At 63.8% G+C, this 57,671-nt stretch carries 43 protein-coding genes and 1 pseudogene (1 of these 44 running past the window's edge); 16 read left to right on the forward strand and 28 right to left on the reverse strand.

What is annotated here, in order from left to right; translation table 11 throughout:
* A pseudogene (locus AB4Z19_RS07960) lies at positions 1 to 1,958 on the reverse strand (hypothetical protein); the annotation flags it as partial.
* A 183-nt stretch (positions 1,959 to 2,141) separates the two neighbouring features.
* Between AB4Z19_RS07960 and AB4Z19_RS07965 the strand changes: the two are divergent.
* From AB4Z19_RS07965 to AB4Z19_RS07995, 7 genes are all read left to right on the forward strand, one after another.
* Positions 2,142 to 3,044: an alpha/beta fold hydrolase gene (locus AB4Z19_RS07965; RefSeq protein WP_442029909.1), complete on the forward strand. Its 903-nt coding sequence runs from the start codon at positions 2,142 to 2,144 to the stop codon at positions 3,042 to 3,044.
* 10 nt (positions 3,045 to 3,054) lie between these two features.
* A complete protein-coding gene (locus AB4Z19_RS07970) occupies positions 3,055 to 3,984 on the forward strand; it encodes a glutathione S-transferase family protein (RefSeq protein ID WP_442034935.1) in 930 nt (309 codons plus the stop codon).
* Positions 3,985 to 4,051: 67 nt separating this feature from the next.
* Positions 4,052 to 4,390 carry a hypothetical protein gene (locus AB4Z19_RS07975; protein WP_442034937.1) on the forward strand — a complete coding sequence of 113 codons (339 nt, stop codon included), beginning with the start codon at positions 4,052 to 4,054 and terminating at the stop codon, positions 4,388 to 4,390.
* Positions 4,391 to 4,393: 3 nt separating this feature from the next.
* Entirely contained in the window at positions 4,394 to 6,808 is a 2,415-nt protein-coding gene (locus tag AB4Z19_RS07980) for a catalase (protein WP_442023873.1), read from the forward strand.
* Between the two features lie 61 nt (positions 6,809 to 6,869).
* Positions 6,870 to 8,546, forward strand: a complete 1,677-nt coding sequence (locus tag AB4Z19_RS07985; protein ID WP_442023875.1) for an MFS transporter — start codon at positions 6,870 to 6,872, stop codon at positions 8,544 to 8,546.
* Entirely contained in the window at positions 8,543 to 9,742 is a 1,200-nt protein-coding gene (locus tag AB4Z19_RS07990; protein WP_442023877.1) for an HlyD family secretion protein, read from the forward strand. Before AB4Z19_RS07985 ends, AB4Z19_RS07990 begins: the two co-directional genes overlap by 4 nt.
* The gene (locus AB4Z19_RS07995; RefSeq protein ID WP_442034939.1) at positions 9,739 to 11,238 is read left to right on the forward strand and encodes an efflux transporter outer membrane subunit; all 1,500 of its coding nucleotides are present in this window, start codon (positions 9,739 to 9,741) and stop codon (positions 11,236 to 11,238) included. Before AB4Z19_RS07990 ends, AB4Z19_RS07995 begins: the two co-directional genes overlap by 4 nt.
* Here AB4Z19_RS07995 and AB4Z19_RS08000 read toward each other — a convergent pair.
* The 4 genes from AB4Z19_RS08000 to AB4Z19_RS08015 are packed head-to-tail and all read right to left on the reverse strand — an operon-like array spanning position 11,228 to position 17,409.
* Positions 11,228 to 11,692 carry an AraC family transcriptional regulator gene (locus tag AB4Z19_RS08000; protein ID WP_442023881.1) on the reverse strand — a complete coding sequence of 155 codons (465 nt, stop codon included), beginning with the start codon at positions 11,690 to 11,692 and terminating at the stop codon, positions 11,228 to 11,230. The two genes, AB4Z19_RS07995 and AB4Z19_RS08000, sit on opposite strands and share 11 nt — an antisense overlap.
* Before the next feature lie 9 nt (positions 11,693 to 11,701).
* Positions 11,702 to 14,803, reverse strand: a complete 3,102-nt coding sequence (locus AB4Z19_RS08005) for an efflux RND transporter permease subunit (RefSeq protein WP_442034941.1) — start codon at positions 14,801 to 14,803, stop codon at positions 11,702 to 11,704.
* Between the two features lie 9 nt (positions 14,804 to 14,812).
* Positions 14,813 to 15,988: an efflux RND transporter periplasmic adaptor subunit gene (locus AB4Z19_RS08010; protein WP_442023885.1), complete on the reverse strand. Its 1,176-nt coding sequence runs from the start codon at positions 15,986 to 15,988 to the stop codon at positions 14,813 to 14,815.
* Between the two features lie 14 nt (positions 15,989 to 16,002).
* The gene (locus AB4Z19_RS08015) at positions 16,003 to 17,409 is read right to left on the reverse strand and encodes an efflux transporter outer membrane subunit (protein WP_442023887.1); all 1,407 of its coding nucleotides are present in this window, start codon (positions 17,407 to 17,409) and stop codon (positions 16,003 to 16,005) included.
* A 197-nt stretch (positions 17,410 to 17,606) separates the two neighbouring features.
* Between AB4Z19_RS08015 and AB4Z19_RS08020 the strand changes: the two genes are divergently transcribed.
* Complete coding sequence (locus tag AB4Z19_RS08020) at positions 17,607 to 19,007, forward strand: DUF1800 domain-containing protein (RefSeq protein ID WP_442034943.1); 1,401 nt, start codon at positions 17,607 to 17,609, stop codon at positions 19,005 to 19,007.
* A gap of 4 nt (positions 19,008 to 19,011) precedes the next feature.
* The gene (locus AB4Z19_RS08025; protein ID WP_442034945.1) at positions 19,012 to 20,256 is read left to right on the forward strand and encodes a DUF1501 domain-containing protein; all 1,245 of its coding nucleotides are present in this window, start codon (positions 19,012 to 19,014) and stop codon (positions 20,254 to 20,256) included.
* Positions 20,257 to 20,449: 193 nt separating this feature from the next.
* Here the strand turns inward: AB4Z19_RS08025 and AB4Z19_RS08030 are convergent, their stop codons facing one another.
* From AB4Z19_RS08030 to AB4Z19_RS08065, 8 genes are all read right to left on the reverse strand, one after another.
* On the reverse strand, positions 20,450 to 21,262 hold the full coding sequence (locus tag AB4Z19_RS08030) for a response regulator (RefSeq protein WP_442021953.1): 813 nt from the start codon (positions 21,260 to 21,262) through the stop codon (positions 20,450 to 20,452).
* Positions 21,263 to 21,284: 22 nt separating this feature from the next.
* Positions 21,285 to 22,643: a hybrid sensor histidine kinase/response regulator gene (locus AB4Z19_RS08035; RefSeq protein WP_442021955.1), complete on the reverse strand. Its 1,359-nt coding sequence runs from the start codon at positions 22,641 to 22,643 to the stop codon at positions 21,285 to 21,287.
* Between the two features lie 94 nt (positions 22,644 to 22,737).
* Positions 22,738 to 23,460, reverse strand: a complete 723-nt coding sequence (locus AB4Z19_RS08040; RefSeq protein ID WP_442021957.1) for a 2OG-Fe dioxygenase family protein — start codon at positions 23,458 to 23,460, stop codon at positions 22,738 to 22,740.
* Between the two features lie 20 nt (positions 23,461 to 23,480).
* Positions 23,481 to 25,460: a TonB-dependent receptor gene (locus tag AB4Z19_RS08045; RefSeq protein WP_442021959.1), complete on the reverse strand. Its 1,980-nt coding sequence runs from the start codon at positions 25,458 to 25,460 to the stop codon at positions 23,481 to 23,483.
* Between the two features lie 103 nt (positions 25,461 to 25,563).
* Positions 25,564 to 26,037, reverse strand: coding sequence for a DUF6702 family protein (locus AB4Z19_RS08050; RefSeq protein WP_442021961.1), 474 nt, complete (start codon positions 26,035 to 26,037; stop codon positions 25,564 to 25,566).
* Positions 26,037 to 28,415, reverse strand: coding sequence for a M1 family metallopeptidase (locus AB4Z19_RS08055; RefSeq protein ID WP_442021963.1), 2,379 nt, complete (start codon positions 28,413 to 28,415; stop codon positions 26,037 to 26,039). The genes AB4Z19_RS08050 and AB4Z19_RS08055 overlap by 1 nt, the downstream gene beginning before the upstream one ends.
* Positions 28,416 to 28,631: 216 nt before the next feature.
* Complete coding sequence (locus AB4Z19_RS08060; protein WP_442021965.1) at positions 28,632 to 29,639, reverse strand: alpha/beta hydrolase; 1,008 nt, start codon at positions 29,637 to 29,639, stop codon at positions 28,632 to 28,634.
* 79 nt (positions 29,640 to 29,718) lie between these two features.
* A complete protein-coding gene (locus AB4Z19_RS08065) occupies positions 29,719 to 30,177 on the reverse strand; it encodes a MarR family winged helix-turn-helix transcriptional regulator (protein ID WP_442021967.1) in 459 nt (152 codons plus the stop codon).
* 131 nt (positions 30,178 to 30,308) lie between these two features.
* On the opposite strand from AB4Z19_RS08065, the gene AB4Z19_RS08070 reads away from it, so the two are divergent.
* The 3 genes from AB4Z19_RS08070 (at position 30,309) to AB4Z19_RS08080 (ending at position 34,097) form a co-directional block, all read left to right on the forward strand.
* Complete coding sequence (locus tag AB4Z19_RS08070) at positions 30,309 to 30,620, forward strand: hypothetical protein (RefSeq protein ID WP_442021969.1); 312 nt, start codon at positions 30,309 to 30,311, stop codon at positions 30,618 to 30,620.
* Positions 30,621 to 30,686: 66 nt separating this feature from the next.
* Positions 30,687 to 31,772, forward strand: a complete 1,086-nt coding sequence (locus AB4Z19_RS08075) for an HD-GYP domain-containing protein (protein ID WP_442034947.1) — start codon at positions 30,687 to 30,689, stop codon at positions 31,770 to 31,772.
* 12 nt (positions 31,773 to 31,784) lie between these two features.
* Positions 31,785 to 34,097: a sensor histidine kinase gene (locus AB4Z19_RS08080; RefSeq protein ID WP_442021975.1), complete on the forward strand. Its 2,313-nt coding sequence runs from the start codon at positions 31,785 to 31,787 to the stop codon at positions 34,095 to 34,097.
* A gap of 1 nt (position 34,098) precedes the next feature.
* Here the strand turns inward: AB4Z19_RS08080 and AB4Z19_RS08085 are convergent, their stop codons facing one another.
* Entirely contained in the window at positions 34,099 to 34,911 is an 813-nt protein-coding gene (locus tag AB4Z19_RS08085) for a sugar phosphate isomerase/epimerase family protein (protein WP_442034948.1), read from the reverse strand.
* Positions 34,908 to 35,741 (reverse strand): phytanoyl-CoA dioxygenase family protein, encoded by an 834-nt coding sequence (locus tag AB4Z19_RS08090; protein WP_442021979.1) that lies wholly within the window; start codon positions 35,739 to 35,741, stop codon positions 34,908 to 34,910. The genes AB4Z19_RS08085 and AB4Z19_RS08090 overlap by 4 nt, the downstream gene beginning before the upstream one ends.
* Before the next feature lie 104 nt (positions 35,742 to 35,845).
* On the opposite strand from AB4Z19_RS08090, the gene AB4Z19_RS08095 reads away from it, so the two are divergent.
* The gene (locus AB4Z19_RS08095) at positions 35,846 to 36,772 is read left to right on the forward strand and encodes a LysR family transcriptional regulator (protein ID WP_442021981.1); all 927 of its coding nucleotides are present in this window, start codon (positions 35,846 to 35,848) and stop codon (positions 36,770 to 36,772) included.
* Here AB4Z19_RS08095 and AB4Z19_RS08100 read toward each other — a convergent pair.
* The 4 genes from AB4Z19_RS08100 to AB4Z19_RS08115 all read right to left on the reverse strand — a co-directional run bounded on the left by AB4Z19_RS08100 (position 36,752) and on the right by AB4Z19_RS08115 (position 42,932).
* Positions 36,752 to 37,384: a hypothetical protein gene (locus tag AB4Z19_RS08100; protein ID WP_442021983.1), complete on the reverse strand. Its 633-nt coding sequence runs from the start codon at positions 37,382 to 37,384 to the stop codon at positions 36,752 to 36,754. The two genes, AB4Z19_RS08095 and AB4Z19_RS08100, sit on opposite strands and share 21 nt — an antisense overlap.
* A gap of 68 nt (positions 37,385 to 37,452) precedes the next feature.
* Entirely contained in the window at positions 37,453 to 38,709 is a 1,257-nt protein-coding gene (locus AB4Z19_RS08105; RefSeq protein ID WP_442021985.1) for a hypothetical protein, read from the reverse strand.
* A 44-nt stretch (positions 38,710 to 38,753) separates the two neighbouring features.
* Positions 38,754 to 41,876 (reverse strand): ATP-binding protein, encoded by a 3,123-nt coding sequence (locus AB4Z19_RS08110; RefSeq protein ID WP_442034949.1) that lies wholly within the window; start codon positions 41,874 to 41,876, stop codon positions 38,754 to 38,756.
* A 30-nt stretch (positions 41,877 to 41,906) separates the two neighbouring features.
* Positions 41,907 to 42,932: a hypothetical protein gene (locus AB4Z19_RS08115; protein WP_442021989.1), complete on the reverse strand. Its 1,026-nt coding sequence runs from the start codon at positions 42,930 to 42,932 to the stop codon at positions 41,907 to 41,909.
* Between the two features lie 136 nt (positions 42,933 to 43,068).
* Here AB4Z19_RS08115 and AB4Z19_RS08120 point away from each other — a divergent pair, with 136 nt between their 5' ends.
* On the forward strand, positions 43,069 to 43,527 hold the full coding sequence (locus AB4Z19_RS08120) for a hypothetical protein (RefSeq protein ID WP_442021991.1): 459 nt from the start codon (positions 43,069 to 43,071) through the stop codon (positions 43,525 to 43,527).
* A gap of 4 nt (positions 43,528 to 43,531) precedes the next feature.
* Here the strand turns inward: AB4Z19_RS08120 and AB4Z19_RS08125 are convergent, their stop codons facing one another.
* From AB4Z19_RS08125 to AB4Z19_RS08145, 5 genes are read right to left on the reverse strand one after another with little or no spacing between them, the layout of a single operon-like run.
* Positions 43,532 to 44,452, reverse strand: a complete 921-nt coding sequence (locus AB4Z19_RS08125; RefSeq protein WP_442021993.1) for a diguanylate cyclase domain-containing protein — start codon at positions 44,450 to 44,452, stop codon at positions 43,532 to 43,534.
* Positions 44,449 to 48,336, reverse strand: coding sequence for a response regulator (locus AB4Z19_RS08130; RefSeq protein ID WP_442034950.1), 3,888 nt, complete (start codon positions 48,334 to 48,336; stop codon positions 44,449 to 44,451). Before AB4Z19_RS08130 ends, AB4Z19_RS08125 begins: the two co-directional genes overlap by 4 nt.
* The gene (locus tag AB4Z19_RS08135; RefSeq protein WP_442023172.1) at positions 48,336 to 49,721 is read right to left on the reverse strand and encodes an oxygenase MpaB family protein; all 1,386 of its coding nucleotides are present in this window, start codon (positions 49,719 to 49,721) and stop codon (positions 48,336 to 48,338) included. The genes AB4Z19_RS08130 and AB4Z19_RS08135 overlap by 1 nt, the downstream gene beginning before the upstream one ends.
* The gene (locus tag AB4Z19_RS08140) at positions 49,718 to 50,551 is read right to left on the reverse strand and encodes a carotenoid biosynthesis protein (RefSeq protein ID WP_442034951.1); all 834 of its coding nucleotides are present in this window, start codon (positions 50,549 to 50,551) and stop codon (positions 49,718 to 49,720) included. Before AB4Z19_RS08140 ends, AB4Z19_RS08135 begins: the two co-directional genes overlap by 4 nt.
* Positions 50,552 to 50,569: 18 nt before the next feature.
* Complete coding sequence (locus AB4Z19_RS08145; protein WP_442034953.1) at positions 50,570 to 52,774, reverse strand: TonB-dependent receptor; 2,205 nt, start codon at positions 52,772 to 52,774, stop codon at positions 50,570 to 50,572.
* Positions 52,775 to 52,894: 120 nt separating this feature from the next.
* On the opposite strand from AB4Z19_RS08145, the gene AB4Z19_RS08150 reads away from it, so the two are divergent.
* A complete protein-coding gene (locus AB4Z19_RS08150) occupies positions 52,895 to 53,173 on the forward strand; it encodes a hypothetical protein (RefSeq protein ID WP_442023176.1) in 279 nt (92 codons plus the stop codon).
* On the opposite strand, the gene AB4Z19_RS08155 is transcribed toward AB4Z19_RS08150, so the two are convergent.
* From AB4Z19_RS08155 to AB4Z19_RS08165, 3 genes are all read right to left on the reverse strand, one after another.
* Positions 53,151 to 53,612 (reverse strand): GNAT family N-acetyltransferase, encoded by a 462-nt coding sequence (locus tag AB4Z19_RS08155; RefSeq protein WP_442023177.1) that lies wholly within the window; start codon positions 53,610 to 53,612, stop codon positions 53,151 to 53,153. The two genes, AB4Z19_RS08150 and AB4Z19_RS08155, sit on opposite strands and share 23 nt — an antisense overlap.
* A gap of 345 nt (positions 53,613 to 53,957) precedes the next feature.
* The gene (locus AB4Z19_RS08160; protein WP_442034954.1) at positions 53,958 to 56,183 is read right to left on the reverse strand and encodes a molybdopterin-dependent oxidoreductase; all 2,226 of its coding nucleotides are present in this window, start codon (positions 56,181 to 56,183) and stop codon (positions 53,958 to 53,960) included.
* A complete protein-coding gene (locus AB4Z19_RS08165) occupies positions 56,180 to 57,190 on the reverse strand; it encodes a dienelactone hydrolase family protein (RefSeq protein ID WP_442034956.1) in 1,011 nt (336 codons plus the stop codon). Before AB4Z19_RS08165 ends, AB4Z19_RS08160 begins: the two co-directional genes overlap by 4 nt.
* 70 nt (positions 57,191 to 57,260) lie before the next feature.
* Between AB4Z19_RS08165 and AB4Z19_RS08170 the strand changes: the two genes are divergently transcribed.
* Positions 57,261 to 57,587, forward strand: coding sequence for an apolipophorin (locus AB4Z19_RS08170; RefSeq protein WP_442034957.1), 327 nt, complete (start codon positions 57,261 to 57,263; stop codon positions 57,585 to 57,587).
* Here AB4Z19_RS08170 and AB4Z19_RS08175 read toward each other — a convergent pair whose 3' ends face one another.
* Positions 57,588 to 57,671, reverse strand: the final stretch of a protein-coding gene (locus tag AB4Z19_RS08175; protein WP_442023184.1) for a glutathione S-transferase N-terminal domain-containing protein. 561 nt of this gene lie beyond the right edge of the window; the window shows 84 of its 645 coding nt (coding positions 562-645); its start codon lies off the right edge, out of view — the gene reads right to left on this strand; the stop codon is at positions 57,588 to 57,590.

The raw sequence follows: 57,671 nt of genomic DNA on the forward strand, positions 1-57,671 counted from the left end.
GCCGTAGCACCAGCCACGCCCGCGCCGGTCGCGCCGACACCGCCCGCGCCCGTCGCCCCGGCGCCACCCACGGCGGCGGCCGTCCCGCCCGCTGCCGCGCTGGCTGCCTGATTGCGCGCTGTGATCTCGGCGTTGACGCGGGTGCGTTCAGCTGCTGCTGACGTGCTGGCCGCCGTAGCCGCGCGTTGCGCCGTCTGCGAATTGGCCGATGCTTCAGTGGCCGCCTGCTGGCGCGCCGCGTTGTCCGCCGCCGTGCGCGTGGCCAGATCGGCCGCAATCGCCGCAGCCTGCGCGCGCCGCAGAGCTTCACGCTGCGTTTGCAGGCGCTCTTCCTGCTGCTCGTCCTGGACTTGTTGCGTGGTCTGGCGTGCTTGCTGCAGCCGGTCGTCGTACTGCGTTTGCGTGAGACGCTGCTGCTGCAGGCGGTCCTGCGCAGCCGTCTGCTGCCGTGCGGCTTCAGTGCGTGTTGCGTCCTCCTGCGTGGACTGCACCTGGTTCTGCGTAGTCTGCGCCTGCTGCAAACGTTCCTGCGCCGTGCGGGTGTCCTGCGTACGCTGCGCCTGATTGCGCGCGTCCCGCAAGGCTTGCTGGGCTGCGTTGAATTCGTCGATAGCCGCTTGCCGCGCCTGGGCCAGGCGTGCTGCCACCAGTTGAGCATCCTGGGCTTGCGCGGACTGCTCGGCGACCGCCTGACGGGCAGCGTTCAGGCGGTCAGCCGCTGCGCGTTCGGCGCGGGTCTGGCCAAGCTGCGTGTTCTCGGTCTGCTGGGCTGCTTGCTGCGACGCCAGTTGCTGAGCCGCTTGCTGCGCCGCGTTCTGTTGCGCCGCCTGCTGCGTGCTGGCCTGCTGCGCGGCCGAGAGACGCGCTGCGTCCTGTTGGGCGGCCGTCTGCTGCGCCGCTGCCTGTTGTGCCGTCGCCTGTTGCGCGGCGAGACGGGTAGCTGCCTGCGTGTTCGCTGTTTGCTGTGCTGTGGCCTGCTGCGTCGCTCGCGTGCGCTGTTCTGCCGTGAGACGGTCGGCATTCGCCTGCGTCACCGCATCTTCCTCGCGTGTGCTGGTCAGCTGCCGCGCGGTGGCGGCCTGCGCTTCGGCGATGCGCTGCTGCTGGGTTGCCTCCTGATTGGTGGACAGCTGGGCATTGGCGACGTCACGCGCCGTCTGCAAGCGATCAGCGGCGGCACGGGCCTGCTGGCTTTGCGCAGCGAGGTTCGCATCCTCCTGCGTTTGCTCCAGCCGTTGCGCATCGAGACGGGCCTGCTGATCGCGGGCCGCCTGGACGCGCGCCTGCTCCTGCTGCTGGGCCGTGGCCTGCGCCTGCAACGCCGCTTCGCGTTGCGCTGCCGTTTGCGTGGCCGGTGTCGCGGTATTGGTGATCGCATCCAGCAGCGCCAGATCGTTGGCTGCGCCCGGCACTTCGGGTGTCGTGTCGGGCAGGGTCTGCGCGGCCGTGATGACGGCCGGCGCGGCGCTGGCCGCAGCGTTCGCGAAAGAGGTAGCGACACTGGACAGCGTGGTCAGAGTGCGTTGCGGATTCGCCTGGAATGCCGACTCCAGTGCACCGGGATCGACCGCGAGCGCCGTGGTGCCGGCGTTGAGCTGCGAAGGCACCAGGGATACGCCCAGATTCTGCAGTCCGTTCAGTTGGCCTTGCAGCGCCTGCGTCAGGGGCAGGGCGGCGGGTGTGCTGTCCGCCGAGTTGAAGGCTTCCGCCAGCGACTGCACGATATCGCTGAGCTGCGTTACCTGGTCCGTGTTGACCGTTGACCCCGTAGCCGCCGCCAGATCGCGCAAGCGCCGCTGCGACAAGGCCAGCGAAGACAGCACCTGCCCGAAGGAGGACACGTCCGACACATCGCTGGTATCAGTGGTGGAGGTCACGTCCGTAGTGCCCGTAACAAGGCCAGCCGCCGCCAATGGCGCGGTTGAGTTCACATCGGAAATGGCGGAAACGGGGAACATACCTACCCTCACTTTAATCGCAATAGCCGAGAGTGCCAGCATTTTCTCAATCGTGCGGTGCAATAGCGAACACAGACAATAAATTCATAAAAACTGAATAATTCATTGATATCCATGGCGTTGTTTGCAAGATCCGGAACTCCTATAGTTCACCTCAACCAACCCACCTTTAGGAGCAAGATCATGAACATCGCCCGCACCCTCGCTGCTGCCGCCCTCGTGACCGCCTTCGGTAGCGCCAGCGCCGCCGACGCACCCGGCTTCACCGACAGGACCGCAGAAGTGAACGGCACCAGGATCCACTACCAGATCGGCGGCCATGGCAGCCCGGTCGTCCTGCTGCACGGCTACACCCAGACCAGCCATATGTGGAAACCCATCCTGGCCGACCTGGCGAAAACCCATACCGTGATCGTTCCCGACTTGCGCGGCGCCGGCGCGTCCGCCCGTCCGGACGCAGGCTACGACAAGAAGAACATGGCCAAGGACATCCACGAACTGGTTGCCGGCGTTAGCAGCGAACCAGCCGCCGTGGTCGGCCACGACATCGGCCTGATGGTGGCCTACGCCTACGCCGCCCAATATCCCGCCGATACCAGCAAGGTCGCGCTGATGGATGCCTTCCTGCCCGGCGTGGGCGACTGGAAGAATGTGTGGCTGCTGCGCGACCTGTGGCACTTCCACTTCACCAGCGACACCGCGGTCGCACTGGTGAAAGGCCGCGAGCGCATCTACTTCGAGCACTTCTGGAACGACTTCGCCTCCGACAAAACCAGATCGGTGAGCGAAGCCGATCGCCGGCTCTACACCAAGGCATATGCGCAGCCGAACGGCATGCGCGCCGGCTTCCAGTATTTCAAGAACTTCGATCAGGACGCTCAGGATTTCGCCCAGTTCGCACAAACCAAACTGACCCAGCCAATGCTGGTGCTGACCGGTGAGAAAGCGAGCGGCACCTTCCTGATCGATCAGGCAAAATTGGTCGCCACGAACGTGGACGGACGCGTTATCGCCGGTTCCGGCCACTGGCTGATTGATGAGAAACCTGAGCAGGTAAAGCCTGTCCTGCTGGACTTCCTGAAATAAGGAGCGCCTGATGAAGCCCGTCAAATCCGATCAGCAGGGACGTTTCCTGCGACCCGAAGCACAGTTCCGCAATTGGATCACGCGGGACGGCGCAGCGGGGCCGAGCGGAGAAGGGGGCTTCGTCGCCGAGCCGTGGCGCTACCATCTGTATGTGTCATTGGCCTGTCCCTGGGCGCACCGCACGCTGATCTTTCGCGAGCTGAAAGGCTTGCACGAGATGATCGGCGTGTCGATCGTGCACTGGCTGATGCCGGACAGCGGCTGGAATTTCGCGCCCGGCCCCGGCGTGGTGCCGGACACCGTCAACCACGCCGGGCGCCTGGCCGACATTTACCGATTGGCCGATCCTGGCTACGAGGGCCGCTTTACCGTGCCTGTGCTGTGGGATAAGCATCGCCGCACCATCGTCAATAACGAGTCTTCCGAAATCATCCGCATGTTGAACAGCGCCTTTGACGGCGTGGGTGCGCTGCCGGGCGATTACTACCCGGTCGAGCTGCGCGAGGAAATTGATAAGATCAATGCGCGCGTGTACGAAACGCTCAACAACGGCGTTTACCGTGCCGGTTTCGCCACCACCCAGGCGGCCTATGAGGAAGCGGTCTTTCCACTGTTCGATACGCTGGACTGGCTGGAAGAGCGCCTGTCGCATCAGGAATACCTGCTGGGCGCGCGCATCACGGAAGCAGACTGGCGTTTGTTTACAACGCTGGTGCGCTTCGATGCGGTGTACAACGGCCACTTCAAGTGCAATCTGCGCCGTATCGCAGACTATCCGCATCTCAGCCGTTATCTGTCTCAGTTGTACGCAAAGCCCGGCATTGCAGGTACGGTGGACTTCCACCACATCAAGCACCACTATTACGAAAGCCATCGCCAGCTTAATCCCTATGGCATTGTGCCGGCAGGTCCCTTGTCATTGTTAGGTGCCGCACGGTGAAGCAGAACTGATCGGCCTATCGTAATCCATGCCACTTTCACCTGAACCAGAAATGAAGGGATACGACATGGAAAACCAATTCGGAAAGAGCGATACCAACGTCTCTACCATCGGCAAAGATACCCGCGCCGACATGCACAGCGCCATCGATAAAGCACACGACAAAGTGCCCGCAGCCGCAGACCGCCTGGCGGCACAGGCTCATACGGGTGTCGACAAGATGGCTGACTCCATCAACGACATGGGCGAAAAGCTCGACCAGAAACGCGAAAGCCTGACCGTGGCTTACAAGCGCTTCGCCGAGTCGGGGCGCACCTATGTGCGCAAGAGCCCAGCCACTTCGGTATTGGTGGCGCTGGCCGCCGGTTATGCAGTGTCCAAACTGTTCGGCACCCGCAAGTATTGAGCCATGACCAAGCCTAAACAGGACCCGTCGGCCACCGACGGGGCAGGCTCGGTATTGAGCACCATCGCAGCACCTTCCAACGCAGCGCCTCCCGGCCGGACCGGCAGCCCCGACCCGGCCACGGAGGTGTTGCGCGAGAAGGTTGTCGGCGGCATCGATCTCGCCGCACAGATTCCAGACAATGCTACCAAGGCTTCGGAATACGGCGATGCCGCGCGCACACCGGTGCCGGGCCAGTCCGCCAAACCCGGAACGCCGCTGGCTACGGCCAGCAGCGCCAGTGAAGGCAATGCCTCCGCCAAGCTTGGCAATGGCCAGCCGCCGCAGGGCGAAAATCCCGGCAATGGTCCGCTGGACCGCGTGCGCACCGATTCCGGTGGCCGTGGAATGACCACCAATCAAGGCGTGCCGGTTGCGGACAACCAGAATTCGCTCAAGGCTGGGCTGCGTGGTCCGACCCTGATGGAAGACTTCATCCTGCGCGAGAAGATCACCCATTTCGACCATGAGCGCATTCCCGAGCGGGTGGTGCACGCGCGCGGCTCGGCCGCCCATGGCTACTTCGAGAGCTATAAGGACCTGAGCGACATCACGCGCGCGGCGCCGTTTGCGGCGGCAGGCAAGCGCACGCCGGTCTTTGTGCGTTTCTCCACCGTCGCGGGCGAGCGCGGGTCCACCGACACGGCGCGCGATATCCGCGGCTTCGCCGTCAAGTTCTACACGGACGAGGGCAACTGGGATCTGGTCGGCAATAACATTCCGGTCTTCTTCATCCAGGATGCGATGAAGTTCCCGGACCTGATCCACTCCGTCAAGCCGGAGCCGAATAACGGCATTCCGCAGGCGGCCAGCGCCCACGACACCTTCTGGGATTTCGTCTCGCTGACGCCGGAATCGATGCACGTGCTGATGTGGGTGATGTCCGACCGTGCCATCCCGCGCAGCCTGCGCATGATGCAGGGCTTTGGCGTGCACACCTTCCGCATGGTGAACCTGGCGGGCAATTCGGTGTTCGTCAAATTCCACTGGTCGCCGCTGCAAGGCACGCATTCGCTGGCCTGGGATGAAGCGGTACGCATCAGCGGCGCCGATTCCGATTTCCATCGCCGCGATCTGTGGGAAGCCATCGAGGCGGGCGACTATCCGGAATGGGAGCTGGCGCTGCAGGTCTTCACCGAAGAACAGGCTGCGCAATTCCCCTTCGACGTGCTGGACCCGACCAAGATCGTGCCGGAAGAACTGGTGCCGCTGCAGCCGGTGGGCCGCATGGTCCTGAACCGCAATCCGGACAATTTCTTTGCCGAGACGGAGCAGGTGGCGTTCTGCGCCGCCCACATCGTTCCGGGACTGGACTTCACCAACGATCCGCTGCTGCACGGCCGCATCCATTCGTATATCGATACGCAGATCAGCCGCCTGGGCGGGCCGAATTTCCACGAGATTCCGATCAATGCGCCGGTCGCCCAGGTGCACAATAACCAGCGCGACGGCATGCATCGCCAGGCCATCCATCGTGGCCGGGCATCGTACGAGCCGAATTCGCTGGGCGGTGGTTGTCCGTTCCAGACCGGGCGCATGGGCTTTACCACCTTCCCGGAGCACATCCAGGAAGACAAGGTGCGCGGCAAGGCCGAACTGTTTGCCGACCACTATTCGCAGGCCCGCCTGTTCTGGCGCAGCCAGACGCCGGTGGAGCAGGCGCATATCGTAGGCGGCTTCCGTTTCGAACTGACGCGGGTGCAGACGCCGATGGTGCGCAAGCGCATGCTGGCGATGCTGGCCAACGTCGATCCGATTCTCTCCGCTGGCGTGGCGGGCGGCCTGGGCATGGAAGTGCCCGATCCGCTGCCGATGGCGTTCACCGGCACGCTGCCGGAGTACGAACCCTCGCCTGCGCTGTCCCTGTTGTCGCGGCCCGGCGAACGCGGCATCCGCTCGCGGCGCGTGGCAATCCTGGTGGCCGATGGCTGCGATGAGGGCATCGTCCGTACCATCTATGAGGCTTTGCTGAGCGATGGCGCGGTGCCGCGCCTGATCGGTGCGAATATGGGCATGGTGAAGGGCGCGGGCGGCGGCACGCTGGATGTCGAAGTCTCGCTGGAGGCCACGCCTGCCGTGCTGTATGACGCGGTGGTGGTTCCGGCCGGTGCGGCGGCGGCGGTTTCGCTGGCTGGTCAGGCGCTGGCGCTGGAGTTCGTGCGGCTACAGTACCGTCACCTGAAGCCTTTGCTGGTGGTGGACGACGGCACGCAGCTGCTGGCCGCAGCGGGCATTCCGGCCACGCTGCCGGACGGCACGCATGACCGGGGCATCATCGGCACCGAGCCGGGGGACTTGACCGGCGCGCTGGCGGCCTTCCGGCAGGTGCTGGCCTCGCATCGTATCTGGGAGCGCGACAGCGATAACCCTAAAGTATAGGAGTAGGAACCCGTCTGTGGTGGTATGCTTTCAGGCAGATTGACAGCTGCTGGACGAATGCATGGACGTATACGCACCACAGACCTGGCTTCCCCATGAGCGCCCGACTTTGCCGGGCTCGCCCTCCAATCCGCTGCATTCCACGCCGCGGCGCATTGCCTTCCTTGTTGTAGGATTCATCGTCGCCATTACCGGCGGCCTCGGAAATGCGCTGATTTCCGTCAATCTGCCGTATGCCCAGGGTTCGCTGGGCGTTTATCAGGCCGAAATCCAATGGCTGCCCGCAGCCTATGTGATGGCCAATATCTCCATGAACCTGCTGCTGGTGAAATTCCGCCAGCAGTTTGGCCTGCGTCTGTTCACGGAGCTGTTCCTGATCCTGTATGCGATCGTGACCATGGCCCACCTGTTCGTGCACGGGCTGGCGTCCGCCATTGCGGTGCGGGCCGCGCATGGCATCAGCGGCGCGGCGCTGACGGTGCTCGGGCTTTATTACACCTTGCAGGCTTTCCCGGCCCAACACCGGTTGAAGGCGGTGGTGCTGGGCGTCGGTTTCGCCCAGCTGGCGATCCCGATGGCGCGCATCTTTTCGTCCGATCTGCTGGAAGTCGCGGAGTGGCGCGGCTTGTATCTGTTCGAGCTGGGCATGGCGCTGCTGTCGCTGGGCTGCGTGCTGCTCTTGCCCCTGCCGCCCGGTGACCGCATCCGGGCTTTCGAGAAGACGGACTTTTTAACGTTTGCTTTCTTTGCGCCAGGCGTGGCCCTGCTGTGCGCAGTGCTGGCGCTGGGCCGCACGGTATGGTGGTTCGATGCGCCCTGGCTGGGCTGGGCCATGGTCGGCGCCATCCTTCTCGGCACGACGGCTGTGGCGATCGAACATAATCGCGCCCATCCGCTGTTGAATATCCGCTGGCTCGCCACAGGCACCATGGCGCGGCTGGCGACCTCGGTGTTGCTGATCCGGATAGTGCAGTCGGAGGCCGGCGGCTCGGTCGGTTTCCTGCAGGCGCTGGGCCTGAACAACGATCAGATGGATGTGCTGTGGATGATTGTACTGATCGCCAGCATACTGGGCATCCTGGTCAGTGCGCTGCTGATTACGCCGGGGCGCATCCATGAGATGCTGATGTTTGCCATGCTGCTGATGGCGATCGGCGCTTACATGGATTCGCAGGCGACCAGTCTGACGCGGCCGGAACAGATGTATGTGAGCCAGTTTCTGATGGCCTTCAGCGGCACCTTCTTTATCGGGCCGACGTTTGTGTCGGGCTTCGGCGCGGTGATTGCGCAGCCGCGCAATCTGATCAGTTTCTCGGTCATGTTTTCCATGACGCAGAACCTGGGCAGCCTGGTGGGATCGGCCGTGATCGGCACCGTGCAATCGATACGCGAGAAATTCCATTCCAGTCAGCTGGTTGAGCATTTGACCTTGCTCGATCCACAGGTCGCAGCGCGCGTGCAGGGCACGGGGTCGGCCTTGAACGGCGCGCTGGCCGATCCCTCGCTGCGGACCGTGCAAGGGGTGGCGTCGCTGGGCGCGGCGGCCACGCGCGAGGCAAATGTGCTGGCGTATAACGACGTGTTTTATATTATTTTCCTGGTCGCCTGCGCCTCTCTGGTGTGGATGGCGGCGCATTACTTCTGGCAGGTCTGCACGCGCTGCCGCCCTGTAGTACCGGCAGAAAACGCCCAGACGGGTATGGCCAAAGCTCCTATTTCTGATCACGGAATGCGATGACAACAGACGACAATAACGCGCCACCGCCTACCGCTACCCCCGCTGCGTCCGCAGCACCGCCTGCGCCGCCGGCCGCGCCGGTAGCTCCGCCTCCCGCTGCATCAGCAACGCCGGGCCAGCCCGAAACGCGCCAGCAGTGGATGGCTGGCGCGGGCTTCGCGCTGCTTGCGCTGATCGGCGTGCTGGTTGTGCTTTACGCCTGGCGTCTGCCGCCGTTCAAGAGTCCCGTTGTCTCGACCGAAAACGCGCTGGTGCGCGGGCAGGTGACCGTGATCGGCACCCAGCTTTCCGGCTATGTCACGGATGTGAAAGTGCAGGACTTCCAGATGGTGAAGCGCGGCGATTTGCTGGTCGATATCGATGACCGCACTTACCGCCAGCGTTATGAGCAGGCTGTCGCGCAGGTCGCCAGCACGAAGGCAGCGCTGGCAAACTGGGAACAGTCGCGCCGCAGCGCGGAGGCGACCATTGTGCTGAACGAAGCGGCGCTGGCAAACGCGCAAGCGCAGGCGACGCGCTCGGCGGCGGATCTGAGCCGCGTCGAGCAATTGACCGAGGATGGTTCGCTGTCGCAGCGCGAAGAGGATGCCCAGCGTGCCACCCGCGCGCAGACCGTGGCTGCGGTATCGCAGGCGCGCGCCAATGTTGAAATCGCGAAGCAGCAGTCGCAGGCGGTGTCGGTCAACCGCGCCGCACTGGAAGCTTCCGTCGCCAACGCGGAAGCTGCGATGAAGGCGGCCAAGGTGGATCTCGACAACACCAAGATTACTGCGCCGCAGGATGGTCAGCTGGGACAGGTCACCGTGCGCAAGGGCGCCTACGTCAATTCCGGCGCCCAGCTCATGGGGCTGGTGCCATCGCAGATGTGGGTGATCGCGAATATGAAGGAGACGCAGATGGCCAATGTGCAGGTGGGCCAGCCTGCCACCTTTACTGTCGACGCGCTGAACGGCGCCACGCTGACCGGGCAGGTCGAGCGCATTTCTCCCGCCACCGGCTCTGAATTTTCCGTGCTGCCGGCTGATAATGCGACCGGCAATTTCGTCAAGATCGCCCAGCGCATTCCCGTGCGCATCCGCATCGATTCCGGCCAGAAGCTCGCGCCGCGCCTGCGGCCAGGCATGTCCGTGATCGTCAGCATCGACACCTCCGCCGTCCTCGACGACTCGGCCAGCGCGAAAGGGCGCCAGCAATGAGCGCCCGCGCTCCATCCGCGCAGCCCCTCGCGCACCCGGCGGCCAGCGGAGAGCAGCGCTTCGCTCACGTCGCGTGCGCGTGCGCGGGATTCGGGCGGCGTGCGGTGGTGGTGGCGGCTGCGGTTTTGCTGGCGGGGTGTGCGGCGAAGGTGGGGCGGGCGCCGGAAAGTACGCTGGCGACGCCGGCGCAGTGGCGCAGTGTGGTGGGGCCGGGGGAAGGCGTGGCGGCGGCGGACGGCAGCAAGCCGGTGGAGCAGGAGTGGTGGCGCGCCTTCAACGATCCGGCGCTGACGTCGCTGGTGGCCACCGCGCTGCAGCACAATGAAGACTTGCGCATCGCCCGTGCCCGCGTCGAAGATTTCCATGCCCGCGTCGCAGCAGCGCGCGCCGGGCAGCAGCCAAGCCTGGCGCTGGCTGCCTCGCCAACCAGAACGCGCACGCTGGCTTACAACGGCGTCCCCTACGACACCAACGTCTTCTCCGCCGAATTTCAGGCCAGCTACGAGATCGACATCTGGGGCCGCCTCGCCAGCGCAACGGAGGCAGCGGCGGCAAGCTACCGCGCCGAACAGGCCAACGCCGACGCAGCGGCATTGTCCATTGCCGCCACCGTCGCCAACGCCTATCTGAACCTGCGCGGCCTGGATGCGCAACTGGAGCTGGCCATCGCCACCCTGAAGCTGCGCGAAGAATCACGTATGCTCGCGCAGCGCCAATTCGAGGTTGGCTACACCTCAAGGCTGGAATGGCTGCAGGCGCAAGCCGAGTATCAGACCGCCGCCGAACAGATTCCGCAGCTGCAAAGGCAAATCTTCGAAACGGAAAACGCGCTAAGCCTGCTGACGGGCGCCAATCCCGGCGCCATCGCGCGCGGTACGGCGCTGGCCGATCTGACCCCGCCGCCTGTGCCGGCCGGCCTGCCATCCGAACTGCTGCGCCGCCGTCCGGACATCGCCCGCGCCGAGCAAAACATCGTCGCCGCGAACGCCAGCCTGCAGGCCACGCGCGACCAGCTGCTGCCATCCTTCCGCCTGACCGCCGCCGATGGCATCCAGTCCACCGACTTCAGCGACTTCCTGCATACGCCGGCGAACCTGTGGCGCATCAGCCTCGGGCTGACGGCGCCGATCTTCGAAGGCGGCCGGGTGCAAGCGCAAACCGATTCCGCAGCCGCCCAGCGCGACCAGGCAGTCTTCGGCTACGAAAGCACGGTGCGAAATGCCTTCGCCGAAGCGGAAAACGGCATCGGTGCGATATACAGATTGCGGGAACAGGTAGTGCAGAACGACGCGCGCCGCGAAACGGCGGCCGAAACGCTGCGCATTGCGCGCAACCGACATCGCAATGGCTATGCGTCCTACCTGGAGGAACTGGATGCGCAGCGCACCCTGTACAGCGCAGACGTCGCGCGCCTGCAATTGAGGACGCGGCTGCTCACCGCGTCCGTGGATCTCTACCGCGCGCTGGGTGGCGGCTGGCAGGCGCCTACTCGATAGGGATAAACAGCTCGCATTCGAAGGCACCGGTCGCAGGATCGGTGCGGAAGTCCGCAGCATAGCGCTCGAAGCAGGCGCCTGGACGATCGCCCAGTCCCTCAACGCCCAGCGTCTGGCCATAGAACTGATGCCATGCCGAGCCGATGCCGTCCGGCGGACCAAAATAGCGCGTGCTCGCAAACCGGCCGCCCGGAATCGTGGCCAGCGAAGCAGGCGCCTCGGCCTCATAGTCCTTGTCCACTTCCACGCAAGCGTCGTAGCGGCACTGCTCTGGCGGTGTGGTGGTCGGATCGTCCAGCGCCACGCCATACGTCACACGGCCCTGCAAGCCGGCCGCCGCCAGCCAGGGCTGCACCACCTTGCGCCAGAACTCGCCAAGCGACGGACCATAGGGGCCGGTATGGCGCAGGAAAGCTACGCGTACCGGATCGAGTTCAACCACTTTGATATCCATCGCTTGCTCCTATTTCGTTATGGTTATGGGGCCGCCGGAGTGCGAACGGCGGCGCAGCCTGCGCACAGTGCGTTCGACGATCTGCTCCAGGTCATCCACATAGGTGAACACCGCCGGCACCACCAGCAGGCTAAGCAAGGTCGAAGTAATCAGGCCGCCAATCACGGCAATCGCCATTGGGGAACGGAAGCTTGGGTCCGCGCCCCAGCCGAGCGCCAGTGGCATCATACCCGCGCCCATCGCAATTGTCGTCATCAGGATTGGACGGCTACGTTTATGGCAGGCGTCTACCAGCGCATCGAAGCGGCTCATGCCCGCCGCGCGCGCGAGGATCGCGTAATCCACCAGCAGGATCGAGTTTTTGGTCACGATCCCCATCAGCATGATCAAGCCAATCATCGACGGCATGGACAGCGCGCTGCGCGTGACCAGCAGGGCCACGAAAGCGCCGCCGATGGACAGCGGCAGCGCGGCCAGAATCGTCATCGGCTGCAGGAAGTCGTGGAACAGCAGCACCAGCACACCGTAGATGCAGAGCACGCCGATGGTCATGGCAATTCCGAAGCTGACGAACAGGCCAGCCATTTCCTGGGTGTCGCCCGCATCCGCCTGGGTGACGGATGGCGGCAGGTTCGTCATAGCAGGCAGATTGCGCGCTTCCGTATCGATTTCGCCCAGCGAGCGGCTGCCCAGTTCCACGTCCAGCGTCACGTTGCGGCTGCGGTTCAGACGGTCGATCTGGGCCGGGCCTGATTCGACGGTGATGTCGGCCACGGTGGCCAGCAGCACGGGGCCATTGGTGCCGGGTACGGTCAGGCGGCCGATGGCATCAAGGTCGGCGCGCACGGCGTCCGGCAGCTTCACGCGGATCGGCACCTGGCGCTCGGGCAGGTTCATCTTGGTCAGATCGTAGTCGTAGTCGCCGGCGGTGGCCACGCGTACCGTTTCACCGATGGCATTGGCTGTGACGCCCAAATCCGCCGCCTTGGCAAAGTCTGGACGCACGATGATTTCAGGACGTACCAGTGAGGCACTGGACGTCACATTGCCGATGCCGTGCAGCGTGCGCAGTTCGCGCTCCACCTTGCGCGCGGAATCGGTGAGCGCCACCGGATCGTCCGAGCGCAGCACGACCTGAAGCTTGATGCCCGTATCCGGCGGACCGACGGTAAAGCGCGCGCCGGGAATGCCCGACACCTGTTCGCGGATCTGATTGTCGATCTGCGACATCTTTTCCTTGCGGTCGTTGCGATGCCGGGTCGTGATGGTCAGCACAGCGCGGCGCGCCTCGGCTGCAGTGCCGGGCGCGAAGGCATCGCCGGAAGAACCGCCGCCGATGGAGCTGAACACATGCGTCACGGTCGGCACGCGCAGGATGGCCTGCCGCGCCTGTTCCGCAATCACCCTGGTTTCGGCCAGCGTGGAGCCGGGTGGCAGTTCCAGATTCACCATCGTCTGCCCGCGATCGGCCGGCGGCACAAAGCCCGTAGGCAGCAGGCCGACCAGCATGATGGAGCCGACGAAGAAGGCTGCCGACGCCAGCGCCGTGATGCCGCGATGCTTCAGGCACCACTTCATGGTCTTCATATAGCGCTGCATCAGCCAGCCGTCCGGGGCATGGGTGCTGACGGCAGGGCGCAGGAAGTGCGCGGCCATCATCGGCGTCAGCAGACGCGCTACGACCAGGGACGCCAGCACCGCCAGCACGGCCGACCAGCCGAACTGCTTGAAGAATTTGCCGGGGATGCCGCCCATGAAGGCGGTCGGCAGGAACACGGCGACCAGTGCAAAGGTGGTCGCGATCACCGCCATGCCGATTTCGTCAGCCGCTTCCATGGCAGCCTGCATTGGCGATTTGCCCATGTGGAGGTGGCGCTCAATGTTTTCGATTTCCACGATGGCGTCGTCCACCAGCACGCCGACCACCAGGGCCAGAGCCAGCAGGGTCACGGTGTTCAGGGTAAAACCCATCCAGTACATGCCAAGGAAGGCTGGAATTACGGACAAGGGCAGGGCGGCGCTGGCGACCAGGGTAGCGCGCCAGTCGCGCAGGAACCACCACACCACCAGCACGGCCAGAATCGCGCCCTCATACAGCAGCTCCATCGAGCCGTGGAAGTTTTCCTCAACCGGCGCGGCATTGTCGATGGCCTGAGTAATTGCTACGTTGGGATGCTTGCGGCGCAGTTCTTCAATCGCGGCGCGTGCATCGGCCGCCACCTGGGTTTCGCTGGCGCCCTTGGTGCGGAAGATTTCGAACGCCACCACCGGCTTCCCGTCCTGCATGGCGATGGCGCGAGGTTCGGCCACAGTATCTGTCACTTTGGCTACCTGCTCCAGACGCACGTGGCGGCCGGCGCCCAGCGGGATGTCAATTTTCGCCAGTTCTTCCGCCGTTTGCACGGTGGCGATGGTGCGTACCGACTGTTCGGCGCCGCTGACGTCACCGCGTCCACCCGGCGCTTCTTTTTGCACCAGGCGCAGCTGGCGCGACACATCCAGCGCGGACACCCGCAGCGCGGCCATGCGTTCGTCATCCAGCTCCACGCGGATCTCGCGGGTTACGCCGCCCACGCGCTTGACCTGGCCAATGCCCTGCACCGCCAGCAGACGCTTGGTCAGGGTGTTATCGACGAACCAGCTCAGCTCCTGGCTGTCCATTTTCACGCCCGGCTGGGCCTCGACCACAAAGGCCAGCACCACGCGGCCCGCCGTGGAAAGCTTGCTGACCACGGGTTCGCGCAATTCGCCGGGGAGGTCGGCCTTGATGCGGGTAACGGCATCGCGCACCTCGTTCACCGCGTCCGACAGATTCTTCTCCAGTACGAATTCGACGATCACGTTGGCCGTGCCATCCAGGACTTTGGTGCGGATATTTTTCACACCCTGTAGTGTGGCGACGGAATCTTCGATCTTGCGTGCGACCTCCGTTTCCAGCTGGGCCGGCGCGGCCCCGGGCAGGGTGGCGGTCACGTTCACGACCGGCAGTTCGATGTCAGGGAAGTCCTGTACCGGATTGGCCTTGTATGCCAGCAGTCCTGCCAGTGTCAGCAGAACAAACAGCATGATCGCTGGAACGGGATTCCGGATCGAAAGCGCGGAAAAATTCATGGCACGTCCTTAGCGGCGGGCCGCTTTGCCGGCGCCGGCGGCTGCGCTGGTGGCCGCATTGTCCGGCACATAGGTACCGGCACTGCGTACCAGATCGCCGTCGTTCAGGAAGCCGGCCCCGCCCACCACCACCAGCGTGTTGACCGGCAGGCCGTCCAGCACTTCGATGCGGTCGCCGAGCCGGCGGCCGGTCTGCACCTTGAGCTGGGATACGCGCTGGTCGCTGTTCATTTTGAAGACATAGCTGAAGCCATCGCGCACTGCGACAGCCTGCTGCGGCACGGTCATCGCGTCGGACGCACCCAGTTCGAACTGGCCGGTGGCGAACATGCCGGCCTTGAACGGCGGCTGCTTGCCGTTATTTGCCGGCAGATCCACGTACACGATGGCGGAACGGGTCTGCGGATCGATGGTCGGCGCCACCATGCGCACCTTGCCGGTCAGGACGCTGCCATTGGCTGCTTTCACGATGGCGGCATCGCCTATCCTCACGCTGCGCAGCTCGGGCGCGGTGACTTCGGCGCGCCATTCCAGGCGGCCCTGGCGGATCATACGGAACAGTTCCGTGCCCGGCCCCGCCACCACGCCCACGGTGGCGTTGCGCGCGGAGATCACGCCATTGTCCGGCGCCACCACGCGGGCGTACTTCTGGCGCAGGCCTTGTACGGCCAAGGCGGCGCGCGCCGATGCGATGCGGGCATTGGCAGTTTGCTCGGCGGTGAGGTATTGGCTGATCTGCTGGGCGCTCAGCGCGCCGGTGGTTTCGATGGAGCGGGCGCGCGCCGCATTGGCTTTCGCTTCGGCGGCGGCGGCTTCGGCTTCGGCCAGCGCGGCCTTGGCTTGTGCCACGTCGGCGTTCACGGTGTCGGCGTTGAAGAGGGCCAGCAGCTGGCCTTTGGTGACCACGTCGCCCACGTTGACGAAAACTTCGGCCAGGCGCAGGCCGTTCGATTCGCTGCTGATGATGGCTTCCTGCCAGGCCGCGACATTGCCGTTGGCCGTCAGCCGGATCGGCAGCGTGGTTTTTTGCGGATGCGCGGTGGTCACGGTCAGCGAAGGACGGGGCGCATCGGTCTTCCTGTCGTCGGCTGGCGCAGCGCCGGACGCCATGGCTGCAGCAGCGCAGACGGCCGCCAGCAGGGCGGCGCGGTACGGGCGGTTGCGGCGGAGGGACGTCTTATTCATCAGCTTATCCATTGTTATTGTGTCGCTGCCGGGGCGGTCCAGCCGCCGCCTGCTGCGCGGTACAGGGCAATCCATGCGGCGCTGCGTTCGCGCTGCAGATTCACCACCGTGTTTTCCGCCGCCAGCCGGGTGCGGCGGGCGTCTTCCAGTTCGAGCAGGCTGGCGAGGCCGTTGTTGTAGCGGTCCTCGGTGGCCTGGAAGAAGCTGCGGTAGCCATCCAGTGCAGCCTGTGCATCATCGGTACGTTCCTGGGTGCTGTGCAAGGTAACCAGCGCCTGTTCCACTTCGCTGACTGCCTGGCGCACGCCGGCCTGGTAGCGGCTCACGGCGGCGTCGTAGCGGGCGCGCGCCGCATCGACATTGACTCCGCGCGTACCGGCGTCGAAGATGGGCAGCACCATTTGCACCGGGCCAATCTGCCAGGCGTTGGCTGTGACGCTTTGTCCCTCCGCGCGGATATTGCCGCGGCCAATGAAGCCGGACAGCGTCAGTTGCGGGAAGCGTTGCGCCCGCGCGCCGGCCACTTCAAAGCTGGCCGCTGCCACTTCATTCTGCGCGGTGAAGACATCGGGACGCTGGGCCAGCAGCTGCGCCGGCACGGCATCGATGGTGACGCCGGACGAAGGCGCCAGCGGCGCGGCCGTCGCGTTCTCGGCCAGCTTTTCGCGCAGCTGGGCTTCGGGGATGGCAGTCAGGGCCACCAGCACTTTCACATCGATTTCGCAGGCGGCGCGCTGGGCCACGGCGCGATTGTTGCCGTCGGCCGCGCTGGCGCGCGCCAGCGCGTTGTTGGATGGCGACTGGAAGCCGGCTTGCGTGGAAATCGCCGTCAACCGCGCAGTATGCGCGCGCGACGCGGCATCCAGCCTGGTCACCGTCAGCAGGCGTTCGCAGGCGCGCAGGCCGTAATACTGGTTGGCCGTTTCGGCCGCCACGGCGACGCGCGCTTCGTGCCAGCCGGCGTGGGCGCTGTCCAGGCGGGCCTGGGCGGCATTGCGCCGCGCACGCACGCCGCCGAACAAGTCGATTTCCCATTGGGTCTGCAACAGCGCCTGGCTGGTGGTGTTGGTCGGGACATTGGCCTGTTGCTGGCTCATACGCGTAGACGTCAGCACTCCGTTCAGATTGGGCACCAGCGCGGCCCCGGCGGCCACGCGCTCGGCGCGGGCCTGCGCAATGCGCGCGCCCGCGGCAGCGACATCCGGACTGGCCGCCTGTGCCGCTTCGATCAGCTGCACCAGCAGCGGGTCGCCCTGGCCCTGCCACCAGTTCGATAATTCGCTCATGCTGCCGTGATGGGGCAGCGGCGCCTGCCAGACAGGCGGCGCGTTGGACGCGACCTTGGTCGCCGGCCCCTGCACGCCGCAAGCGCACAGCGTCAATGCTGCCGCCGCGGCCAATGTGCGCTGGAGTCTCTTCATTCTTTCTTTCTACCGAACTTTTTCGTTAACTTATCTATTTGTTATAGCGTCCAAATTTACAAAAAGTTGAGGTGAATGAACATTTAATCATAATAATCAAGTATTTAACATCCTGATACAAACGAAACAAAGCAGTCTTTGGCAGCACGCAACAGCCGGGGTATAAAGAAAACACCGAATAAACTGGGGAAAACATCATGGAACGCTGGATTCTGGCCGCCGCGATCGGCGCGTCGGCGGTGCTGCTGCCGGCTGCGCAGGCCGAGCCGCTGAAGGGCGAACAGGCCGCCCTGCATGTGCTGAACCGCCTGGCGTATGGCCCAAGGCCTGGCGATATCGAGCGCGTGGCGCAGATCGGCGTGCAGCGCTACATCGATGAGCAATTGAATCCGCCGCCGCTGCCGGCCGCGCTGGCGCAGCGCCTCGACGGGCTGCAAACTCAGAAGCTGACGGCGGGCCAGGCGCTGGAGGAATTCCAGGAAGTGCGGGCCGAGGCCAAGAAGGACAAGGACGAGGCCAAGGACATGCGGCGCGAGACGATCGGCAAGCTGGCCGCCGAAACCGCCGAGGCCCGCCTGTTACGCGCCATCGAGAGTCCGCGCCAGCTGGAAGAGGTGATGGTCGATTTCTGGTTCAATCACTTCAACGTATTCCAGGGCAAGGGCCAGGACCGCGTGCTCATTTCCAGTTATGAGCGCGATGCGGTCCGCCCACACGTCTTCGGCAAGTTCCGCGACCTGCTGGAGGCGACAGCCAAGCATCCGGCCATGCTGTTCTACCTTGATAACTGGGTGTCCAAAGCCGGTGGCCTGAACGAAAACTATGCCCGCGAGCTGATGGAGCTGCACACGCTGGGCGTGGACAATGGCTATACCCAGAAGGACGTCACCGAGCTGGCGCGCATGCTGACCGGCTGGACTTACGCGCCGCGCCGCCTGGTCAACCGCAATGAGACATTCGTGTTCGATCCGAAGCGCCACGACAATGGCCAGAAGGTCTGGCTTGGGCTGCCGGTGAAAGCGCGCGGCGAAGCGGAAGGCGAATATGCGCTGGACGTGCTGGCCGTGCATCCCGCCACGGCGCGTCATATCAGCACCCAGCTGGCGCAATACTTTGTGGCCGACGTGCCGCCGCAGGCACTGGTCGAGCGCATGGCAGCCACCTGGCGCGACACGGGCGGCGATATCCGCGCCGTGCTGCGCACCATGTTCACCAGCCCTGAGTTCATGGATTCGGCGGTGGCCGGCGCCAAGTTCAAGACGCCATACCAGTTTGTGGTGTCCGCCGCGCGCGCCAGCGGCGCGCCTGTGACGGACGTGAAGCCGCTGCTGGGCACGCTGAACCGCCTCGGCCAGCCACTGTATGGCTGCCAGACGCCGGACGGCTACAAGAATACGCAGGATGCCTGGCTCAATCCCGACGCGCTGAGCCGCCGCATCGCCTTTGCCACTTCGCTGGCGCCGAACACCGATCCGCAGATGGTGCAGACGGCGCTGGGCGCATGCGTGTCGCCGCGTACCGCTGCGATGGTGGCATCCAGCCCCGACAAACTGCGCGCCGCCATGCTGCTGGGCGGACCCGATTTCATGCAGAGGTAATCATATGGACCGCCGATACTTCCTGAATACCCTGGCCGCAGGCGCTGGCCTGATGGTGCCGCTGGGCCGCAGCGCCTGGGCCGCGACCATGGCTGATAAATCCGCTCCCACCCAGCGCAAACTGATTGTCGTCATGCTGCGCGGTGCGGTGGACGGCATGAACGTGGTGGCGCCGGTGGCCGATCCCGAATATGCACGCCTGCGTCCGAATATCGCTTTGGCGCATGCGGGCTCCGAGGGTGGTGCGCTGGATCTCGATGGCTACTTCGGCCTGCATCCCGCCCTGGCGCCGCTGATGCCGCTGTGGCAGCAGAAGAAGCTGGCCTTCGTCCACGCCAGCGGTTCGCCGGACGCCAGCCGCTCGCACTTCGACGCGCAGGACTATATGGAGTCCGCCACGCCGGGCGTGAAGAGCACGCAGGATGGCTGGATGAACCGTCTGCTGGCGCAGTTGCCGGGCGAGTCTACGCCGACCCGCGCTCTGAGCATCGGGCCTGTGATGCCGCGCATCCTCAGCGGGCATGCGGCCGCAATGAATCTGGCCAATGGCGCGGCGGGCGTGAAGAATAATGTGCTGGACCGCCCGGCGCTGGCCAATGCTTTCGACCAGCTGTATATGGGCCACGAACGCTTCGGCAAGGCTTATCTCGATGGCCGCGATGCGCATCGCGAAGTGATGGTCGCTGCGACCAATAATCCGATGATGGCCGAGATGCAGATGGCCGATGGCGGTGCGCCGCTGCCCAACGGCTTCCCGGATGACGCCTCGCGCCTCGCCACGCTGATGCGCAACGATCCCAATATCCAGCTGGCTTTCTTTGCTCTGGGCGGCTGGGATACGCACGCTAACCAGGGCGCTGGTTCCGGCCAGCTGGCGAATCGCCTGGCGCCGCTGGGGCAGGGCCTGGCCGTGCTGGCGCAGCGCCTTGGGCCGATGTTCGACGATACGGTGATCGTGGTGATGTCCGAATTCGGCCGCACTGCGCGCGAGAACGGCAACAAGGGCACGGACCACGGCCACGGTAACGCGATGTGGCTGCTGGGCGGTAAGGTCAACGGCGGCAAAGTCCACGGCGACTGGCGCGGCCTGGCCGACAACCAGCTCAACGAAGGCCGCGATTTGCCTGTGACGACCGATTTCCGGCGCGTGCTGGCGCAGGTCGGGGAGCGTCACCTGCGGCTGTCCGACGCGGCACTCGGCAAGAGCTTCCCCAGCCTGCCATCCGGCGCGCCGCTCAACCTTATTTGAACCCACGGCGCAAAACCTGGTGGCTGCCACATCGTGGCAGCCACCTGCTGTCTGCCGTGGGTTTAAAAAAAAGCCCGCGGCGCTTTTAGCGCGGCGGGCTAAGTCCAAATGTTCTGTGAACGCTTGGAGGAGACGTTTCCAATATAGTACCGGGTATGTTGCACTGCAATACCGTAGAACTACTGTATCGCTCCTACTGCACCAGAGAAGATTCGATGGCGGCGACCAATTGCTGTGGTTCGATTGGGTGAGAGAGCAGCAGAGGAGATTTCCCACGGCCATTACTCAGTTGTGAAACATCGTCATCATCATCCGGACGGATCACAATGACCGGCGCCGCGGGAACTTTGTGCAGCGCATCGGCGAGGAAGGAAGTGCGTCCATCTTCGTACAACCCCAGATCGCACAGCACCAGATCGAAGGCTTGCTGGGCCACCGCCTGCACCTGGTCCGGTGTCGTCGCGATCGTCACCCCATAACCGGTATGGGCCAGGATGCTGGCTGCCAGGCCGGCATTTTCCGGCGCGGCATCCAATAAAAGAATGTTTGCACGTGGACGCGCACCATTGTGCGTGGCGGAGGGCGCCGGCGCAGTAGCGCCATCGTTCAAGCCGGGCGCGCTGACCGACGAGCGCAAGGCCGCCGGCAGCCAGGCCTCCAAAGAGGGCAGCAGCACGTCCGGTTCCAGCGATTTGGGCAAACAGCCGCTGAACCCTGCGCGGCGCAGGGACGCGCAGCCGTCCGTCACCGGCACCGCGCTGGCCGCGAGAATCGGGATGTCGCGCGTGACGGGATCGGCGCGCAATGCGGCCAGCACGCCATAGCCATCGAGGCGCGGCAAATGCAGATCGCACAGAATCAGGTCCGGACGCTCCTCTCGGGCCATCACCACACCGCGCTCGCCGTCGAAGGCTTGCAACGGCACGTGGCCGAAGGCCGACAGCAAGTACACCAGCAAATCCATATTGGCCTGGTTGTCTTCGATAATCAGGATGCGTGCCGCCATCTTGCCTCCGCCGCGCGGGCGCTCAATGCTGCTGTTTGGATTTGAGGGCCAGGGTGAAGGTGCTGCCCTTGCCGAAATCGCTGCTGAAGAACAGGGAGCCGCCCAGCAGGTTGGCGAGATTCTGGCTTAAGTACAGCCCAAGTCCGGCGCCCTCGGCATGGCGGGTCGAGGTCGCATCGAGCTGGGAGAAAGCCTGGAACAGCTTGGCCTGGTCCTCTTCGCGGATGCCCTGGCCACTGTCGGCCACGCTGAATTCCGTGATCACGGCGCCATCATCATGACGCTGCTTCAGGCTCAGTTTGACCTGGCCTTTTTCCGTGAACTTGATGGCGTTGTTGGCGAGGTTGATCAGGATCTGGGTCAGGGCGCGGCGGTCGGTGTTCAGGTTGATCGGCTCGGACACCATTTCCACTTCCAGACTCAGGCCTTTTTGCGCGGCCAGTGGACGCAGTGTGTCCGCTACCTCGTTCATCAGGGACTGTGCCTGCACCGGCTCCAGCGACAAGGTCACCTTGCCGGCTTCGATCTTGGCCACATCGAGAATATCGTTAATCAGCGAGAGCAGATGGCGCGCGCTGGACCGGATGGTGGTCAGCTGACGGTCCTGTTCATCGGTCAGCGGGCCGGGAAGCTTCATCAGCAGTGCACCGGTAAAGCCGATGATGGCGTTCAACGGCGTGCGCAGTTCGTGCGACATATTGGCGATGAAGGCCGACTTCATGCGGCTCGCTTCCGCCAGCTCCAGGTTCTTCATCGCGATTTCGCGGTTGATGGTTTCCAGCTCGCCGGCGTGATGGGCCAGACGCATATTCAGCTCGATCACCTGGCGCTCGCGCGCCTGCAGCTCGCTGTTCACCTGCACGGCCTGTTCGTAGGTCGAGATCAGCAGGTCAAGGATCTGCTGGCGTTCCGCGTTGATGAAGTGCTTCTGGTCGCCCAGATAGAGGGCGATGCCGACCTCCATGCTGGAGTTCTTGCGCAGCTTCTGATTCACCAGCATCTGTCCGATGCGGTTCAGCAGATAGTCTTCCGCATACGGTTTACGGATAAAGTTATCGGCGCCGCATTCGATGCCGCGGATGATGTCTTTGGGGTCAGTCAGCGAGGTCACCAGAATTACCGGGATATCGCGCATCTTCGGGTCGGACTTGATGGCGCGGCATAACTCGTAGCCGTCCATTTCGGGCATCACAATGTCGGACAGGACCAGGTGAGGCTTGCGTTCGCGGATCTCGGCCAGCGCGTATTTGCCGTTGGCGGCCACGCGGGCGCCATAGCGCATGGACTGGATCAGGCGGCGCAGTCGCTCGGCCTGGGTCGGGCTGTCCTCGACGATGAGGATCTCAATCTCATCTGGGGCTATCTCGTAGGTCGAGTCCACTCACCACCTCCATGCTGGTTGGATGGTGAGACTATACCGGATTCTTGCCTCTTGCGGAGCAGCTACGGCGGATCGATGATCCGCCCTACGAGGCTCAGTCACCCTGGAAGCTGTTGGCGCGGTATGTGAGGACCAGCGTATCTCTGTGGCCATGGGCCGCCAGCGGCTGAATCGGAGTGGATTCATGGATAACAGTTGCGTCATCGAGCAGCAGCAGGGTCCACGGCTCGGTCATGGTGAAGCGCTTGCCGTTAGGGCCATCGGCTTCAAAGATGCGTGTCTCGCCGCCCTTGATGCCCTCGCGGCCGATCAGGATCACTGCGACCCAATCGACGCCATCGCGATGCGCGCCTTCCGGCGTCGGGCGGCCGATGCCGTCCGTGGTATCGATGCGGAACTGGTGGGTTTCAACAAACCATGGATGCGTGCCACGCACCTTGGTGCACTCGCGGCCCAGCGCCGTCACCAGTTTCTGCCAACCCGCCTGCGCCACGGTTGATGCTTCAACCGGCTCGAACATGCGGCGCATGCCGCCGTGCAGGGCGTTGTATTCGACCGGTTGCCAGTGGGCGCGGTGTGCGGTTTGCGTGAGCGTGTCGCCATCCTGTACGAAGCAGGAGTGGCGGCGGCGGCGATAGCGGCCGCCGTCTTTCAGGTAATTGTCCGGCGCCAGCTGGTCCCAGCTTGGCTTGAGTGCATCCAGGTCGGCCAGGGTGCAGCCGGCCAGCGTGGCCACATCGGCAGGCGAGAGCAGGGCATAACCGGCATCGCGCAAGGAGGCGGTCAGCTCCGCCAGCGGGGTGAAGATAGGTGTCATCCACCTATTGTACGACGCACTCAGAATGTGTGTGTGAGGCTCACCCGGAAGGACCGCGACTCCAGCGGGTGGAAGTGGATGTCGTCATGCGCTTCGGCTTCATTGCGCAGGCGCGAGGTGTAGAAGTAGTCGATCGCCGAATCGCGGCGGTTGGCGAGGTTGAAACCTTCCAGTTCGACTTGCGTGGCCTTGCTGAATTTATAGGCGATGCGGCCGTTCAGCGTGGCGCTGCCTTTCGATCGCACGCTATTGTCTTCGATGAGTGGACGCGGGCCGAAATAGCGCAGGCGCAGGGCGCCGGACCACGGGCCTTGCGGCGTGATGGTCAGCGCCAGTTGGGCTACACCTTCCACTGCGCCGGGAATGTAGTCGCCCTCCGCTGCGCGCTCGCGGTAGCGTCCGCGTGCGTAGGCGAGATCGGCGTCGAAGGACAGCCATTTGAGCGGCTTCCAATAGTTGGAGAATTCAATGCCGTAGCGCCGGCTCGGGCGGCCAGCTTCCGTGGTGCCGGCATCGCCGAGGAAGACCAGTTCCGAATCGAAGTCCAGACGGTACAGCGATACCACGGTTTGCAGGCCCTTGATTGCCTCGCTGCGCATGCCCAGTTCAAAGCCGCGCGAGCGCGCCAGCGGCGTGGCGGGATCGGTCCTGGCGACCACGCCGCGCGCATCGTTGCTGTGGAAGCCGCTGCCTGCGTTGGCGTAGAACTCGGTGTTGGCCCACGGTCCGAAGATGAAGTTCAGGCTGGGGCTGAGCATCGTGTCGCTTGCCGCGCCGCTGTTCTCAACTTCGTTTGACTTGACGCGGAAGCGGTAATGGTCGGCGCGCACGCCGCCCATCATACGCACGGTTGGCGTCAGGCGGATCTGCTGTTCGATGTAGAGCGCCACGCTGGACTCGGTGATGTGGTCTTCGCGCGTGACCTCCAGCGTCTGCCGCGCCTTGGTGTGCTGCAGGCCGTTGAAGATATTGTCGTTCTGCGCCTGCAGGCCGATGGTGGTCTGCCAGGCCATGTCTTCCTCATGGCCGTGAATGGTGTGGCTGGCGTTCAGGCCACTGGTCACGCGGCGGTCCGGCTGGGCGAACTGGTCGCCATTGACCGGATCATCGAGGAAGTAGGTGAAGTCCGAAAACAGCGACAGGCGGTTGTTGATCACGTAGGCGTTGGCCTGCGTGTTGCTTTCATCGCTGGTGCGGCGCCAGTTGGCGGACAGGCTGTAACGGCGAGCGCTGCCGCCGTCGGTGGGATCGATGGCGTCGAAGCGGCCCAGTGAACCATCCTGCACGGCGCGCAGCGGGATCTGGTCGGTCGAGTTCCAGTCTCCACGGTAGGCCATGGCCGTGATGCTGTAGCCGTTGTTGGCATATCCCTGGCTATAGCGCAGCACGGCGTTCAGCTTGCGGTAATTGTCGCCATTCGTGAAAGGACCGTCGTTGTGCAGGGCTTCCAGCGCGTACAGCAGGCTGCCATCACCTTGCTCCTGCGATCCTGCAACGAGGCCGCGGGCGTAGCCGTTCTGGCCACCCGTGATGCTGACCTCATTGCGGATCAGCCGGTTGGCATAGACCAGCGAAGTCGCGCCGGCCGATGCGAAGTCGCCTTCAGCGGCGGAGTAGGGGCCTTTCTTGTAATCGAGCCGGGCTGCCAGTTCGGGTATGACGAAATTCAGATCGGTCCAGCCCTGGCCATGCGCGTGGCTGCGCTCATTGACCGGCATCCCGTCCACGGTGGTGCGCAGGTCGGTGCCGTGATCGAGGTTGAAGCCGCGCAGGTAGAACTGATTGGCTTTGCCTTCGCCGCTGTGCTGGCTGACCACCAGGCCTGGCGTGGCCTCCAGCAGCTCGCCGGGACGATACACGGTGCGCGCATCCAGCTGGCTTTGCGAGACGGTGCCGGCGCTGGCCGAGTCGGCGATGCCGATCTGGCTGGCGCGCGAGCCTTCGACCAAGACGCGCTGCAGGAAAGGATCGTCGGCATGTGCTGGCGCGCAGGCCAGCATCAGGCAAGTCCAAACTACCGGGGCAGGCCCGGAGCGGCGGACCCGGGTGCGCGGCTGTCCCTGGCCCGGGTCTGACCCTTTGGGTCTGACCCCGGGGTTAGGGTCAAGGCAGCTGCTGCTCATTGCGCTGCGTGGTAAAGACGAGCGTTTGTCCGTCGAAGTTGACGGTATTGACCTGAGTAGGCAGGAAGTCGCTCATCACCGCGTCGCGCAGCACAGCGCCGTGCGGCAGTGGCGTCTTTTCGATTTCCTGATAGACGATGATGTTATCAGCCTTGGCATCGACGCCTACCCATTGCACGGGCAGGCGCTTGCCGTTGGCGGTGATGCTGAACTGTTTTTCGATATAGCGTCGGAACACGGCCTGATCCTCCTCCAGTCCAAGATCGAAAGGACGCTGATAGAGATTCATCAGCAGCGCTTCCACATCATGTGCCGTGTAAGTATGGACGATTTCCGTGCTGCCCGTATGGGCATTGAAACTGATTTCGGTCAAGCCCATGTGATAATTGTGGGCCTGTGCGGCGGCGCCGAAGGAAATCAGCGCCGCCACGAGGACGGCTTTGAAAAGACGCATTACTTCTGATCGAGTTCGGCCTTGGCTTTGGTGTCCTTGCCGTTCTTCAGGGGAGTATTAAAGTCCTTCATCATATCATCCGGACGCTTGGCCTTGAACAGCTCCACGCGCGACGGGGTCACGCGGCGCGGCCAGGCGTTGTTGCTCTGGTCGATATCCGCGGTTTCCCAGCGCGGGTCCTGCACCATGGACACCATCGGCTCGTCGGTCACGATCAGTTTCGTGATCTTCTTAGGCGAATAGCGCCACACTTCGGCTGGAATGCGCTCGATGTACTTCTTGCCCGATTTCAGTTCGATCTCCAGGATCAGCGGCGTGACCAGGCCGCCGAGGTTGGAGAAGTCGACCAGGTACAGGTGCTTACCCTGGGCCAGCAGGTCTTTCTCCCACTGTTCCATGTCGTCCATCTTCTCGGCGTACTTGTTGCGGTCCTTGTTGGTGACCGTGAAGTCGTCGTGCTCGTTGTAGAAGTCCTTCAGCTCAGGATGCGCGTCAACGCGGCGCGGCAGGGTGCCCTTGTTGCGCTCATCGGTGATGCTGATCGGCTCTTCATCATGGCGCGCCTTCTTCCATGCTTTCTCCGTTTCCGGATTCATGGTGCCGACGCCGTACTCGGTGATGCCGTCGATGCTCACGTCCACCGCGTCGGTGGTGTAGAACCAGCCGCGCCAGAACCAGTCAAGGTCGGTGCCGGAAGCGTCTTCCATGGTGCGGAAGAAGTCAGCCGGAGTCGGGCGCTTGAACTTCCAGCGGCGTGCATATTCGCGGAAGGCGTAGTCGAACAGTTCGCGGCCCAGGATGGTTTCGCGCAGGATGTTCAGCGCGGTCGCAGGCTTGGCGTAAGCGTTGTTACCGAACTGGATGACCGACTCGGAGTTGGTCATGATCGGCACCTGGTTCTTGGAACGCATGTACTCCACGATATTGCGTGGATCGCCGCGGGTGGCAGGGTAGTTCTCTTCCCATGCCTGCTCGGCCAGGTACTGCACGAAGGTGTTCAGGCCCTCGTCCATCCAGGTCCACTGGCGCTCGTCGCTGTTGACGATCATCGGGAAGTAGTTGTGGCCCACTTCGTGGATCACCACGCCGACCAGGCCGTACTTGGCGCGCTTGGAATAGGTGATCTCGCCGGTCTTCTTATCCTTGGTAGGACGAGGACCGTTAAACGAAATCATCGGATACTCCATGCCCCCCACTGGACCGTTCACCGAAATCGCGGTCGGATATGGATAGTCGAAGCTGTACTTGTTGTACTCGTTGATGGTGTGGATGATGGCCTGGGTGGAGAACTTCTCCCACAGCGGATTGCCTTCCTTCGGATAGAAGGACATCGCCATCACATTGGTGCCATCCTTCTTGAAGCCCTGTGCATCCCAGATGAACTTACGCGAAGACGCCCATGCGAAGTCGCGCACATTCTTGGCCTTGAAGTGCCAGGTCTTGGTGGCTTTGCTGACCGACTTCTCGGCCGCTTCAGCTTCCGACTGGGTGACGATGACCACCGGCTTGTCCGAAGTGCGGGCCTTGGCCAGGCGATCGCGCTGGGCCGCGCTCAGCACATCGTTCGGATTCTGCAGCTCGCCGGTAGCGGCCACCACGTGGTCGGCCGGTACGGTAACGCTCACATCGTAGTCGCCGAATTCCAGCGTGAATTCGCCGGAGCCCAGGAACTGCTTATGCTGCCAGCCGGTAACGTCGTAGTAGGCGGCCATGCGCGGGAACCACTGGGCCACTTCGAACAGCGTGTTCTTGTCTTCCTCGAAGTATTCGTAGCCGGAGCGGCCGCCGAGCACCTTCTGCTCATTGATCTTGTAGTTCCAGTCCACGCCGAAGACGAAGCGCTCGCCCGGCTTCAGCGGAGTAGGCAGGTCGATGCGCATCATGGTGCGGTTGATGGTGTACTTCAGGGCGCCGCCGCTGGCGTTCTTCACCGCGGTGATCTTGAAGCCGCCGTCGAAGTCGCGCGTGAGAATATTGCGCATGCCTTCGAACTTCATGCCTTCTTCTTCCGTGCGCGCCTTGGCCCATGCTTCGCGCGAAGGCGCGGTCATCATCATGCGGGCATCGGAATCGGGCTTGAAGATATTCTGGTCAAGCTGGACCCACAGGTAGGTCAGCGTGTCGGGCGAATTGTTGTGGTAAGTGATGGTTTCCGTGCCGGTGATGGCGCGGTTGGCCTCATCGAGCGAGGCGCGGATGGTGTAGTCCGCGCGCTGCTGCCAGTAAGCGTGGCCAGGCGCGCCGGAAGCGGTGCGGTACTGGTTGGCGGTCGGCAGAATTTCGTCGAGCTGGCGGAATTTATCGTCAAACGGATCGGCTGCGGTGGCTGCGGAAGCGGCGAACCACAAAGCCGCCAAACTGAAAAGCGTGCGCTTCATTGAATCCCCTTATTTGTCCCATTGTTATAAGAAAATGCCGGGGTATTCTACGACTAGCTCAGGCGCTGGCCGATCAATTCATTTGTAAAAATCCTGATACATGGCAACTGTCCGCGGACGTCCGCCCGGACAGTGCTTGGGGTCAGGCGCTAAATGCGACATGGGCTCGCTTGGCAAGCGGGCTCATGTTGCATTTGGCGCCTGACCCCAAAAAAGTTATTTCAGGCGGTAGGCGAGTTCGGTGCCGACGGCGCGCAGGGCGCCTTGGACGGCGGGGACTTTGGCCAGCGGATTCAGTAGGCCGTAGTCGTGGATCATGCCGTTGTAGCGCGTTGCCGTAACTTCAACACCAGCCGCCGACAGCTTGCGGGCGTAGGCTTCACCTTCGTCACGCAGCACGTCGAACTCGGCAGTCTGCACCAGCGCCGGTGGCAGGCCTTTCAGCTGTTCCACGGATGCCTGCAGCGGCGAGGCGTAGATTTCCTTGCGCGCCGATGCATCGGTGGTGTACGCATCCCAGAACCATTTCATCGCGTTGCGGGTGAGGAAATAGCCGCTCTGGAATTGCTGGTAGGAGCCGGTTTCGAAGGCGGCGTCGGTCACAGGCCACAGCAGGATCTGGGCGCGCAATTTCGGGCCGTGCTCGTTCTTGGCTTTCAGCGCCACCACCGCTGCCATATTGCCGCCGACGCTGTTGCCGGCCACGGCCAGACGGGCGCCGTCAACATTGATTTCTTTGCCATGCGCAGCCACCCACTTGGTCGCGCCGTAAGCCTGGTTGATTGCTACGCCATAGCCCGCTTCAGGGGACGGGGTGTAGTCGACAAAGACCGCTGCTGCGCCGGAGTCCACCACCAGGTCGCGCACCAGCCGCTCATGGGTGGGGAAATCGCCCAGAATCCAGCCGCCGCCGTGGAAGAACATGAACACCGGCAGAGTGCCCTTGGCGCCAGCCGGACGCACAATGTGCAGCTTCACATCCTTGCCATCTACTTTAATAGTCTTCTCGGAGACATCCGCCTTCGGCAGCTTGGCGCCTTTCTGTGCGCCCACCAGTACCTGGCGCGCGTCCTGCGGCGTCAGGGTTTCCAGGCCAGGCGCGTTTTCGATCGCTTTCAGGAAGCCGGCAGTGGTCGGTTCCACGCCGGTCAGGTCAGCGGCAAAAGCGCCGGTCACGGAAACGGTCAGGGCAGAGGCAACGGCGAAGGTTTTCAGGCTTTTCATTTTGAGCTCCTTGAGATTGTTTGCTATTAAATAGTGCACTACTTATTTGGGACGCCTTAACGGCGCGAAACATGCTGCGTCAGACATTCTTCATCAGGTTGTCACGCAGGCCGCCCAGTTCGTTTTTCAGGCGGACCACAGTGTCCAGGTTGCAGCCACTTGCGTTGAGTACGCACTCGGGCAGAGCGGCAGCCTCATCGCTCATCGCCCGGCCCTGCGGCGTGAGCGAGATGATGACCTGGCGCTCATCGTCCGGGCAACGGTTTCGGCTGATCAGCTCGGCTTGCTCCATCCGCTTCAGGAGCGGAGTGAGGGTGGCCGAATCGAGGAACAGCTTTTCGCCCAGCGCGGACACGGTCTGCTCATCCTGCTCCCACAGCACCATCATGACGAGGTACTGCGAGTAGGTCAGCCCCAGCTTGCGCAGGAGCTTACGGTAGAGCTTGTTCATGGCCAGCGAGGTCGAGTACAGCGCAAAGCACAGCTGCTGGTCGAGCCGCGGTACCTGATGCAGAGGATTGTGTGTCTTGGTGTCCATGGAAAGCAGTATATATAGTGTGCGATCTAATTGCAAGCTATTTCTCCCGGGACCGTTTTCGCTTGCGTCATGTGGCCGATTTGGCTATGGTTAAAGTGCCCGCACGCGCGTAGGGCACAAAGGGGATGAGAATGAATCAGGCGGATCACTTTTACACGCCGGGCAAGCCCGTGCCAGATCAACGCGGAGCAGCGCCCAGTCTCTTTCTCGTCGAGATGGACCCACAATCTGTTGTAGATGGGGTTCGCTATGACGACAACTACCTTGCCGAGGATGTAACAGCCTGCGGCACCATGCGCGAGACCTGCCCCGTATGCGAAGAGGGCCATCTGCAACTTGTGTTGCGTCAAAAAAACGTCCGCGTTGCGCACTTGTTCTGCATTGAGTGCACACGTTGCTTCGGCGCCTTCCTTTCCGACGGCTCGCCAGCACTTGCTGACTGACTATCAGGCTTTTCCTACGGTATCATTCAGCTGAGTGCGGCCGCCGGCCGCAAGGAGACGCTGTCAATGAATGCCAAGACGAAGCCGGTCATCCTGATCGCCGACGCTTCCGCGGAAAACCTGGTTCGCCTGAACGCTCTGCTTCAGGACCACTATGAAACACGGCTGGCCGATGATGGGCCGGCCGCTTTGCGCCTGGCGCAGGTGCTGCCGCGACCCGATCTGGTGCTGGCGGACGTCGATATCGGCGGCGCCCAGCTTTGCCAGCAACTGCGCGCCAATCCGGATACCGCCGCCATCCCGCTGATCATCGTGGTCGGCCGCGATGATGATGCGCATCGCCAGGACATGATGTGCGAAGGCGCCGCCGATGTGGTCACCCGCCCCATCGTGGCGGAAGTGCTGCTGTCGCGCGTGGCCAGCCAGCTGGAACTGAAGCAGGCGCGCGAGCTGCTGTCGCGCCAGGGCCGCCACCTGGAGCAGCTGGTGGCTGAGCGCACCCGCGAGCTGGCGCAACTGGCCGATGCTGCCGTGTGGGCGCTGGCCAGTCTGGCGGAAAAGCGCCATGGAAAAACCGACAGTCATTTGTCGCGTGTGCAGCATTACGTGGAAGCGCTGGCGCGCGGCCTGCAGGCCCACCCGCGTTTCGCCCATGAGTTGAAGGAAGAGCACATTCCGCTGCTGTTCAAGGCGGCGCCGCTGCACGATATCGGCAAGGTCGCCGTGCCGGACGCCATCCTGAACAAGCCGGACAAGCTCACACCCGAAGAATTCGAGGTGATGAAGCAGCACACGGTGCACGGCCGCGATGCCATCGATAGCGTGGCGCAGCGCTTTGGCGCCAGCTCCACTTTCCTGCGCTTCGCGCGCGAGATCACGTATTCGCACCAGGAGCGCTACGACGGTTCGGGTTATCCGGAGGGCCTGGCCGGCGAGGCGATTCCCGTTTCCGCGCGCCTGCTGGCAGTGGCCGACGTGTACGACGCGCTGATTTCCAGGCGTGTCTATAAGCCAGCCTTCACGCACGAGACGGCGATCGAGCTGATTCGGCAGGGCAGCGGCGAGCATTTCGATCCCGATGTGGTGGATGCAATGCTGGCGATCGAGGAGCAGTTCATGGACATTGCAGCGCGCTTTCCCGATCCCAGCTAGCGGAGCCCCTTCATGCGCATCCACGGTTACCTGGCCTTCATAGTCGGTATCTGCATCACGGTGTGGGTGTGCATGTTTGTGACGAACCAGCAGGACCGCGAGTCCGCAGCGGCCTTCCAGCGCGACACCGAGAAAGTCGCGCGCGACACCGAGCAGCGCCTGAAGACTTATTTCGATACGCTGCTCAGCATCAAAGGCATCTACGCCATCGACCAGGAAGTCACGCGCCTGGAATTCAGCCGCTATGTGCGCGAGCTTGATGTAAGGCGGCGCTATCCGGGCTTCCAGGCCATCCAGTTTGTGCGCCGCATCCCTTCCTCGAATCTTGAACGCTACGCCGACAGCGTGCGGCGCGACGACAGTCTGCAGCGCGGCGGCTACCCGGACTTCAAGATTCATCCCGCCTCGGTGCGCGATGAACACTTCATCATCGAATACAACGAACCAATGCGCGGCAATGAGAATGCCTTCGGGCTCGATCTCGCCGCACTGCCGCCGCATCTGCAGGCGCTGCGCCTGGGCATGGACAGCGGCCGCCTGGTGGCGACCGAACGTATCACGCTAGTGCAGGACAACACCGGCCAGCCCGGTTTCGTGGCGCGTGCGCCGGTTTATCGCCGCGGTGTTCCGCTGACCACAGCGGAGGAGCGCCACGAAGCGCTGGTCGGCTTTGTCGCCATTGTGTTCCGCGTGCACGATCTGATGGAAGAAGTGATCGATAGCCCGCTGCTGAAGCATCTCTACGTGCGTATCAACGATACCGGCTATATGAGCGACGCCAATCCGCAGCCGCCGTCGCTGGATAACCTGATGTTCGACAGCGCGGGCAAAGTTGGCGGCAAGGGGCGCCAGCCTACGCTGGATGGCCTGTCGCGCAGCATCGCGCTGGATGTGGGCGAGCGCCGCTGGGTGATGCAATTCAATGGCCACTCCGGCGCGCGCTATGGCCGCGACACCACGCTGATCGCGCTGATCGGTGGTGCAGGCTTTGTAATCAGCGCGCTGATTGGCGCACTGATCATGACCTTGCAGCGCCGCCGCGCACTGGCCGACGCCTTGCGCGTAACGCTGGACGAGCAACGCGCGCTGCAGGATAGCGCCGTCGTCGGCATCGGTTTGTTCGCCAATGGTGTGATCGTGCGCTGCAACCGCGGTCTGGAAGAGTTGATGGGTTATCTTCCCGGCGCGTTGACGGGCGAGCGCTGTACGATTCTTGTGCGGCCCGGCGAACCCGATCCCTTCCACTTCATGACCGAAAATAATCAGGCCCACTTCGAGCTGGAGCTGCGCCGCATGGATGGTTCGCGCTGCTGGTGCATGGTCAATGGGCGCTTGCTGGACAAGGCCGATGCGGGCAAGGGTGCGGTGTGGGTGATCAATGACATCAGTGACCGCAAGCGCACCGAAGCGGATCTGATGGATGCCAAGTACGGCCTGGAACGCAGCTTGAAGGAGCTGGCGCTGCAAAAGAATAACGTGGAAGTGGCGCACAAGGATTTGTCGGCCGTGCTGCAAACCTTGCAGCAGGCGCAGGCCACGCTGATCACGTCCGAGAAGATGGCTTCGCTGGGCGCGCTGGTGGCCGGCATTGCGCATGAATTGAATACGCCGATCGGCAACAGCCTGCTGACATCGACGGCGCTGAACGATATGGTGGTGGACTTCGAACGCCAGCTGGTGGAGGCGGGCGGTGTACGCCGCTCCACGCTGGAATCCCATCTGCGCGATGCAAAGCTGGCCTGCTCCATCATCGCCGGTTCGCTGCGCCGTGCGGCGGACCTGATCAACTCTTTCAAGCAGGTGGCGGTGGATCAGACTTCCGACCAGCGCCGCAGCTTCAATCTGTGCGCCGTGCTGCACGATACCCTGGCCACTTACGCGGCCCAGCTGCGGCGGGCGAATTGCGAAGTGAAGGTGGAGATGCCGGAGAGTGTGACTTGCCTGTCCTATCCCGGCAGCGTGGGGCAGGTGCTCAGTAATCTGATCAACAACGCCATGCTGCACGCCTTTGAAGGCCGCGAGCGCGGGACGATTACGATTTCCATCCGTGAGCTGCCTGACAACACCGTTCAATTGCGCTTCCGCGACGACGGCGTAGGCATGAACACCAAGGTGCTGCGCCAGATTTACGATCCGTTCTTCACCACCAAGATGGGGCAGGGCGGTTCGGGACTGGGCATGAATATCGTCTACAACCTGGTGACGGGCGTACTGCACGGCCGGATCGACATCGAATCGAAGCCGGGCGAAGGCACGCTGGTCATCCTCACGCTCCCGCGGACGGTGCCGGAACGTGAGGACGAAGAGAGCACTGCGACGGCCTAGCTTAGTAGCGCTCGCGCAGCAGTTTCAGCATGGCGACGTTGAGCTCCCATGCATTCGTTACCGGCTCCTGCGTATACGGCAGGTTGAAGGTATAAGGCGCCGGGCCGAATTCCGGCGTCATCGTCATGATCTCCGCGCCGTCTGCGCGGCGCAGCTCAATGATCCGATCCCACCAGGACAGGTGCGCCGCCAGTTCGCCCGCAAATTCAGGCGCCCTGAAGTCCGCCACCTGCGGGCCTTGCGCATGCCCCACACGCGCATGGATGTGACGCACGCGCGGCAGCGTGCGCGCCAGCGTTTCCGGCTGATCCTGCAGCAGCGACTCGCAGGCCACGCACCAATGCGACAGATCGGCATTCAGCATCAGCCTTGGCAAGCGCTCCAGATAAGGCAGCAGGAGCATCGGGTGCCCGCTGAAGCGGCTGCGGTGGATCTCATGAACGATGGGCACGCCATGCTCCTGCGAGATGGCGTCGGCCAGAGCGATCAGTTCCTCGTTCTGTTGAGGCGAATAGAAGTCCTTGCCGGTATGCGAGTTCACCAGGCGTGGCTTGACGGCGCAGGCATTGTGCAGCAGCTCCGCCAGGGCGCGTTTGTGCGCCTCGAACTCGGTGTGGAAGACTGTCTCCCATTGGGCGACAATCAAATCCAGCCCTGCGGCGCGGATGCGCGATACCCAATCGTCGCGCTGCGCCACATCCAGCGGCAGCGACATTTCGATGCCGTCAAAGCCCGCTTCCAGTACGCGGCCAATGAACACATCGGCCGCCAGTTCATTGCTGCCCCAGTGCGGGGCGAAGATACGGACCTTCAAACGAAACCTCGCACCGGCAGGGTTGCATCGCGCTGAATCCAGTTCTGCGGCGAATATTCAGTACGGCCATCGGTCACGTGCAGGGTGTAAGCGTGACGCGATACCGACGAGCGGTTAGGCGCCGAGTAGTGCGGCAGCAGACCATGGAAGCACACCAGCGAACCGGCCTTGCATTCGAGCGGGACGGCGGTGGCGTCGGTCGGCCAGGGCATGCTGTCCAGCTTTTCCATGCGTACTTCATCGCCATTGCGCACGAAGCGTTCGCGCAGCGGCGTGCGATGGCCACCGGGTTCCGCCCACATGCAGCCGTTTTCCAGCGTCGCGTCTTCCAGCGCAAACCAGAACGTGGTCACGCTGATTGGGGTGGTTTCGAAATACGTCGCGTCCTGGTGCCAGCGCACTTCGCCGCCAATGCCGGGCTGCTTGAAGATGTACATGGATTGCCAGACTTGCGGCTGGTCCAGGCCCAGGTCGCGCGCCACTTGCTCCAGGCGCGGATCGGACGTGAAAGCGCGGAAGCCGGGATCAAGGTCGTGCATGGCATGGCCGATCTTGTTGATGGACAGTTCCTTGGCCTGTTTCAGCTGGCCGTCGGCGCCGAAAGCCTCTTCCTCGAAGAAGCAGCGGATGGTGTTATCCGAAGCGAGGAAGTAGTCATCGGCCTTCTGGTCCTTGGTCGTGAACACGCCTTGCGCCACGGCCGGGTCGAAGTCATTGACGATCTGCGCCGCGCGGGCGCGCAGGGCGCGGATTTCCTCGGCCGTCTTGAAATTCGGGATGATGATAAAGCCGTCCTTCTGGAACTGGGCTTTCTGCTCTGCGCTCAACATGATGCGGCTCCTTGTATTCGATGGAGTCATTGTAGGGATTTGATTCGCGCCGATCTACAGGCAAACCGTTGACACATTGTCTCCAAAATGGAGACAATTAAGCCATGGACCAGCTCAAAGCAATGGAAATCTTCGTGGAAGTGGCGCGCCAGCGCAGCTTCAGCGGCGCCGCACGCCGCCTCGGCATCACGCGCGCCATGGTCAGCAAGAACGTGCTGGCGCTGGAGGAAAAGCTGAACGCGCGTCTGCTGCATCGCTCCACGCGCGACGTCAGCCTGACCGACGTGGGACAGGCTTATCTCGAACCGTGCGCGCTGGCCGTAGCGCAGGCGCAGGAAGCGGCGAGAGTGGTTACTCACGCCGGGATTGAACTGGCGGGGCCATTGCGCATCCAGGCCCCGTCCAGCTTCGGCAGCGAGTGGCTGGCCGACGCCGTGGCGCGATTCAGTCTGCCGCATCCGCAGCTCACGCCATCCCTGCACGTGGATGATGCGCTGCTCGATCCGATTGAACATGGCTTCGACCTGACCATCCGCGTTGGCGGCATTCCAGATTCACGCGCGTTGGCCATCCGTCCGCTCGCGCCATGCAAAGGTGTGCTGTGTGCCGCACCGTCGTATCTTGCACGCGCCGGACGCCCCGACACGCCGGAAGACCTGCACCGCCACCAGTGCCTGCACTTCAGCCACCTGACGGGCGGCATCGTCTGGCATTTCAAACGCGGCAAAGAAGAAACCACAGTGCGCATCACGCCGGCCTTCACTGCAAACAATGGCCTGGTGCTGCAGCACGCCGCCCTGCGCGGCCTCGGCATCGTCTACACCACCACTTTCCTCGCCTGGCGCGATATCCTCGAAGGCCGCCTCGTGCCCGTGCTCAGTGAGTGGTCACTGCCGCTGAATCACCTGAGCGCCCTCTATCCCGCCAGCCGCCAGCCATCCCCCAAGGTCCGCGCCTTGATCGATTTTCTGCTGGCCGAATACCAGCCCGTCCCGCCATGGGACAAAGCCTTAGCCGACGCGGGCTTTTGATGTGGCGCCAAAGACGCCCAGCGCGATCAGGCTGACAAGTGGAATGGCCATCAGCGCGACGAACTGCGTGCGCCTGGCGCCTGTGTAGCCCAGGCCACGGCACAGGCGGAGCATGCTGGCGACCATGACCGCGACGATCGGCAGCCAGGCGATAACGCTGGCGCCTGGGTCGAGGTGTTTTTGGACGACCAGGTAGATGCCGTGCAGGATCAGCGCGTCGATGGCGAGTTTTTGGCCGGCGGCCAGGTCGGCGTTGGCTTGTTGGGCCGTGCGGGCGCGATGCTGTTCAGCGCGGACAACCAGACCGGCGAGTGCGGCATCAGTGGCGGCGGCGACGTCGCGGGTGGCGCGGCCCTCGGCAGCATTAGCTGCGGCGCCGGCGGGCAGCGTTGATACGGTGCAGTTGCAGCCTGCGCCGTGCAGGGCGGCTTCGTATTTGCGGGCGTCGGCTTCGTTCAGGCCTTGCTTGAGGATGCGGCGCTTACCGTCCAAGATGGCGAGCATCTTTTCGGGCGGCTGCGTGAACAGCCGCGCCAGGCGGTGGGCCACGTCTTCAGCAACATGGCCATCTTGCAGGCCGGTCAGGGCAACTTGGAAGGATGCTGCGCTCATCGAACAAAACCGTGTGGTTAGTAAATACTAAATATTTTTAACCAAGTTTTGTTGTCTGTAAAGCAAAATCAAGCCTTGCAGCGTTTGCTGGGCAGGCGGCGTTTCAGCGTCATGGTGTGCGCGACGCTCATGCGCTCCAGCATATAGCCGTTCTCGGTGCGGCCGATGGCGTAATGCGTCGTCGCGTTGCCCTCGGTGACCAGCAGCTCGCCTTCTCCCAGTTCCCATTTACCGGCCTTGCCGTCGCTGCTGCGCATTGCGCCGCCTTCGTCAAGCGTCAGCGCGAAGTCGCCGAGGCGGCTGCTGATGTCCCATTCGCCCACCAGTTCGCAGGGGAAGGACATCTCCAGCGCGGCCAGCTGTTCTTCTTTTTCGCGATAGTGGCTGCTGACTGCGAAACAGGCGCCGATCACCACCAGCACGGCCACCACGGCCATCGCTACGCGTGGACGCGTGCCTTCCGGCATTCCGGCTTCGCGCGCCAGTACGGCCAGTTCGTCGGTGTCTGGTCCGAGCAGACCGACGCGGATGCCGTCATTTTTCAGCGCATTGCCCGATTTCCGGCTCATGACCAGCAGCACAACCAGGCCAATAAGGGGCACGAACTGCGACAGGAACAGCAGCACGCGCTTTATGCCGTTGATGCCCAGGCCGCGGCACATGCTGAGGAGGCCGGACAGCATCACCGCCGCCACCGCCAGCGCCGCAATAAAGCTGGGCAGCAGCGCCATATGTTTGTTCAGTCCAGCGAGGACACCGTTCAGCACAATCGATGCGATCACCAGCTTTTGTCCCGCGCCCATCCGGTACAGGGCGAGCTTGGCCTGGCGCTCGCGGAACTCTTCCGCCGACACGGCTGGTGCGGCGGCTCCGCGTGAGGCGCTGACCCGTGCGCCAACCGCAGCGGTGCCCGCCGAGAAGTTGCGGCCCATGCTGCCACCAGATGTGGCTGGCGGTGCCGCGGATTGCGCTGACGTTGCGGGAGCCGGCGCGCTTGCGGGGGCCGGTGCCGGCGATGCAGCCGGTGGCGCTACCGGCGCTGGAGTTTGCGCAGGCATTGATGAAGGCGAGGTCGCGGCCTGTGCCACGGCATCCGGCGCATACAGGCAGGTGCAGCCAGCCGCTTCCAGCGCGGCGATGTACTGGCGGGCAGCGGCTTCGCTCAAGCCTTTCTTCAACACGCGGCGCTTGCCATCGAGGATGGCCTGCATTTTTTCGGGCGGCTGTTTGAAAATGCCGGCGAGGCGGTGGGCGACGTCTTCGGCGGAATGGCCGTCACTTAATCCGGTCAGGGCGACGTGGAAGGAGCTGGGAGCGGACGTCATGGGAATGCAAACGAAGTTAGTAAATAAGCAAATTTTACCTAAGGTCAGTCCGCATTGCCAAGTAATCTCCAGAGTTGCTGGTGTTCCGCACGTTCCAGCATGTGGCGGATGCGTGGCGCCAATGCCGGATGGGTGGCCTCGATCGTCAGCAGCAGGTGGTCGATGCGATGGGTATTGAGGGTGGCGATGGCGTCGCGCAGTTCGGCGCGCAACCGGGCATTCATGGAGGACAGCTCGGCGCCGGTCGGCGTGGGCAAGGGCGTTTCGGGCGCGGCGGCGTCGGGGACCTCGATCGAAGTCGTGACTTCGCGCAGGAAGTGCAAGCCTAGCTGGCGCTCGATGGCGGCGAACAACTGGTCCTGCTCGATCGGCTTGCGGATGAATTCATCTGCGCCGCTGGCCAGTGCTTCGCGGCGTTCCGCTTCGAATGCACTGGCGCTTTGGATGACGATGCGCGGCTGGCGAATGCCTTGCTGCGCGCGAATGAAGCGCGTCAACGACAGGCCATCGCGCTTCGGCATGCGCCAGTCGGCCAGCACCAGATCGGGCTGCATGGCCAGCACGCGCGCGGCGCCATCTTCTCCATCGGCGGTTTCCATCGTCACAAAGCCCAGTGGCTCAAGCAGCCCTCGCAGCAGGGTGCGCGATTCGGTGCTGTCGTCGACGATGAGTACCACCTTGCCGCGCTCGTGGGCGGGCAGGCCCGCAACGCGCTCGGTGCGGCGCGCGGGCAGGGCGCTTTCATCGGCCAGCGTCGCGGCAATCGAGAAGGAGAAGGTACTGCCCGCGCCGGGCGACGATTCCAACGTTACTGCGCCGCCCATCAGGTGCACGTAATCGCGCACGATGGCCAGGCCAAGGCCAGTCCCGCTGTGCGCCTGCGCGCCAGCACCCTGCACGAAGGGATGGAAGATGCGTTCCTGGTCGTCGCCGCTGATGCCGGGACCCGTATCGCGTACAGCGAAATGCAGCAGCACGTGATGCGCGCCCGCCGCCTCGCTGCGGACGGACAAGGTCACACTGCCCTGCGTGGTGAACTTCACGGCGTTGGATAAAAGATTGAGCAGCACCTGCCGCAGCTTGGGGCCATCGGCCAGAACGGCATGCGGCGCATGCTCGCACTCGAGCAGCAGGGCGACGCCGGTCTGGCGGGCGCGCAGGCGTACCATGTCCAGCACCGTGGCGAACAGCTCCGACAGATCGACCGGCACGAGGTTCAGCTCCGCGCGTCCCGCCTCGATCTTGGACAGGTCGAGAATATCGTTGATCAGCGTAAGCAGATGATGTCCTGCACGGTTGATCATGCCCAGCTTGCCGCGCTGGTCTTCGCTGGTTTCGCGCTGGCCCGCCAGCAGGTCGGAAAAGCCGATTACCGCATTCAGCGGCGTGCGCAACTCGTGGCTCATATTCGACAGGAAAGCGCTCTTGGCCTGGTTCGCCGCTTCGGCATTGCGCAACGCGACCTTCAGTTCACGCGTACGTTCTTCCACCTGCTTCTCCAGGCCTTCGGACAGTTCGCGATAGCGCGCCTGGCTCTGCTCCAGCGACTTCTCGCGTGCCGCCAAAGCCCGCGCCATGGTCTGCAAATCATTGAAGGACTTCTGCAGCTGCGTGGCCATGTGGTTGAAGGCACGCGACAGTGCGCTCAGTTCATGCACACGGCCGACCGGTACTCGCTGGCCCATATCGCCGCCCGCGATGGCATGCGCGGCGCGCGCCATGCCGCGCACCGGACCTGTCACCAGCGCGGACAGCCAGATGGCCGCCAGAAGTGCCGCCAGCAGCGCCCACGCCAGCACCATGGCGGACTGGCTGTTACCGGTGCGGACGCCTTCGAGATAATAGGACTCCGGCATCACCGTGATGAGCACCCAGTCCGCACTGCCGTCGGGGCTGCGGTAAGGCGTGGCCTGGCTCATCCAGGTTTCGCGCGCCAGCGGTTTGCTGGTGACGACATCGAACTCGTACTGCATCGGTCTGGCCAGCGAGGCAAGCGGTCCGTTGGCATGGCGCAGTTCATTGATCGCGGTCTGTGCCACCTGCGTCGGCCCGGCCGATGACGCGAGAAGATTGCCATCGAGGCTGATGATGAAGGCCTGCCCATGCTTTACCACGGCCTGCGCCTTCAGCAGCGTGCTCACGCCTTCCAGTTGCAAGGCATGGCCGGACTGCCGTTCCGCCACAAGGTAATCATCCAGCTGCTGCCGGATATTGAAGGAGATCTCTTCATGCAGCCGGCTGGCCAGCTTGCCCGAACCCGATTCCGCGCTGCCCAGCGTCAGCCAGGCCGTGATGCCGATCGTCGCCAGCATCATCACGATTACCGGTGTGGCCAGCAGCATGCGCAGCGGCATGCCGGGCGTTTCGTCCCAGCGCAGCAGCTCGCGTTCATCGTGGGCATTGACCCATTTCCACTGGCTGCTGCCCAGTGGCCGCTCGCGCACATGGCCCGGAATCCCGGCCCAGAACATGTGATAGCGCCGTGCCAGCGGCAGCGCGAGCAGCATGGCCAGTGGCGCCAGAATCCAGGTGATGGCGGTGGTGAAGAACAGGGCGGAAGATACGCTGCGATAGGCCAGCGCCGGCGTGAACTGGGGCGAGGTGATGTAGCCCCACAGCTGCGGCTCGATCGCCATGAAGATGAACACGAACAGCGCGTAGCGTGCCCATACGCTGCTGCGGCGGAAGTCCGGATTGCGGCCGATCAGCTGGTGCGCCAGCCAGAAGCAGGCCGGGTTGATGAAGTAGCCGGGCAGCCAGTCCAGCAGGAAGGCCGGCGGCACGCCTTCGATCAGGTCGGACAGCCCGTAGGCAAAGGGCACAATCAGCAGGGCCGGATAGCCGAACAGCACCACGCACAGGAATACGGACAGGTCCTTCAGCGACTCGAAGGTCTGGGCGCCCGGCACCAGCACGATAAAGGAACCGATATAGCCCGTAACGAAAATGGATACGAAGGTGATGACGGCGCTGCTCATGGCCTTGCCGTTCCAGCTCTGGCGCATGCGGCCCAGGCCCCAGCGGCCGTCGGTGCCGAATACAAAGCCGCCGTAGGCACATAGCATCAAGGCGAATCCGAGCAGGTAGCCGAAGCGGCCCCAGACTTCCAGCAGGCCTAACGGAATGGCCGCAAAAACGGATTCAAGCCAGGTGATGGCAGCGTGCATAGTCTCCCTTCGAAAAGGGAGGCGCCGATATTACGCAGGCAGCCAGGCGCCGTCCCGGTAGATCTGATCGTCGTCCAGCCACACCGCTTCGGTGACTGCGAATACGTCCACATGATACCGCGCATCCTTGCGCTTGAACTGAGGCTTCTGATACTGCCCATGCTTGGCGCCCAGCGACAGGTGGATGCCGCACATGCGTTCGTAGGTGCCGATATCGTCCACCATGCGCTCGCGCGATAAGGCGCGGTTCATGCCGAAGCCCAGTTCGCGCACCCACACCTCGCCTTCGTGGGCGCGGATGATGGCCAGCATATTGTCGAATTCCGGCGTGCTGTTCTCGGCGCCGACCACGCGGCCTTTCTCGACGATCATGGTGATTGGCGTTTCAGGGCGGTTGACGTGGAAGGAAGTGTCGCCAAAAACAAACACTTTCACGCGGCCATTCACTGCTTCCAGGTCCTGCGCCTCGGTGAACACTTCGCCGATGGGGAACAGGCCGCCCGCGTTTTTCATGGCGCTGTAATCGCCGATATTCAGTTTGGCTTCTTCGAACGGGGATGCAAACACCAGGCGCTCGCCGCCGCTGTCCACCATGCCCGATTGCGCGCGGTCGATGCGCGCTTTCAGTGCATGGCCGGTGCCGCGGTAGTAGGCCGGATCGTAGGCCAGGGCGTCGATATAGATCAGGCCCTGATGTTCGGGCATGCGCGACAGGTGCAGGTGCTCAATCACCTTCAGGCCCTGCTTGAACAGCTCCATGCGGATGCGGTATTCGTTGAGGCGGAAGCTGGTGGTCTGGATCAGCACCACCAGGTCCCCGGCCTGCAGCGACGCGAAGGCATCCAGCACCTGCTGGGACTCCACGCTGTCGAAGTCGATGAAGCGGCCCTCCGGCAAGGCGCGGCGGTAGGCCTCCGTCAGCACCGCGTTGAGCGGGCTGCGGCGGTCATACACGACCAGGGCTTGTTGCGGGGCGGCGTGTTCAATGGCGTAGGTGAGCAGGTCGCGCACATTGCGCGCTGCCGTGTCGAAGGCGGCAGATGGAAAAGACATCATTTTGTCGTATAACGGAAGTACCGGCATTATACGCGGCCTCCAAGCTTGTCCCAGGGCAGGCTCCGGGGTAGAATCGGGAAAAATAGCCGGAAAGAAACATTGTTGCATGTCCGGCCCACCATAGTGCGGGGGAGCGATGGCTGTACAGTTTGGACAGGATTTGCCGCTGCAGCGGCCCGACAAGGAGGACAGCCGCGCCGCCTTGTTCGTGCCCACTGCCGCGATCAAGGAGGAAGTGCTGGCGGCCGTGCGCCTGGGCGCCGCCGTTGTCGGCTTCGGCAACCATGACCGCACCTTGACCATCTATTACGAGAGCAATCGCTTCAACGAACCGACCCTGCAGAAATGGGAGCACAAGGCGCGCAAGGCGTATGAGCGCCTGTTCGATAATCTGCCGACAACGTCCAAGATGGTCTGCAAGGCCGACTGGTTCGAGCAGGTCGGCTATATCAGCACCAAGGGCATCAGCATCCGCCGCCGCGATAGCCTGGATCGCTGGCTGACCCAATCCGACGCGATGGATTCCGCTCCCGAATCCGACACCGTGGCTTTCGCGCCGCCTCCACCACCCAAGAAGATCGTCGCCGACGATTGAGTCTTTACGCCGCGCCCGCGTCGCGCCAGTGCACGCGGTTTCTGCCGGCCTGCTTGGCCTGGTAGAGGTGAGTGTCGGCAGCTTCCAGTAAGTCATAGTCGGTTGCTTTGCCGCCCGGGAGATGGGTGGCGCCGCCGATGCTCACCGTCAGCATGGGCGCGGCGGCCGATGCGGCATGCGGGATATTCTGCTGCGCGATGGTGGCGCACAGCGTCTCCATCACGTGGCGCGCATGCACGGCGTCCGTACAGGGCAGCAGCAGCGCCAGTTCCTCGCCGCCGTAGCGCGCCGCCAGGTCGGCGGGACGGCGCATCAGGCCCGCCGCAGTGCGCGCCACGGCCCGCAGCACGCGGTCGCCGGCAGGATGGCCATACAGGTCGTTGTACTGCTTGAAGCAATCGATATCGAGCAGGGCCAGCGACAGCGGCTCTCCACTGCGTTGGGATCGCTGCCATTCCTGGGCAAACACGTCGTCGAAGCGGCGCCGGTTGGCGAGACTGGTCAGCGCGTCCACATTTGCCAGATGTTCCAGCATGCGGCGCTGGCGTACCAGCTGCAGGTGCAGCGCCACGCGCGCCATCACCACCACGGCGTTGAACGGTTTCGCGATGTAGTCGGAGGCGCCCATTTTCAGGCCGTTCGCTTCATCCTCAGGACGGTCAAGGCCGGAGATGAAGATCACCGAGATGTGTTCAGTGGCGGGATCGTCGCGCAGTTCGCGCAGGACTTCGTAGCCGTCCATGTCGGGCATGACGACGTCGAGCAGGATCAGGTCGGGCAGGTGGCGGCGCGCGCGCTCCAGCGTTTGCGCGCCGTTCTTGGCCAGCAGGACCGTGTACTCGGGCTTCAGGAGCTCGCCCAGCACCTGGCGGTTGATGGCATCGTCGTCCGCCACCAGGACTTTCTGCATCTCCGCGAGGTTCATACCTTCTCTCTCAGTTCGATGTCCAGCGCTTGGGCCAGTTCGGCCAGCGGGGATAAGGCCGCATCATACTCGATGTCTTCCACCGCTTGCCTCACCGCTGCCAGCGCAGCGTGCGCGGCCGGCGGTGCACCTGCCGGGAGTTTGTTTTGCAGGGTGGTCAGCGTGTCCTCGGCACGCGCGTCGTCGTTACGCAAACAGGTATCGAGGTGGCGCAGCAGCGGCGCGATGTCCGCCGCGCCAACCAGGCCAGCGCGCGCGGTCGCCGCCGCCGAGTGGCCTGGGACGGGCGCGTACGGACTCGCCTGCGCCGCGCGGTCGCGGGCGGTTGCGTCAGCGCCTTCGGTTGCAGCGCCGGTGACTGGAATCGCGCCAGCTGCGGTGCCTGCGCTGGTGGCGAGGCCGGCGCCTGGGCCGGCGCTGGCACCGGCGGAGCGCGTCGCGCCGTCATCCGGGCGCGCGCCGCTGAACGTGCCGGCGACGGCCTGCGGAACGAGTTGCGCGAGGCCGGTGAGCACGGTCTGCAGCGTGGCGGCCATGGCCGGCGCCAGCTCGGTCGCAGCATCGTTACGCCCATCGCGCAGCGCTTGCTCCAGAGTGTTTGCCTGCTCGGATAGTTCCGTTGCGCCGACATAGGCGGCGCTGGCCTTCAGGTTGTGAGCTAGAGTCTGTATCGGTTCGTAATCGCCACTGGCCAAGGCGGATTGCACGGTCTGCGGACCGGACGAATAGCCGCGCAGGAAGCTGCCTGCACGCTTCACCACCAGGTGATATTGATGGTCGGCCGTCGCCAGCGCGCGTTGCCAGTCGACGCCTGCGATGGCAGGCAGCGGCGTGACGTGCGCGTCCACCGCAGGCGGCGCCGCGCCGGCACCGGCCGGCCAGACGAACGTGACCGGCGAGCCAGGCTGGCTTGCACCTGAATTGGCACCGGCAGGCACAGCGCCGACATCGGCAGCGACCGCGGCGCCCGCAGGCATGGGTGCGGCGGCGGACACGCCTGAGCGCGCGGCCGGTGTGGCGGCCGGCGGCGGAGGCGCGGAGGCCGGGGTGGCAGCGGGCGGCAGGGCCGCGGAGGCTGGGGTGGCCGTGGCGAGCGAGGTCGGCGCGCGGGAGGCCAGGCGGCCGGCCGGAATCCATTTGCGTAAGGTGCGGAACAGCAGGTCCGGGTCGATCGGCTTGGTGATGTGATCGTTCATGCCCGCTTCCAGGCTCTTGTCCCGATCGCCGGCCATGGCGTGCGCCGTCATCGCAATGATCGGCAGTCCGCGCAGGCGCTCGATGGCGCGGATATGGCGGGTGGCGGTGAGACCGTCCATTTCCGCCATCTGGATATCCATCAGCACCAGATCGTAATCGCGTTCCTGCACCATGCGCAGCGCCTCGCCACCGTGGTGGGCGATATCGACTTCGACCTGGCCCGCGGCCAGGAAGTCCTGCGCCACTTCGCGGTTATTCGGATTGTCGTCCACCAGCAGGATGCGCGCGCCAGCCACGCCGGACAGGTCGCGCGCCAACGCAGGCGCGGGCGCGGCGGCCGGCGCCACGGCCGGATCGCTGTCAGGACTCAGCACCTGCAGCAGGCTGTGATACAGCAGGGCCGGGCCGACCGGCTTGGTGAGGAAGCCGTCCAGCGTCAGCTCGCCTTCCTGCTGCAGCACGCGTTCGCGCGTGCAGGCCGTGACCATCAGAATCGCCGGCGGCGCAGGGTAGCGCATTTCGGTGCGAATGCGGCGAATCGTCTCCACCCCATCCAGCCCCGGCATCAGATAATCCATCAGCACCACCTGATAAGGCGTGCCCGTTTCGACTGCGCGTGCCAGCATGGACAAGCACTGCTCACCAGAACTGGCCGTATCGGCCGTGATGCCGAAAGAACTGAGCATCTCGGTCAGCGCATCGCGCGCCGTCTCCACATCATCCACCACCAGAACGCGCAGCGAATGCAGGGCCGCCACCGGCGACGCCACGCCCGGCGCATCTGCATTGCCGATGCCCAGTTTGACAGTGAAGCTGAAGCGGCTGCCCACGCCCGGCGTACTGGTCACGCGGATCGCCCCGCCCATCAGCTCCACCAGCTGGCGCGAAATGGACAGGCCCAGGCCAGTGCCGCCGTATTTGCGGGTGATCGAACCGTCGGCCTGGCTGAAGGACTGGAACAAGCGCGCCAGCTGCTCTTCGTCCATGCCGATGCCGGTATCGCTGACGGAGAAGCGCAGCGACACCGTATCCGCCTCGCGCGACACGACTTCCACCGCCACCACGATCTCGCCGCGCTCGGTGAACTTCACCGCATTGCCGGTCAGGTTGATCAGGATCTGGCCCAGGCGCAGCGGATCGCCCACCAGCCGCACCGGTACGCCGCGATCGACGCGGAACACCAGCTCCACGCGTTTGGCGTCCGTCTTCGAAGCGGTCAGGCTGGACAAGTGCTCCAGCATTTCGTTCAGGTCGAAAGGTACCTTCTCCAGCGCGAGCTTGCCCGCCTCGATCTTGGAGAAGTCGAGAATGTCGTTGATGATGCCAAGCAGGTGCTCGCCCGCACCGAGAATCTTGTGCAGATAATTGGCGAGCTTGGTATCCGGCCCGGACATCAGCGCCAGGCGGCTCATGCCGATAATGGCATTCATCGGCGTGCGGATCTCGTGGCTCATATTGGCCAGGAAGTCCGACTTCATGCGCGTTGCTTCCTCAGCGCGCAGCATGGCGGTGCGCATGGCCTGGGTACGCAGTCCGAGAATGCGCATGAACACCAGCATGTCGAAGGCATTGCCGAATTGGAGAGCGTGCATGGACCAGAAGTTAGCCGCGACTTTGCCGCTGATAACCTGGCTCAGAATCACGGACGACACAAAGCTGACGGCCCAGCCCACGAGGAAGAAGATCCCCACGCGGTCGCCGCGCCGTGCGCGCATGAAGGCGCCCGGCAGGCCAAGCAGCATGGGCATCACACCCAGCGTGCTGACGATGGCCACCAGCACATCGACGCCGATCAGGTCCAGCGCATACGCCACGGCGCTGATCACGGTCAGCGAAGCGCCCAGCTTCATCAGGCGGCTGAACATGCGGTCCATGCCGGGGCGGGCCAGCGCCTGCTCCACGAAGAGATAAGCGCCGCAGGACGCCATCAGCGCAAACAGGCCGCCCGCGTGCAGCGAGAACCAGGCATTGTCCTTCCAGATGTATTGCGTGCCGAGGCCGAAGAACTCGACCGAGAACATGGTGGTGCCGCCGACCAGCAGCGCGTACTTGCCGAACAGCGGTTCGCGCAGATTGGCCCATTGCGCCAGGCTGTAAAGCAGCAGGCACAGGCTGAGGCCCGTCAGCATCCCTTGCAGCATCTGCTCGTTCAAGGCCGCATCATGGAAGGCGCCGGGACGCGACAGATGCATCGGCAGCAGCATCGCACCGCGGTTCTGAATGCGCAGCAGCAGGGTGTAATCCTGTCCCGGCTTCAGTTGCAGCAACAGGGCCGGTGCGCGGCCGCCCGTGATACCGGCGGAGCGCGGCTGCAGATTGCCCAGCACGGCGCGCTTTGCCAGCTGGCCCTGATTTTCAACCCAGACATCGACGCGGTTCAGCACCGCGAAGTCCATGTTCAGCACCCACTGCCCGTCGCTATTGGGGGATACGCTGACCGGTACGCGCAGCCAGACGACTTCCTTGTGCACGCCCAGGGTGGCGTAGGCCGATGTCGGCACGCTGAATTCATGCGAAGACAGCACCGCCTCCGGCGCCAGCGTGCCGGCCGGATCATTCAGGATGGTGACGGCTGGCCAGGCTTCCACATTGCCGGCCTGGTCGTCCAGCAGCAGCTTGTCCGCCGCCAGCGCCAGGCGTGGGCCCAGCGCGATGAGCAGCAGAAGGAGGCAGCACAAACGCTTCATCAAGCAGCCTTTCTTTGTTTGCGGCCGGTCATGTAGCGCTCGACCCAATTGACCCAGCCCGGCGCTTTCGGATCGTTATGCCACGCCTGGGTGACCGTGTTCACCTCATTGAGCAGGGCCGATGGCAGCTTGAGTGGGCGTGTCTGGTCCATCAATATCTTCACGGTGAGCTGGTAACCCGCCGCCCGCGTGAGCATGCGCGACAGCGAGAACTGCGGCAGGAACAGGCGCACAAAGGAATCGATGCAGCGGATGGTGCCCATGATCAGGACAAATGCTGCGCGCGAAAAGATGGACACGCGTTTGGTCAGCGCCAGATCGTCCTGACACGGGCTGCCGCACAGATAGCGCGTCAGCAGCACGGGGAAAGGCTTCAGCACGCGGAAGGGGATGTAGCCCTGCATGGTCTGCATCAGCGCCCAGCCCAGGTCCGGCCGCGCATCGGGATCGCAATGCTCGCCGCGCGAACGTAGCTGGATGCTGTCGAACATCAGCTTGGCCTGGTCCATGGTATCGGTCATCAGGCGGCGCTCGATGCCCAGCACGTGGCCAAGCACATTCCAGGCGTGCAGATAAGCCTCTTCGTTCTGGCGGGTTTCGCGCAGGCCCAGCGTGCGCAGGCCGCGCAGGAAGACATAGTGGAAGGTCAGCAGGGTGTAGGCCAGTTCTTCCTGATTGCAGGGCAGGCCGGCGCGCTGCACATTCCAGCCCTGGGTGAACAGCGACTGGTGGAAGCTGGCGGCGGGACCCGCCATCGGCAGCGGCGGAATCTCGGCCGGTGCATTGCTGGCCACGGCGTCGCCTGGGTTACCGCGCAGAATCAGGTGCCGGATGGTGGCGTGAATCAGGCGTACTTTCAGCGTTTGCGCTACGCCGCCGCCTTCCGGCGCCGTCAGGCCGCCGCGCATCATCACGGGGAAAATCATGGCGGCCGTGGAGCGGATGCGGTATTCGGTGTGCTGCTCCAGCTGGCCCGCCGCATGCAGCACGGACGCCAGGTCGGGAATCACATAACACTCCGGCAGGCTGGCGCAGAACAGCAGAGTGCAGGACAGCATGCTGCCGTCGATGAACATGTCCTCGGCGCGGGCGATTTTCGCCGCGTCGGCCCAGGAAGGCAGGATGCGCCCGATGCGCACATAGTCTTCCAGCGCTTCAGCGATATGCGGCGGCACGCCGGGCGAAGCCTGCCAGCCATCGAGCTGGCCGTTGTATTCCCAGCGCGCGATTTCGCGGTTCACGATGGCGATGGCGTCCCACTGGGTGTGGTTCAGGTCCGGATCGGGATGGTTTTCCCAAGCGCCGAGGATGCGCGAGATCGTATCGTCCGCCAGCGGGTCCGCCGTGCGGCGGGCGTCGCTTTGAGGCGTGTCGCCGCGGCTCATGCAGCCCTCCGTGCCGGCACCGGTTCATCGGAAGGTGCAGCGACCACTTCATGCTGCCAGCGCTGCAGGCCGCAAACGGCGCACAGCAGCGGAATACCCATGGCGAAGAAAGCGATGGTGCGGGTTTCCACCGGGGTGCCGGCGCACATCTGGAACACCATGCTGCCGGCGTACACGGTCAGTGGCACGCCCATATCGAACTTGCTGAATTGGGCCTTTGGGGTTGGCGCCCAGCGGCGCAGCGTCAGGCGGAACAGGAAGACGATGGTGAAGGACACGGTCGCCCAGCCGAAGAAGCCCTGCAGGGTTTCACCGAACCACCAGCCATCAGTCTTCACCATGATCCAGGCCTTCAGCTTGAACACCATGTAAGGATCGGCGCCGAGATCATACGCCGTCACCAGCAGGGCAGCCAGCAGCGACAGCACCAGGCCTTTACCCAGCGGGGAGACGCCATCGGAAGGCGTCTGCCATACGATCAGGTTGGACAGTACATAAGCGGTGTAGCACAGCGCGAACCACATCAGCGGGATGACGATGGGCGTGGTGCCCAGCGTTGGACCGAGCACATTGGTGTAGTGGTAGTCGCCGAAAAACCAGCCGAAGTTGGCGCCCATCTCTTCAGCGAACCAGCCGACGGAAGTGGCGATGACGACGAAGTTGGCGGCCGGACGTGCGCCGAGCAGGTGGGTCGCGCTGGTCCAGCAGCACGCGAACATCAGGATCGAACTGGCGATCAGCAGCAGCGTCGTGTCGGACGCGCCGCGCGCCGCGGTCACGGCGAGGAAGGCAAGCAGCAAGATATAGGTGACGCGGTTCAGCTGGGTCATGCGCGAAGCTCCTTTGGTTTAGAGGCGATAGTCGAAACGCAGGCCGAAAGTGCGAGGGTCACTCGGCACAATCATGCCGAAACTGTCGATGGCAATGGGCTGGACCTTGTCTTCCACGTTCTTCACGTAGGCATGCAGGGACCAGTTGGCGTTGTCCGGACGGTAGCCCAGTTGCAGGTCGCTCTGGGTACGCGATGGAATGTGGTAATGCAGCAGTTTGGTCGGCACGCCAATCTCATAGGCAGCGCTGCGGCGCGCCACGGCGCCGGCGGTCAGCTCGCCCACCGGCAGCTGGAAGGCGTGCTCGTAGCCGAGCGTGAAGGTATGTGCCGGTGCGCGGTCAAGCCTGGTGCCGGCCAGCGAATGGATGCCGTCCGGCGTGTAGGAGCGGTAGTGGGCATCGAGCAGGGTGAGGCCATAGCTGATGCGGTCCGCTTTCGTCGGCTGAATCACGCCATCGGCCTCGATGCCGCGCACGGCTGCCACGGCGGCGTTCTTGGTCACGAACTGCGGTGCACCCATGATCACGTCTACGCCGGACACCTGAAGGTTGGTGTAGTCGTAGTAGAAGACCGAGGCATTCAGGCTGGCGCGCTTGTTCCAGAAGCGCGACTTCACGCCCGCTTCCCAGGACTTGAGCTCCTCCGGCTGGTAGTACAGGGTGGACGCGGCAACGGCCACTGGTGCCGGGCAGGGAATGCCCAGCGCGCTGGTGCCGGCCTGGCAGCCATCATTGAAACCGCCCGCCTTGTAGCCGGTAGCGACGGAGGCATACAGCAGCGTGGCCGGGTTGAAGTCGTATTCCGCACCGAGGCGCCAGGTTGTCTTGTGCGTGTCCAGCGTGGCCGCGTTGAGGAACCTCAGGTCTGTGGACGGATTGAATACCGGGCCTTGCTGGAAGTTGGTGGAGCCGACGCGGGACTTGTGATCTTCGGTGTAGCGCGCACCTGCGGTCAGGCGCAGGCCGTCCATCACACGATAGGTGGCCTGGCCAAAGGCGGCCTTGCTGCGGGCGATGGTCGGGCCGTGCGGGAAGACGTAGTAAGGCGTGAGGCCAAGCAGCTGGAGGTCACGGAAGGTGTACAGCTGATCCGACCATTCACGGAAGTAGTACAGGCCTGCCTGCGCGCTCAATGGGCCGCTGCCATTGGTGGCGATGCGCAGCTCGTGCGAGTTCTGGGCGTAGTCCGCGTCAAAGCTCTGGCGCACGCCGATCGGGAAAGTCGGAATCGCGCGGTAGTAATAATTGGTGAGGAATTCGTGATCGAAGCTGCGATGCGACCCCACATAGGTCAGTGTGGCGGGGCCGAAGTCCCTGTTTGCTTCAGCGCTGATGCCGTTGGTCTTCTTGTGGCTGAAGGCCTGATCGGGACGCACATTCGGGGGCACGAAGGCATTGGTCAGCTGGGTGTCAGTGCCGGAGCCATACCAGACAGGCTGGCCGGTGATCACGCCGTGGTAGAAGTTTGTGTCCGGTACGATGTTGTCCGGATTGTCGTCCACTTTGCTGTGGTCATAGCGCAGCAGCAGGGACGCAGCCTTGTTCAGTTCCAGCTTGGCCGACAGGCGCACGGACAGGTCGTCGCGGTCGTTGCCCAGCGAGCGGCCGTCGCCGGAGCCGTTAATCAGGTAGGCGTCATGCTTGTTGTAGGCGGCGGCGAGGCGCAGGGCCAGCATATCGTTCACCGGCAGGTTGAACATGGCGCTGGCCTTGCGGCTGGCGTAGTTGCCCAGTTCGAGGCCGACGGTCGCTTCCATCTGGCGGCCTGGCGCATTCGAGATCACATTGATCACGCCTGCGGTGGCGTTGCGGCCATACAGAGTGCCTTGCGGGCCGCGCAACACTTCCACGCGCTGCAGGTCGTAGAAAGCCAGATTCTGGATTTGCGGACGCGCGATGTAAACGCCGTCCATCATGAAGGCGGCCGAAGGATCGCCCTTTTCGGTGGTGTCGGCATTGGACACGCCACGGATGGTGATCTTCAGGCCGTCGTTGGCGTTTTCCAGATAAGTGTTGGGCAGGCGCGCGGCAATATTGGACGGGCTGTCCAGGCCACCATTGGTAAGTTGCTCGCCGGAAATCACGCTCATGGCGATCGGGGTCTTCGATTGCGGTGCGGCGGTACGTTGCGCAGTGACAACAACTTCAGGAATATAAGCTTCCTGCGCGAGGGCTGCGCCCGACATGATGCTCGAAATCAGAACTGCCAGCTTGCTCGCCATAGGGGGTACTTCCTCGTTATTTGCTACAAAGGCAAAAGTCTAGCAGGTATTATTTCGCGGAAACAGTCCTCAGTCGGCGTCGAAGCCGCATGGATGCTAAGCTGGCCGCAGGAGGTGGCGATGCTGATTCAGACGCTCGTGTTACTTTCGGTTCTGTTGCTGATGTTTTTCTATGTCGGCAAAGCCTGGTCGCGCCGCCTGCGCAGGCGCGAGGTGGCGTCCGGCACGGCCGATACGGCCGGCTGGCTGCTGTTTTTCGGACTGGCCTTTCTCGCCACGGCGGCCCTCGGCGCCTGGCATATCACCAAATTCCTGAATGTCGCGCTGACGGGGACACTGCTGGTGTTCGGCATCGCCTCGCTCGCCGCGGCCTTGTTCACAGGCCGGCGGCGGGCATAGGCGCTTGCCAGTGTTCCCAATAGCGGTCGATATCGCCGCCGAAACCTTTGTAGAGGCGTTTGGCAGCGTCGTTTGACGGCAGCACGAGCCATTGGATACGGCCCGCTCCGATGTGCTGTGCTTCTTCGCGCAGGCGGTCGAGCAGAGCACGCGCAGTGCCTTTGCCGCGCTGCTGCGGCGCGACGTACAGCTCTTTCAGCGTGACCGTGGGGCGCAGGTCGTAGGTGAAGGGCGTGATAAGCCAGACGGCATACGCGCTGATCGTTTTGCCGCCTGCCACCAGAATATGGCATTGGGGACGTGGGCCGAAGGCGCGGATCGCAAGTTCGTCATCGGTAACGCGGAAGTGATCGAGATAGCCTTCAAAGCGCGCCAGCTCGCGCATCATGGCAATCAGCAGGGGCACGTCGGCGGGCAGGGCGGGGCGGATAGTCGTCATGCAGCCATTCTCACCGCCCCCGCGCCGCCGGAGCAGAGCCCAGCGCGCCAGATGCCAGCAAGATCACGCCACGGCTCCGATGCACGCGCTGCTTCGTCCCCGCGCCGCGAGGCCGTAGCGATCAGGCGGAGCACTGCGCGGTCGCGGCGATCAGGCGGAGCGCCCCCAAAAGCGGTTGTGTCGCGTGGACGTAGCTGGCTGGCGCGGCACGCGGCCAATCGCGGTCGCGCCGCGCGGCCGAGGGAGTCGGATGCAGCATGGCAATCGCCACCTTGGCAAGTGGCGACGGCTGGCCCGCGCGGCTGGCGGGCGGCTGCGGGACGGGCGGAATCAGTGGGGGCGGAGTCAGGCTGGGATGGGTGGCGGGGGCACAGGGCGGAGGGTGATGGGGATGCCGGAGAGGACAGCGTTGCCGGACAGGGGATCGCGCAGCTGCTCGTCCAGCAGCGCGTTGATGTTGGCGCCGGGGCGCTCGGCGGCGATGGAGAGGCGCGTGCCGGGCTGGCCGTGTCCCCAGCCGTGCGGCAGGCTGACTACGCCCGGCATCATTTCATCGCTGACTTCCACCTGCACGGTGATGCGCTTGCCATCGCGCGACAGCTCGGCGGCCCCGCCATGGCATACGCCATAGCGCGCCGCGTCCGACGGATGCACCAGCGCCGTGCATCGGTAAGCTCCCTTGGCCAGCACGGGCAGGTTGTGCATCCAGCTATTGTTGGACCGCAGCTGGCGGCGTCCCACCAGTACCAGCGATGGCGCCGGCGCGGCGAGATCGGCTGCAACGCGGGCCAGATCGTCGATCAGCATGGAAGGCGCCAGCTCGATCTTGCCGCTCGGCGTGCGCAAGACCTCAGGCACGCGGGGCGTCATCGGCCCGAGGTCGATACCGGACGGCGCTGCGCGCACCGCCGCCAGTGTGAGCCCACCGGGCGCGCGGCCGAACTGGTCGCCGTATGGCCCGCTGCGCAAGCCCAGATCCAGCAGGCGCTCGACGCCGCGCTGCGGCGCCAGCGCCGCCATCACGGCCGGTGCCAGCGGACCAACGCTGCGTTCCAGGTCTTCCTGTAGCAATTCATCGTCCAGCGCCTCGATATCGGCGCCGGCGCCTCGGCCTTTGAGGATGGCGATCAGGTGCAGCAACGACTGCCACTCGTCCGGTTGGCCGTGGCTGCGGACCAGCATGGGCGGGCTGTAGCGCGCGTGGTTGTGATGCGAGAACTGGGTGAAGCTCACGTCGTAATGTGCATCCTCCAGCGGGGACACGCCCGACAGGATCACGTCCGCATGGCGCGACGTTTCGTTCAGGTAGATGTCCATGCTGAGCATGAATTCCAGCTGATCCAGCGCCGCCGCCAGCCGCGCTCCGTTCGGCGCGGACAGCGCGGGATTCCCTGCGATGGCAATCAGCGCTTTCACCTGCTCCGGCCCCGGCGTATCGATTTCCTCGGCCAGACAGGTCACCGGCAATTCGCCCGCCACTTCAGGCGCCCCGGACACACGGGCCTGATAGCGCCCCGTTACCACGCCCTTGCCGATGCCCGGCTTGCCGCGCGTGTTGGCGGCAAAGGCTGCAGCTTTCGGGAACAGCATGCCGCCTTCCTCATCCAGGTGGCCTGTCAACACATTGATCACATCGATCAGCCAGGATGCCAGCGTGCCATACTGCTGCGTGCACGTGCCAATGCGGCCATACACGGCGGCGTGACGCGTGGCGGCAATCTCGCGGGCCAGTGCGCGGATTTCGTCCGCTGCGATGCCGCAACGAGCAGCCACTGTCTCGGCTGAATAACCGGATACCGCTGCCTGCACTTCTTCCACACCGGCGACGTGATCGGACAAACTGCCAGGCTGCACCAGCTGCTCATCGAACAGCGTATGCACCAGGCCAAGCAGGAAGAATACGTCCGCACCGGGACGGATGAAGAGGTGCTGATCCGCTATCTCCGCCGTTTCAGTGCGGCGCGGATCGACCACCACAATGCGGCCGCCGCGTGCGCGCAGCGCCTTGGCCTTGCCGCGAAAATCCGGCACTGTCCACAGGCTGCCGTTCGACACCATCGGATTGGCGCCGATAATCAGCAGGAATTGCGAACGCTCGATGTCCGGCACGGGGACCGACAGCCAGGTGCCGAACATCAGCCCTGACGACAGCATCTTCGGTACCTGATCCACACTGGACGCCGAATACATATTGCGTGTCCCCAGCGCCTTGGCCAGCCGTGGGAAATACAGCATCAAACTCATTTTGTGTGCGACGGGATTGCCCAGCAGGGTTGCCACGGCATGCGGGCCATCGCGTGCAATGATGGGCAGCAGGCGCCGCTCAATCTCCGCGTAAGCCTCTTCCCAGCTCGCTTCCACGAACTGGCCGTCGCGCTTGATGAGTGGCGTGCGCAAACGGTCCGGATCTTCATGCAAATCTTTCAGTGCCACAGCCTTCGGGCAGAGGAAGCCTTTGCTGAACACATCGTTGTCATCGCCGCGTATGCGCAGGACCGCGCCGTCGGCGTGTTCGATCGTGAGGCCGCAAGCGGCTTCGCACAAAGGGCAAATGCGATGGGAGATAGTCATGGTTGCAGAACTCGTGTCAGAAATTCGCGCACATCGGCTTCAGCGCGGACCGCCTGCGCCGCGTTGCCGCCCGTGGTGGCGCCGGTGGTGATGCAATGACCGATGGCCGTGGTGAATTCATCCAGATCCTGAAAGCGTTGGCCGGTTTTCAGAATACGGTACTCCCACGTCGCCAGATCGATTTCACGGTCCGGGCAAGCCCGCGCCGATTGCGCTTTCGGATGATAGACCGGGCGTTGTACGAAGCTGTCGAAATCGTGGCTGGCGTTGGCGTAGACATGCAGCGTGACGTCCTGGCCTGCCTGGCGCAGCACTTTGGCATAGGCCACGCAGGGCTGCGGCAAGGTGTAATTGTCGGCGCCAGCCAATGCCATCATGATGGGTGCACCCGTCATCGGCTGAGGCTTGGTCCAGTAGCGCAGGCCGCAGCCGGGATAGAAAGCCACGTGCGCTGCGAACTGCAGGCTGTCCTTGATGATCCCCTGGCGGAAGTAGTTATTGGCTGTGTCCAGCGCCACCACGCCGCCACGCGAAAAGCCGATCACGCCAATGCGCCGGCCGTCGATGCGCGGATCGGTGGCCAGCAGTTTCAGGGCCGACAGCGCATCCGCATCATTGGCCGCCTGATCGAGCTGCGACTGGTCGTCCACGGTCGAAGTGATATGGCGCGTAGTAAAGGAATCGACCACAAAGCTGGCGATGCCCATATCGCTGAACAGCAGCACCCAGCGTCCCCAGTCTTTCGGTTCGATGCCGCCGGAGCCGTGCGACAGCACCATGGCCGGGTAGGGCGGCTTGCCGTGGTTCGGCAGCACCAGCGTACCCTGGATGATCGTTGGCTGCGCCTCGTAAGTCCCGTGCGCCAGCTCGAAACGGTTGCGAGGTGTTACGCTGTTGAAGTGCACCAGTCCCGTGGGTTGGCTGGACAAATCTGTGTACACCGTCTGCGCCCGGGCATCGGCCAGCACAAGGGCAGCCAGGGCAAGAAGTGTTGGCAATTTCTTCATGCCGGCCAGCTTAGCATGCGTGCGCGTGTCGAATGGAAATTTTGCTAAGCTTTACGTAAAGGAGGCGACCATGAAAACGACGACACTTGCAATGCTAATGGCGGTGCTCGCACTGAGCGCCTGCAACAAGCCCGACGACAAACGCATTGGCCCTGCCGAACAGGCCGGCCGCCAGATCGACGAGGCCACCGCCAAGGCGTCCGTGAAGCTCGATCGGGCCGGCGACCAGCTGACCCAGGCGGCGCAGGAAACCGGCGACAAGCTGAATAAGGCGGCCGGCGAGGCCAGCCAGAAGCTCAATCGCGCTACCGAAGTGGTGGGCCGGAAGGTCGAACGCGCGGGCGAGGAAATTCAGGAGAACGCCCGCGAGAAGCGCAAGGAAGACACGGGCAAATAATCAGAGCGCCCCGCTGATTACCTTGTCGGCCAGCGCGTACGCCCTTTGCGTGGCGGGACGCGCTGCGATGCGTTCGACCCAGCG

The organism is Pseudoduganella sp. RAF19 (assembly GCF_052114165.1).
Classification (GTDB): domain Bacteria; phylum Pseudomonadota; class Gammaproteobacteria; order Burkholderiales; family Burkholderiaceae_D; genus Rugamonas.

Excerpts from the sequence above, each read along its gene's own strand:
- AB4Z19_RS07965 (WP_442029909.1), top strand. The coding sequence starts at position 2,142 with ATGAACATCGCCCGCACCCTCGCTGCTGCCGCCCTCGTGACCGCCTTC.
- AB4Z19_RS07970 (WP_442034935.1), top strand. The coding sequence starts at position 3,055 with ATGAAGCCCGTCAAATCCGATCAGCAGGGACGTTTCCTGCGACCCGAA.
- AB4Z19_RS07975 (WP_442034937.1), top strand. The coding sequence starts at position 4,052 with ATGGAAAACCAATTCGGAAAGAGCGATACCAACGTCTCTACCATCGGC.
- AB4Z19_RS07980 (WP_442023873.1), top strand. The coding sequence starts at position 4,394 with ATGACCAAGCCTAAACAGGACCCGTCGGCCACCGACGGGGCAGGCTCG.
- AB4Z19_RS07985 (WP_442023875.1), top strand. The coding sequence starts at position 6,870 with ATGGACGTATACGCACCACAGACCTGGCTTCCCCATGAGCGCCCGACT.
- AB4Z19_RS07990 (WP_442023877.1), top strand. The coding sequence starts at position 8,543 with ATGACAACAGACGACAATAACGCGCCACCGCCTACCGCTACCCCCGCT.
- AB4Z19_RS07995 (WP_442034939.1), top strand. The coding sequence starts at position 9,739 with ATGAGCGCCCGCGCTCCATCCGCGCAGCCCCTCGCGCACCCGGCGGCC.
- AB4Z19_RS08000 (WP_442023881.1), bottom strand. The coding sequence starts at position 11,692 with ATGGATATCAAAGTGGTTGAACTCGATCCGGTACGCGTAGCTTTCCTG.
- AB4Z19_RS08005 (WP_442034941.1), bottom strand. The coding sequence starts at position 14,803 with ATGAATTTTTCCGCGCTTTCGATCCGGAATCCCGTTCCAGCGATCATG.
- AB4Z19_RS08010 (WP_442023885.1), bottom strand. The coding sequence starts at position 15,988 with ATGAATAAGACGTCCCTCCGCCGCAACCGCCCGTACCGCGCCGCCCTG.
- AB4Z19_RS08015 (WP_442023887.1), bottom strand. The coding sequence starts at position 17,409 with ATGAAGAGACTCCAGCGCACATTGGCCGCGGCGGCAGCATTGACGCTG.
- AB4Z19_RS08020 (WP_442034943.1), top strand. The coding sequence starts at position 17,607 with ATGGAACGCTGGATTCTGGCCGCCGCGATCGGCGCGTCGGCGGTGCTG.
- AB4Z19_RS08025 (WP_442034945.1), top strand. The coding sequence starts at position 19,012 with ATGGACCGCCGATACTTCCTGAATACCCTGGCCGCAGGCGCTGGCCTG.
- AB4Z19_RS08030 (WP_442021953.1), bottom strand. The coding sequence starts at position 21,262 with ATGGCGGCACGCATCCTGATTATCGAAGACAACCAGGCCAATATGGAT.
- AB4Z19_RS08040 (WP_442021957.1), bottom strand. The coding sequence starts at position 23,460 with ATGACACCTATCTTCACCCCGCTGGCGGAGCTGACCGCCTCCTTGCGC.
- AB4Z19_RS08045 (WP_442021959.1), bottom strand. The coding sequence starts at position 25,460 with ATGCTGGCCTGCGCGCCAGCACATGCCGACGATCCTTTCCTGCAGCGC.
- AB4Z19_RS08050 (WP_442021961.1), bottom strand. The coding sequence starts at position 26,037 with ATGCGTCTTTTCAAAGCCGTCCTCGTGGCGGCGCTGATTTCCTTCGGC.
- AB4Z19_RS08055 (WP_442021963.1), bottom strand. The coding sequence starts at position 28,415 with ATGAAGCGCACGCTTTTCAGTTTGGCGGCTTTGTGGTTCGCCGCTTCC.
- AB4Z19_RS08060 (WP_442021965.1), bottom strand. The coding sequence starts at position 29,639 with ATGAAAAGCCTGAAAACCTTCGCCGTTGCCTCTGCCCTGACCGTTTCC.
- AB4Z19_RS08065 (WP_442021967.1), bottom strand. The coding sequence starts at position 30,177 with ATGGACACCAAGACACACAATCCTCTGCATCAGGTACCGCGGCTCGAC.
- AB4Z19_RS08070 (WP_442021969.1), top strand. The coding sequence starts at position 30,309 with ATGAATCAGGCGGATCACTTTTACACGCCGGGCAAGCCCGTGCCAGAT.
- AB4Z19_RS08075 (WP_442034947.1), top strand. The coding sequence starts at position 30,687 with ATGAATGCCAAGACGAAGCCGGTCATCCTGATCGCCGACGCTTCCGCG.
- AB4Z19_RS08080 (WP_442021975.1), top strand. The coding sequence starts at position 31,785 with ATGCGCATCCACGGTTACCTGGCCTTCATAGTCGGTATCTGCATCACG.
- AB4Z19_RS08090 (WP_442021979.1), bottom strand. The coding sequence starts at position 35,741 with ATGTTGAGCGCAGAGCAGAAAGCCCAGTTCCAGAAGGACGGCTTTATC.
- AB4Z19_RS08095 (WP_442021981.1), top strand. The coding sequence starts at position 35,846 with ATGGACCAGCTCAAAGCAATGGAAATCTTCGTGGAAGTGGCGCGCCAG.
- AB4Z19_RS08100 (WP_442021983.1), bottom strand. The coding sequence starts at position 37,384 with ATGAGCGCAGCATCCTTCCAAGTTGCCCTGACCGGCCTGCAAGATGGC.
- AB4Z19_RS08105 (WP_442021985.1), bottom strand. The coding sequence starts at position 38,709 with ATGACGTCCGCTCCCAGCTCCTTCCACGTCGCCCTGACCGGATTAAGT.
- AB4Z19_RS08110 (WP_442034949.1), bottom strand. The coding sequence starts at position 41,876 with ATGCACGCTGCCATCACCTGGCTTGAATCCGTTTTTGCGGCCATTCCG.
- AB4Z19_RS08115 (WP_442021989.1), bottom strand. The coding sequence starts at position 42,932 with ATGATGTCTTTTCCATCTGCCGCCTTCGACACGGCAGCGCGCAATGTG.
- AB4Z19_RS08120 (WP_442021991.1), top strand. The coding sequence starts at position 43,069 with ATGGCTGTACAGTTTGGACAGGATTTGCCGCTGCAGCGGCCCGACAAG.
- AB4Z19_RS08125 (WP_442021993.1), bottom strand. The coding sequence starts at position 44,452 with ATGAACCTCGCGGAGATGCAGAAAGTCCTGGTGGCGGACGACGATGCC.
- AB4Z19_RS08130 (WP_442034950.1), bottom strand. The coding sequence starts at position 48,336 with ATGAAGCGTTTGTGCTGCCTCCTTCTGCTGCTCATCGCGCTGGGCCCA.
- AB4Z19_RS08135 (WP_442023172.1), bottom strand. The coding sequence starts at position 49,721 with ATGAGCCGCGGCGACACGCCTCAAAGCGACGCCCGCCGCACGGCGGAC.
- AB4Z19_RS08140 (WP_442034951.1), bottom strand. The coding sequence starts at position 50,551 with ATGACCCAGCTGAACCGCGTCACCTATATCTTGCTGCTTGCCTTCCTC.
- AB4Z19_RS08145 (WP_442034953.1), bottom strand. The coding sequence starts at position 52,774 with ATGGCGAGCAAGCTGGCAGTTCTGATTTCGAGCATCATGTCGGGCGCA.
- AB4Z19_RS08150 (WP_442023176.1), top strand. The coding sequence starts at position 52,895 with ATGCTGATTCAGACGCTCGTGTTACTTTCGGTTCTGTTGCTGATGTTT.
- AB4Z19_RS08155 (WP_442023177.1), bottom strand. The coding sequence starts at position 53,612 with ATGACGACTATCCGCCCCGCCCTGCCCGCCGACGTGCCCCTGCTGATT.
- AB4Z19_RS08160 (WP_442034954.1), bottom strand. The coding sequence starts at position 56,183 with ATGACTATCTCCCATCGCATTTGCCCTTTGTGCGAAGCCGCTTGCGGC.
- AB4Z19_RS08165 (WP_442034956.1), bottom strand. The coding sequence starts at position 57,190 with ATGAAGAAATTGCCAACACTTCTTGCCCTGGCTGCCCTTGTGCTGGCC.
- AB4Z19_RS08170 (WP_442034957.1), top strand. The coding sequence starts at position 57,261 with ATGAAAACGACGACACTTGCAATGCTAATGGCGGTGCTCGCACTGAGC.